Consider the following 57,671-nt stretch of genomic DNA (forward strand, 5'->3'; position numbering starts at 1 on the left):
CTATGCGGAAATATACTATCTTGGTGAACTTAGAACAACGGTGTTTTCATCTGCAACTGCTGGTGATTGCATTACTGCGCAAACTGATTGTTTTCAAAAGGCACAAAAAAAAGCTGATGCATACATCGCTGCAGCGGAGTAATATTTGCAATAATGTTTACTGTAGAGGCTTTTTCTAAGCCTCTATTAAATTTAGTTTATATGAAAAATTTTTATGTTTTAAGTTTACTTTTTATGGTCTGCTCAACCGTTTGGTCACAAAAAGATTCTATTACTTCAATTAATTTAAAATACAATTACGTTGTTCGAGGGAATGCTGCTAAAAATATCACTTATAAGGCGGCATACGATTTAGTCCTTTTTCCAGATTTTGGCTTAGCCGTTTATGATAAAGAGGTAGACAAAGCTCCTAAAATCGAGAATATCACAAGCACTTCTACCGCAATTGAATGGAAGCCAAAAGGAAAAAATCTTTCAACCTTGTATAAGAATTATGCAAGAAATGAGATGTTTTTAAAAAGTAATATTAATTTTCGTTTTTTTGTTCAAAAAGATTCCTTAACTATTTTTGATTGGGATATAAAAGAAGAAACAAAAACAATTCTAGGATATACTTGCCAGGCTGCGACTACAACTTTTAGAGGCAGGAATTACAAAGCATGGTTTACTACCGCACTACCAGTTTGCGGTCCTTGGAAGTTCGATAGTTTGCCTGGAGCTATTTTAGAGGTAAAAGCATCAGACGATTATGTAAGTTGGGAGGCCACTGGGATAATTGTAGATAAACAAAAACCAGATTATCCTCAACCTGAAAATCCTTTTGTTTTAGATAAAGCTTTAACGTGGTCTGAATTTAAGTTGTTGTATAAAGAAAAAGCCATAGCTGCAAGTAAGTATGTAACCAAAGAAGGAGAGAAATTAAATATTGTCACAGCAAGAATGGGAGTGGAGCGCTATATTGAAGAAGATGATAAGGACTATCAAGCGGATAAAGTGATGAAAAAAATAATGAATGAAAATAAGTAATTATCTATATTAATGCGATTAAGATTTTTCTTCGTTTTGTTTTTACTGAGTTTTAGTGTGTCAGGGCAAATAATTAACGGTCGTGTGTATGATGCAAATAACAATCTTATCAATACAGCTAATGTGTTGTTTAAAGATGCTGCTAAAACAACACTTATTCAGGAATTTACTCCTGTAAAAAAGGGTGTTTTTACGATTTCTCTAAAAAAAAAGTACACTGCAATCGTGGTCGAGGTACAAGTAAACGGATTTGTAATTCCAACGCAAGTAATAGAAAATCCTGAACTGCTTAAGAATTATAACCTAGAATTCAGGATACTAAATGAGCAAAAAATAAATCTGAAAGAAGTAGTTATTCTTGCTAAGAAAAAAGCATTTGAAATAGTTGAGGATACTGTAAAATATAATGTGGAAGCATATCGTGACGGGAGTGAAAGAAAGATAGACGATATCATAAAAAAGTTGCCTGGTATAACTGTAGAGCCTAATTCAGGTAAAATAAAGTATAAGGGAAAAGAAATAGAGACTGTTACACTAGAAGGTGATAATTTGTTTGGGTACAACTATACAGTTGGAACCAAAAACATCAATGTAGATATGGTCGACCAAGTGCAGGCGGTCGATCATTATGCAGAAAACGCTTTGCTTAAAGGAATAGAACAAAACGATAAGGTTTCCTTGAATTTGACCTTAAAGAAGGGTCGGCTGGATTTTTCAGGTGATATAACCTCTGGATTAGGTCTTTTCGATAAAGGAAAGATTGCGCATGATGACAGTGCCACCCTTTTAGGAATCACTAAAAATTTTAAATCATTTGGTACATTAAATTACAATACCATCGGGAAAAATACTTCACCATTTGATTATTCAGGTTTTAACTTAAACCCAGAGGAATTGCGTGAGCGGGACATAAATGCCACGAAAATAATACCTGAAACAATGTTTTCTAGTGCTCTGGGAAATGAAAGGGCGAATATTAACAACCAATTTTTCGGTAATTTCAATAGCATTTTTAAAATAGGAAAACAATTAAGTATAAAAACAAACGGTTATTACATTAGGGATAGAATAGTCAGGAATGAATTAGTTGAAAACCAATTTCAAATCAACAATCAATCTTTTGCTACCTCAGATTATACTTCCATTATTAAAAAGCCTGAACAGTACAGAGGTGACTTAGAAATTAAATATACTATGTCCAAAAATTCTTCATTGGAATATACCTCCAGAATAAAGGAAGAAAGTATAACGACACCAATCAATATTCTTAGAAACGAAATGGATGTGTTTAGTTCTAATTTAACATCTAGGGATATACTATTTAGGCAACGCTTGCTGTGGACAAATAAGTTAAGCGAAAACAAAGCAATTCAAGGCTCATTTTATCAAGCTACCAATTATCGTCCCCAAAAACTGGCTTTGTCCCCATCAGTTTTTAATTCAGGAAATGGAATTGATACGCAAGAAAGTGCTTTTAGAAAAAATTATTTAGAAGGGGCTTTTAAATTTTTTGGCGCTATCAAAAAAAATAAATACGAGTTTAATTTAGGATCTATTTTAGATGAAAATCCATTTAGTTCCAATTTAATATCAGATAATAATCAGAATAGCGCAAATAGATTTAATTATGTGCAACAATCTATTTTTCTATCCACTAATTATCATTTTAACAAAGGTAAGTGGCGTATTTCTCCTCGTGGCAGCATTCGTTACTTGTTGCAAAATAGGAATGATGATGTTACAAATCAAAATGATGTACAACGGAATTTTATTTTTGAGCCCAGTTTAAGTGCTTCCTACCGTATTTCGACCCTAGCAAGTTTGAATGCATCAATGGGGTATAAGCAGTTGAATAATTCTGAAGCCTTCTTATTTCAAAATCTAATACTTGTTAATAACCGAGTTAGTTACAGCAACACACCTTCGCTTGAATTACAAAAAAGGCAACTTTACAGCCTAGATTATACAAGAAATGATTTGTTTAATCAATTTGAATTTATTGCCGATATTAATTTCCAAAAAGTTAAGGGAAACTTCTTTTCTAACGCAATTATTACAGAAAACACAACCATAATTAATAATTTCTTTTTGCCGGAATGGACAAACGATCTATCTGCAAACCTGAGAGTTTCAAAATACATTCCGTTTTTAGAATCTACATATAAATTGACTTCCACCTTCAATTATTCTAATTTTAAAAACATTGTAAATAATTCGGAATTAAGAAGTAATGAAATTAATTTTTTTAGAAATGAATTATTCTTTAAAACTGCATTTGACTTTGCTTTGAATTTCGAAAGTACTTCTATTTTTCAAAATTCAGTTGCAAAAAGTCAAGGTCAACAGCAACAGTTCACTAATTCTAGCTTTCAAGAAACCTTTAGCGTTTTGGTGCGTCCGTTTAAACGATGGAAATGGACTGCTTCTGCGGATTATTTTCTTCCAAATAGTGAAGATAAAAGTGTAGATTTTTTATTTCTAAACAGTAGATTCGATTATCAAGCCAAGCAGAATAAGTGGCGGATAGGTGTGGAATTGAAAAATTTATTTAATGAAAAAAACTTTGAGCAAATTCAGAATAACGATTATTCTACCATTATTTTTAGAAGCACTTTACTGCCAAGATATTTTCTGGTAACTTTTTCTTGGAATTTCTAGTTTTGAAAACAACTATCAACAAAAAAAATCTCTAATCATTTAAAACCATTAGAGATTTTTTTTATGAGTATAAAGGAAGATAATTTTAATGCGCTTCGAGCCAATCTTTTCCAACTCCTAAATCTACGTCCAAAGGAACATCTAGTTTAAAAGCATTTTCCATTTCATGTTTGATCAACGGTTGAATTTTTTCAAGCTCATCATTGTGTACATCAAATACCAATTCATCATGTACTTGAAGTAGCATTTTACTTTTCCAGTTTTCAGAAGTTAGTTTTTCATGGATATTTATCATTGCAATTTTAATGATATCAGCAGCACTTCCTTGTATCGGCGCATTCACCGCATTTCGTTCTGCACCACCACGAACAATTGCGTTTTGCGAATTGATATCTTTCAAATAACGACGACGACCAAGGATAGTTTGCACATAACCGTTCTCTCTAGCGAAATCTATTTGTTCTTGAATATAGGATTTTAATCTTGGATAGGTTTGATAATAAGCTTCAATTAAATCAGCGCTCTCTTTGCGAGATAAGTTGGTTTGATTGCTCAAACCAAAAGCCGAAACCCCGTAAATAATTCCAAAATTTACCGTTTTGGCGTGACTTCGTTGTTCGCGAGTCACTTCTTCAAGCGGTACATTAAAGACTTTTGAAGCGGTAGATTTATGAATGTCTTCATGATTTTGGAATGCCTTGATCATATTTTCTTCACCACTTAACGCTGCAATGACACGCAATTCTATTTGAGAATAATCGGCAGAAACCAAAGTGTAATTTTCGTCACGGGCTACAAATGCTTTTCTGATTTGTTGCCCACGTTCTGTTCGAATAGGAATATTTTGTAAATTTGGATTGGTTGAACTTAAACGCCCTGTTGCTGCCACGGTTTGCATATAATCTGTGTGTATTCGCTTTGTCAATGCATCTACCTGTAAAGGCAAAGCCTCGACATAAGTGTTTTGAAGTTTTATCAAGGAACGCCAATCTAATATAGCCGAAACTATTTCGTTGTCCTTTGCCAAGAAACTAAGGATTTCCTCGCCAGTAGCATATTGACCCGTTTTAGTTTTCTTTTGTTTGGCTCCACCCAGTTTCAGTTTTTCAAATAATATATCTCCCAATTGTTTTGGAGAAGCCAAATTGAATTTTTCGCCTGCAATGTCAAAAATAGTTGCTTCCAGCGTTTTGATGTCGGTGTCTAATTCTTGTGATAAGGATTTCAAAAAGGGAACGTCTAACCGAATTCCTTCTTTTTCCATATCAGCCAAGACTTTTACTAACGGAATTTCGATCTCCTCAAAAAGTTTTTTAGTTCCAGTTTTGTCTAATTCCAAAGTGAATATTTCCTTAAGTTGCAAGGTTACATCAGCATCTTCAACGGCGTATTCTTTTATTTCTTCCAATGCAACATCACGCATTGATTTCTGGTTTTTCCCTTTTTTGCCAATTAAAGTTTCAATGGATTGTGGCGCATATTTTAAGTACGTTTCTGCTAAAATATCCATATTATGACGCATATCCGGATTAATCAGATAATGGGCAATCATGGTGTCGAATAATTTTCCTTTTACGGTAATATTATAATTGGAAAGGATTTTTAAATCGTATTTTAAATTTTGACCAATTTTTTCGATGCTTTCATTTTCGAAAAATGGAATGAATTTGTCGATTAAAGTTTGTGCTTCCTCTTGATTTTCGGGAAATGGAACATAAAATCCTTTTCCTTTTTCAAAAGAAAACGAAATTCCCACTAATTCGGCATGTAAAGCATCAAGTCCGGTTGTTTCGGTATCAAAACAAACTGAAGACTGTTTTTGCAAATTTTGTAACAGCAATTTCAATCCTAAATCCCCTTGAATAATTTGATACGAATGAGCCGTATTTTCTAAAGTATTATAAAATTGATGGCGCGTTTCTTCTGAGGAATCATCTGCTATAGCACTGCCAAATAGATCAAACTGATCTTCGTTTTTTGGCTGTGGTTTTTTGTATAATTTGGTTTCGTCAACAGGATTAGAATTGGTTGTTGCAGTACCTCCTTTTTTGAAAATGGCATCAAATTGCTCGGCCATTCTTCTGAACTCTAATTCATTGAATAGTGCATCTGTTTTTTCAACATCAGGAGTGGATAACTCATAATCTGTCTCGTCAAAAACGACAGGGCAATCAATGATAATTGTCGCTAGCGTTTTAGATAATAATCCTTTTTCTTTGTTGGCTTCAATATTTTCTTTCATTTTACCTTTTAGCTTATCGGTATTAGCTAAAAGATTTTCCATGGTTCCAAATTCCTTCAAGAATTTTTTAGCAGTAACTTCACCTACGCCAGGAAGTCCTGGAATATTATCGGCTGCATCACCCATCATACCTAGGAAGTCGATTACTTGATCGGGTCTTTCAATTTCGAATTTTGCCAAAACCTCAGGAACACCCCAAATTTCTATTCCATTACCCATTCGGGCAGGTTTGTACATAAATATATTTTCAGAAACCAGTTGTGCAAAATCTTTATCGGGAGTTACCATAAAGACTTTGTAATTCTGTTTTTCGGCTTGCTTGGCAATAGTTCCAATTAAATCATCGGCTTCAAAGCCCTTGACTTCAATTATGGGAATGTGCATGGCCTTCAACAACTGTTGAATGTAGGGAATGGCAATTTTTATGGCTTCTGGTGTAGCATCGCGATGTGCTTTGTACGCCGGAAAAATCTCGTTTCTTAATTGGCTTCCGCCGTTATCAAAAGCGACGGCTAAATGATCTGGTTTTTCTCTTTTTATTACGTCCATCAACGAATTCATAAATCCCATGATGGCTGAAGTGTCCATTCCTTTAGAATTGATTCGTGGGTTTTTTATGAAAGCATAATATCCTCTAAAGATTAAGGCATAAGCATCTAGAAGGAACAGGCGTTTTTGTTGTGACATGAAATGTGATTTTTGTAAAGTTTTCAAAAGTACAAAACTTGTGAGATAAAGGAGAGCTGGTTTGAAAAATTTCTGTTTTTATCTGCAACACAAACTAATTTCAAACTAATGAAAATTAAATTAGTGTGTATTTTTTTAGTTATTATTCCGTATTGTTTCGCTCGAAAGAAAATAGCTATAAATAGCAAATGGCTATTTTTAATTTATTTTAAAATATAAGAATAATAATATGTTATAATTAAAAACGTGTATTTGGTCGACATAATATGTATTTAATCGACATATTGTTTAATTTTACTAAATGGTTTTGAGAATCCATTTTATTCTCTATTATTTAATCTTTTATTTTATTTATTATGAAAAAAAATTACGCTACTACAAAGGTTTTGCAAGCCTGTTTGTTATTTTTCATGATAATAACAACAAATGTGTTTGGCCAGGTGGGCATAGGCACGATAACACCAAACGCAAGTTCTGTTTTAGATGTTTCATCGACAACTCAAGGAATGTTGACCCCTAGAATGACAACGGCACAACGAACGGCTATTGCGTCGCCAGCTGATGGATTAATGGTTTATGACATCGATTTGAAATCGTTTTACCACTACAATTCAGCAATAACCTCATGGAATGTAATCAATAGTGCCACTACAGGTAGATTAAAGTTCAAGCGCATCAAATCTTCAGATGTTTTAGCGACAGTTTTAGCGACAGAATTAGCAGCAGGAAGTGGTATAAAATATGTTTTAGATAGTGGTACATATTATGAGATTAACGGAACGATAATTGTCAATTTTCCTATAGAGTTAAATAATGCGTATGTTGCTGGTTTAGATTCGAGCGATGATAAATTGGTTAAAGCAAGTGGAGATCTCTTTACGGGGACAACAGGAGGTTCAATAAGAGTGCTGACTTTAGTAGCATCTGGGACTGGTGGTAATGTTTTTAATATTACTGGAGCTGGAAATCAAAACTTGATATTTAGGGACTGTACTGTAGCAAGCTCAGCTAATGTTGGACTTATCAAAGGTTTTTCACTAGTATTTGTGAGTATTGTACAATATGTAGGTAATACAAATGGGATCATTTATGAAAACATCAATAAATTATTGATTAATAATGCGGGTTGGTTTGGAGGCGGTTTACCTCTGGGTAATTCTGGAACTTATGAGAAAATTGTTGGTACATTTGAACAAGTTGCCAAGCAAGGAGGATTTAGTGAAGTTTCCGGGTCAAGTATTGGTTTTGACGTGTCCACTAACCCAACAATAAATGGAGATGCTGTCATTGAAGCGGTTGTTTTTACTGGAACGAATACCGCTGGATATGTTAAAGCTTATACAGCAGGTACTTATAGTGGTTATAATTTTAATAACTTTTGGGCTGTACGCTGCACGGGGATACCAAATGAGGGAGATTCCTTTGCATCAGGCAATTTATATTTGGACAGAACGGGTACTTCTCCAACTATTTCGTTCCCTACTCCTAATATTTCCTACAAGGTGCCTGGAACAACTGTTTCTACGAATTTGTATAGAATGAGTACTCCAGTTAATAATAGAATAGTTTATTCGGGGAAAAAAACAAGAACTATATCTGTTACTACTTCAATGTCTTTCGAGGCTGCTGGATCAGGTGTTACTGACTATTTGTTTTTTTTCGTTAAATTTACATCGTCGGGCGTTCCAAGTATAATAACTTCTTCGGAGACATATATAGATTCCAATTCAGGCTTTATGCAAAGTTTTCCTGTGACGGGTATTATACAAGTAAATGCGGGTGACTATATTGAATTACATGCGGCGAGATTGACAGGTACGGATAAAACACTTACTTTCCGTTCTTATAATATGTCCATCAAATAAAAATACAATCTAAAAACCGCATTACTTGAAATTTAAAGTAATGCGGTTTTTATTTTTGTTGAATAATTTTGAACCTAACAGCGCTTTTACGCTTTAATCAACCGTTAAACTTTAACTAATAAAAAACCATTTCAGTAAATTGTTTTGTTATTTTGTTAAAAATTTTTTTATAATGATCTTTCGTATCGTATTCTTGTGTTTAGTCCTTCTCATTATTGAGCTTTACACCTTTCAAGTATTAAAAACTTTGATAAAATCAAAGCCAGCATTGTTTTCAATTCAGTTTATTAGCCTCTTATTTTTAGTATATATTGTCTACTCTTTAATGCAATTTGACCGTAGTGTAGGGCAAACGCAACAAATGATGTCTACCATGGGTTTGTTGCTTATTGTTTATGTTCCAAAATTAATATTGACTTTTACATTAATGGGGGAAGATATCTACAGGCTGTGTGTAGGATCCGTTAATTTTTTTGTCGATTATGACAAGAGTGCAGATTTCCTTAATTCCCGAAGAAAGTTTGTGAGTCAAATAGGACTGGGATTAGCAGCAGTCCCTTTTCTGTCATTAATTTATGGGGTAACCGTTGGAAAATACAATTATAAAGTAATCAAACAACGCATCTTTTTCCCTGATTTACCAGATGCTTTTGATGGTTTTACGATTACTCAAATATCAGATGTTCACAGTGGAAGTTTTGATAATCCAGAAAAAATTAATTATGCCATTGATTTGGTAAATGAGCAAAATTCAGATCTCATTTTGTTTACAGGCGATATCGTGAATACGGATGCAAAGGAAATGCATCCTTGGATAGAAACATTCAATAAAATTAAAAAGCACGAATATGGTAAATATTCGGTTTTGGGGAATCACGATTATGGAGAATATGTTACGTGGCCAACGGAGGCCGCAAAAGAAGATAATTTTCAAGCTATAAAAAACCTATACGGGGAAATAGGTTTCAATTTATTGTTGAATGAACATACTTTTATCCAAAAAGGAGAAGATAAAATAGCCTTAGTAGGTGTTGAGAACTGGGGTCATAATTTTAAACAAGCCGGAGATTTAAGCAAGGCTTCAGGGCAATTAAAGAAAGAAGATTTCAAGATTTTGATGAGCCATGATCCTTCGCATTGGGAACATGTGGTGCAACATGACGATAAACATTATCATCTTACACTTTCTGGACATACCCATGGAATGCAATTTGGTATTGAAATCCCAGGATACTTTAAATGGAGTTTGGCACAGTACGTCTATAAACAATGGGCGGGTTTATATGAAAACCTAGGAAGATACGTTTACGTTAATAGAGGTTTTGGTTTTCATGCTTACCCAGGTAGAGTAGGTATTATGCCGGAAATAACAGTCATTGAACTAAAAAAAGGTGTTAATGTGGCATAATACGTTAAAAATGCTACATTTGTAAAATAAATATCTCTTTTTAGTGAATTTTAAAAAATTAAATTTTTGGTTTTATGTCAAAATTTGGAGAACTTATAAATACTCAAGTACCTGTGTTAATCGATTTTTACACAGAATGGAACGAATCTTCAGTTTCAATGCATCCTGTAATCAGGGATGTAGCCGCTGCACTTGGCGATAAAGCAAAAGTCATAAAAATTGATGTAGATAAAAATCAAGAGTTAGCGGATGCCTTACGCATCAAAGGCTTGCCTACTTTGATGATTTACAAACAAGGTCAAATGATCTGGAGACAGTCTGGAGAATTAGATGCCAATACGCTTATTGGAATCGTTCAGGAACAATTGTAACAGCATTTGTTATTTTATAAAAGAGCACATTGAAAATTATTATTTTTTAAAAAAGCCAGTGTTTTTGGTAACACGTATTCCAGGTTTTTAAATGCTTTTATGCTGTCATGAAAAACAATAATACTCCCTGGTTTTATATTTGATAGAACATTATCTAAACATTTTTCTTTGGCGATGGTCGTGTCGAAGTCCGCACTCAGTACATCCCACATAATTATTTCATATCCTAATGCTCGAATTTCCCTTGCTTGGGCTCTTTTTAATTTGCCGTAAGGGGGGCGGAATAGCTTAGATTTTAAAGTGTAATTACTATTGCTTTGAATGACATCTTCACAACGTTTTGTGTTTTCTACATAAGTTTCCGTTTCAGTTTTCCAACCATTTAGATGATTAAAGGTGTGGTTTCCTACTCCGTGGCCAGCATTAATTACTTTTTTAAATAGGGCTGAGTTTTTTTTGATATTCTCTCCTATGCAAAAGAAAGTTGCTTTTACATCGTATTTTTTTAATTCTTCCAAAACCCATCCTGTAACTTCAGGGACAGGGCCATCGTCAAATGTAAGGTAAACGATATTTTCAGTATTGGAAACATCCCATATATAATTAGAAAATATCTTTTTTATGATCCAGTTGGTCTTTATCCAGTAGAAGCTCATCAGTTGAAAATTAGGGACATAAATAAAATGCTTGTTTTTATTTAATCGAAACTAAGAAGTAATCTATTTTTTGCTAAGTACTTCTGCCTTGATTTTTAAAAAGAGACGAGGAGTTGCTTATACATTTATTGTGTCATAAATTTATAAGCAACTCCTCGTCTTACTTTCTACTTAAAATTATTCTTTTTCACGGCCAAAACGTTCAAACATTTTAATGTAGGTGTTGAACGTGATTCTATTTGTGTTGTAGAAATCCAGGTCGCCGTTCTCTTTCATCACCTTCAAGAGACTTCGGTAGCGCTCAATGTCGATAATAATAGGAGTCGCAATACTGCTCTGCTCAGAAGATTTAAGGTTGCCGTAATAGTTGAGGTTCTCTTGGTACTTACCCACTAGTTTTTTTAGCAATTGCTGTGCTTTTACTTTTTCGCCAATTTTGTAATATCCACCTGCGAAAGGTTCTACTAAGGAATAATATTCAAAATATTCCACTGGCATTTTTGTCATCGCCAAATCGATAATGTTTTTAGCCTTGTCTTTTTGTCCTTCAAGAATTAGCTGATTCATTAATCTTGAGAGATTGGTTCGGTAGGTTATACTATTTCTTCGGGTCTCTGGATCATGATAAATGGTTGGGCTTTCGCTATTTCCCCAATCCCATTTCATTACTTTGGCATATATTTTATCGGCATCAATTTGTCCCATTTCAAGTGGACCTCCATCTTTAGGGATGATGGTTCTTATTGGAACTAATTTATAAACCATACCTTCTAATTGAAGGTATTCTTTCATCCAGATATAATCTTCATTATCAAATGCACCTCCACTAAAGTAAATAGGGCGTTTCCAATTGTTATTGGCAACGATATCAAGCATCATTAGTCTATTTTTATATAAGGCATTGCCTTTAATGTCCAAGTCAATGTATGGAACTATAGAGTCATTGTATTTAGGGGAAACAACTTTGTTTTTGATGATAATGTCTTTGTTAACTGGAATTCTGATTTTATTCGTAGGATAAAAATGAATGGTTTGACCGTTTTGCATTTCAACAGTTGATTTTGGATTTTTAATAAAATCGATAAAATCTTTTATATCCCAACGGCTTTCAATTTTAGGAATGTGGGCTACATAGTCCAGTTTGTCGCCTACATATTGATCGTGTGTAAAAGAAATGGGTAATGGATCCGATTCGTACGTTTTAGTTTTCATTTGGTCAATGTACCAATCTGTCATAAACAAACTTGTATTTACGATTTTGACATCCGTTCGTACTTTTTCAATTTCTTGAGCGTACCAAAGCGGAAAAGTATCGTTATCACCAATAGTAAACAAAATTGCATTAGGGTCACAGGAGGTAAGGTATGCTTTTGCCATCGCAACAGCAGTGTATTTTCCAGAACGATCGTGGTCATCCCAATTTTGAGAAGCCATAAGTACAGGAGCGGCTAATAAACTTGCTGCGATTATAAGTGGACCGGCAATTTTTGGGGCTAAATATTTTTGCGCACTTTCATATAAGGCGTAAACCCCAAAACCTATCCAAATTGCAAATACATAAAAAGAACCCACTAAAGCATAATCTCTTTCTCGAGGCTCAAATGGTCTTTCATTTAAGTAAATTTTCAATGCTATTCCAGTAAATAGAAATAAAGCAAGGAGTACATAAAAGCTTTTAAGATCTTTATTCGCATGGTACATTAAACCAATTAGACCAAGAATAAATGGCAGGAAGAAATAGACATTTCGTCCTTTATTATTCAACACATCCGAAGGTAGGTTCTCTTGGCTTCCTAAATGCAATTCATCTATAAATGATATTCCACTAAGCCAGTTACCATCGAGATAATCGTATCTTCCTTGAATATCATTTTGACGACCAACAAAGTTCCACATTAAATACCTCCAGTACATATACCCAAACTGGTATTCAACCATAAAACCTAGATTGTCCAAGGTTGCAGGTTTCTCAACGATAAGATAATCACCATAGCTTTTCAGGAACTTAATATACCCTTCATTATCAATTTGTTTTTGTGCGTAGGCTTGTCTGAATTCATTTATGGTTTTCTGCGTTTCGTTTTTCAGTTGTGCAATAGCTTTGTTATAATCTTCCTCACTTAGCTGACTTGGATCAATGCCGTATTTAGCTAAATCATCCTCATAAGCATAATTAGGGTTTAACCTAAACTCAGGAGGATTTGTAAAATTCATATAATTTTCAATATGGTCACCACTCCACATTCTTGGTAAAATCGTTTTGTGGTTATCATCTGTATTTTGATCTGCATTTTTGAAATTATTTACAATAACGTAGGTGTTGGTCTTATAATCTCTTTCGTAGTTGGGTGCTTTGTCTAGATAGGGATTGTCTTTGTCTAAACCAGCAAATCCTTCGGTGTATTGAGGGCCGTAAAACAGTGGATTTACTCCGTATTGTTCTCTATTGTAGTAGGCAAGAACTTCACGAGCATCAGAAGGTTTGTTTTCGTTAATCACAGTATTGGCGTTGGCACGAATCGGTAACATCGTCCATGTAGAAAAACCAATTAGAATAAAAAGGATGCATAGAATTAAGGTGTTGGCAGTTGCAAGACCTTTGTTGTAGGTGTATTTTAATCCAAAATAAAACAAGGCTACCAGCAAAACAGTAACAAATAGAGTTCCTGAATCAAATGGTAATCCTAGGCTATTCACCATAAAGACTTCGGTTTTACCAAAGAATCCCATGGTCATAGGAAGAAGTAATTTGAAAATAAAAAGTAAAATAGCTATTACTACTACATTGGCAATAAGAAAACTTTTAAGAGTAACAACTTTATAATTTTTGAAAAAATAAAGAAAACCAATAGCAGGAATTGTTAATAACGCCATAAAGTGAACTCCGAAAGAAAGTCCAACAACAAGAGAAATAATTAATAACCATTTGTTCCCTCTTGGTTTATCCATGTCTTGTTCCCAGCGTAAACCCAGCCAAAATAGCAACGCAATAAATAAAGAAGCCATCGCGTAAACTTCGGCCTCCACAGCGTTAAACCAAAAACTATCAGAGAATGTATAAGCTAAAGCGCCAACAAATGAACTTCCTAATATTACAATTTCATTACTTTTATTTAGTTGCTTAAGCGGTTCCTCTTTTAAATTTGAGTCTGAAAAGCGAGAAACTAATTTTTTTAGCACCATGGATGAGGACCAAAACAAAAATAAAATGGTAAAGGCACTGGAGAATACGGACATCATATTGACCATTAAGGCAATTTTAGTGTCATCAGTAGCAAACATGGCAAAAAAAGCACCAATCATTTGATATAATGGAGCTCCCGGTGGGTGTCCAACTTCTAATTTTGCTGCAGTAGCAATGTATTCACCACAATCCCAAAAACTCATGGTAGGTTCAACAGTCAAAGTGTAGGTTAATAATGCGATTCCAAATGTAAGCCAACCAATGATGGTATTCCATTTATTGAAATTGAATGCTGCTTTATCCATGTACTAAAATTTAATTTAATTGTAAGTTACAAAGAAAATGTTTTTTTGTTTAACCGTAGTAGCATTAACATTATTTTCTGGAAAAGTATTGCAATTTAATAACGTGTTGATTGTGAGGTTTTTTCATTATATCCTAGTTCTAAATTCAAATTAAGGCAAATTTTTTTTGATAAAAAGGCTAAAAAAGTTTGTACAAACTAAATATTATTTTAAATTTGCACTCGCTTAGCAGCAATGCTGGTCTATGGTGTAATGGTAACACAACTGTTTTTGGTGCAGTCGTTCAAGGTTCGAGTCCTTGTAGACCAACAGAAAGCCCCTCAATCTTGAGGGGCTTTTTTTATGGAATACATTTAAGAAATTCCTATTGAATTTTTTTTCTTTAAATTATAAATGCTATTTACAAGATGGAAGTTAATCAGGAGTTAGATTTTGAAGGTGATGATGGGTTTTGTAACATGATTGACTAAGTCTTCGCTGATGCTTCCAGTGAAAAAATGAGCCAATCCAGTTCTGCCATGGGTGCATAGTCCTATTAAATCAGCATCGATAGTTTTTGAAAAATTGACAATTCCGTTTTCGATATTAGTATCATTAAAAATGTGTAAAGAGTAGTTTTGAATGTCGTAGTTCTTGATGAACTTGTTCATTATTTTTTCCGCGTCAAGAGTAGTCTTAAAGCTGTTTGGGGTGCAGATAAAAACTAAAAATAAATTTGCCTCAAAAATTGCGGCAAAGTCTCGCATTTTGATAAAAGGTTTTTTTGTTTCTGGTGAAAAATCAGAAGCGAATACCATGTTTTTGAATTTTAATTCGCCTACCTCTTTTTTGATGACTAAAACTGGTATTTCAGAGAGGCGCACCACTTTTTCAGTATTGGAGCCGAGCAAAAGCTCTTCAATGCCAGAGGTTCCGTGAGATCCCATTACGATGAGATCAATTTTATTTTTTTTATTAAAGGCTAAAATGCCACTAAAAGCTCTTTCGTATTGAACGGAAGCGTGTACGGAAATTCCAGCTAAGTAGGGTTGGTCTTTGGTTTTTTGTAGTTTTTCATTGGCTTTTTTAAAAAACAGTGTTTCTTCAGGAATGCCGTTGCCTCCTGTTATTGCATCGTTCATCTGATTCGGTATTTCTAATAAATGCAAGATAAATAGTTCGCATTTAGTTATTTTTGCAATCAATGCTGCTGCCTTTAAAGCTTTTTCGGCATGTTCAGAAAAATCGGTGGGAACTAAAATACGTTTCATAATAAGAAAGTGTTAAATTATGGTAAAAACGGTTGTTTTAATTGACTTTTAAAGGTAAGAAATTATTTTACACCAAGTGATTATTTTAGTTTATAAAAAAAAACACTATATTTGCACCGTTATTTATTAAAATCTAGATAATGAGGGGACTAAATGTCCCCTCTTTTTATAAAAATATGACATTTAAAGAAAAAGTAAATACGTTATTGGCAGAATGCCTTTTAGAAAAGCCATCAATTTTTTTGATAGACCTTGTTATCACTGATGCTTTCAAGGTTATTGTGACTGTAGATGGTGATAATGGAGTAGCGCTTCAGGATTGTATAAATGTAAGTCGTTTTATAGACAATGATTTGGATCGGGAAGAACAAGATTATTCCTTAGAAGTAGCTTCGGTAGGGGTTGGGTCGCCATTGAAATTAGTAAGGCAATACAAGAAAAATGTCGGGAGAACTTTGATTGTAAAGACTGGGACAGAAATAATTGAGGCAGAATTAGTAGAAGCTAATGATGATTTTGTAGTTTTGTCTTGGGAAGCAAGAGAACCTAAAAAGGTAGGGAAAGGTAAAGAAACAGTTCAAAAAGAACTTAAGTTGCCTTATGAAGATATAAAAGAAGCAATTGTTACAGTAACATTTTAATTAAAGAATTCGCATGGAAAATTTAGCATTAATCGATTCATTCTCAGAGTTTAAAGATGATAAACTTATTGATCGTGTAACGCTTATGGCAATTTTAGAAGATGTATTTAGAAATGCATTGAAAAAAAAATACGGTTCAGATGATAATTTCGATATTATTATAAATCCTGATAAGGGAGATATGGAAATATGGCAAAGAAGAGTGATTGTTTCTGATGAAGATTTGGATTTTGATCACCTTGAAATTACTTTAACTGAAGCTAGAAAAATCGAGCCTGATTTTGAAATTGGTGAAGAAGTTTCTGAAGAAGTGAAGTTAATTGATTTAGGAAGAAGAGCAATTTTAGCTTTACGCCAAAATTTAATTTCAAAAATTCATGAGCATGACAATACAAATCTTTACAAACAGTTTAAAGATTTAATTGGCGATATATACACTGCTGAAGTACACCATGTGCGTCCTAGAGTTGTAATTTTGGTTGATGATGAAGGAAACGAAATCATTTTGCCAAAAGAAAAACAAATTCCTTCTGATTTTTTCCGCAAGGGAGATAATGTTAGAGGAATAATTGAAAGCGTTGAATTAAAAGGAAATAAACCTCAAATCATCATGTCTAGAACTTCGGAGAAGTTTTTAGAGAAATTGTTTGAACAAGAAATTCCTGAAGTTTTTGACGGTTTAATTATGGTTAAGAAAGTAGTGAGAATTCCAGGTGAAAAAGCAAAAGTAGCCGTTGATTCTTACGATGATAGAATTGATCCAGTAGGAGCTTGTGTAGGTATGAAAGGGTCTCGTATTCACGGAATTGTTCGTGAATTAGGGAATGAAAATATCGATGTAATTAATTATACTAGTAACATTCAATTGTTTATTACTAGAGCATTAAGTCCAGCTAAAGTATCGTCTATTAAAATTAATGAAGAGACAAAAAGAGCAGAGGTTTTCTTGAAGCTTGAAGAAGTTTCAAAAGCAATTGGTCGTGGTGGACATAATATTAAATTAGCGGGTTTATTAACTGGCTATGAGTTAGATGTTATTCGCGAAGGCGATGTTGCTGGTGCAACTGCTGATGAGGATGATGTTGAATTAACAGAGTTTTCAGATGAAATTGAAGACTGGGTTATTGAAGAGTTTGCAAAAATTGGTTTAGATACTGCAAAAAGTATTTTAAAACAAGATGTTGAAGATTTAGTACGAAGAACAGACCTAGAAGAGGAAACGATTTTAGATGTAATGAGAATATTGAAAGAGGAATTTGACAGTTAGTCAATGTTTCTTCAACGATAAACATGCCACTTTACAATTAATTCTTACTCGGTAGGTACCGAGGCGGGAGTAGAGTGAGGAATAACAAAAAAGGTAATAATAAAAAGGTTGTATGTCTGAAGAGAGAATTATTAGAATAAACAAAGTTTTAAGGGAATTGAATATTTCTTTGGAAAGAGCTGTGGATTATCTAAAAGATAAAGGAATCGCTATTGAGGCAAATCCAAACACAAAGATTTCTGATGATGTGTACAAGGTCTTGTGCGGTCAGTTTGCAGGTGACAAAGGGAATAAAGAAGCTTCAAAAGAAGTAGGAGAAGAGAAAAGGAAAGAAAAAGAGGCTTTGCGTTTAGAACGAGAGAAAGAAATTGAAGACAAACGCAAAATTGAGGAGGATCGTCTAAAACAACAGGAGGTTATAAAAGCGCGAGCAGTTATAGCAGGACCTGTTCAAGTGGGTAAAATTGATCTGAATCCAAAGAAGCCTTCCATTATTTCGCCTACAAAAGCAGTTGAGAAAGTTGAAACTCCAGTTGCTAAGGTACAGGAAGTAAAACCAGTTGTAAAAGAAGTGACTCCAGAAAAAGTAACTGCAGAACAAACGTTGCAAGAAAAGGCTTTGGAAGAAAAAATTGTTTCAGACAAAAAAGAGATAAAACCTATTGTTGGAATAAAAGAAGTTAAACCAGAGGCTCCAAAAGAAGAAGTTGCTGCTGAACCAAAAGCGGTTGCGAAAACTGAGCCTGCGAAAGCAGATGAAGCGCCTGTTGATGAAACCATCACTACGCAATATCAAAAACTATCGGGAACTACTTTAACAGGTCAGATAATTGATTTATCTCAGTTCAACAAACCGAAAAAGAAAAAAGAAGAACCAAAAATCACTCCGAATAAACCGGGTGCTCCAGGTTCGGCTGCAGCCAATGCAAATAAAAATAAGCGTAAAAGGATTGCTCCTAAACCAGGTGCTCCAAGACCGCCAGCAATACCAGGAGTTCCAGGTGCGCCAAATCCGAATAAGATTACCCCTAATGTAGGTGGTGGCGGATTTAATGCGAACAGAAGTTCAAGACCTGGATTTGTTAAAGGTAACAGACCTGCTATTGTTGCAAAAGTGGAGCCTACTGAAGAGGAAGTTAAAAATCAAATTAGAGAGACTTTAGAGAAACTACAAGGTAAAGGTGGTAAATCTAAAGCGGCTAAATATAGAAGAGATAAAAGAGATACGCACCGTCAGAAATCTGATGATGAGCAAAGAGCTATTGACGAAGGAAGTAAAACCATTAAGGTTACGGAATTTGTTACGGTAGGTGAAATTGCCATCATGATGGATGTGCCTATCACGAAAGTGATCGGTACGTGTATGTCACTTGGAATCATGGTAACCATGAACCAGCGTCTTGACGCAGAAACCTTGACTATCGTTGCAGATGAATTTGGTTATGAAGTTGAATTTATTACTGTTGACATCGAAGAAGCGATTCAAGTTGTTGAGGACAGAGAAGAAGATTTAGTTTTCCGAGCGCCAATTGTAACGGTAATGGGTCACGTCGATCACGGTAAAACATCGTTACTGGATTACATTCGTAAAGAAAACGTAATTGCAGGGGAGTCTGGAGGAATAACACAACATATTGGTGCCTACGGAGTAACTTTAGATAACGGACAAAAAATTGCATTCTTAGATACACCGGGTCACGAAGCGTTTACTGCGATGCGTGCGCGTGGTGCTCAAGTTACCGATATTGCTATTATTGTGATTGCTGCTGATGATGACATCATGCCGCAAACCAAAGAAGCAATTAGCCATGCTCAAGCAGCTGGAGTTCCTATTATATTTGCTATCAATAAAATTGATAAGCCAAATGCTAATCCTGAAAAAGTAAAAGAAAGATTAGCAGGTATGAATTTATTGGTTGAAGATTGGGGTGGAAAAATTCAATCACATGATATTTCTGCGAAAGTGGGAACAGGTGTGAAAGAATTATTAGAAAAAGTATTATTAGAAGCAGAACTTTTAGATTTGAAAGCAAATCCAAATAAAGCGGCTTCTGGAACTGTTGTTGAAGCTTTCCTTGACAAAGGAAAAGGATATGTTTCTACGATATTAGTTCAAAACGGAACGTTGAAAATTGGAGATTATATGTTAGCTGGTAAGCATCATGGTAAAATTAAAGCCATGCATGATGAAAGAGGGAACATAGTAACTGTGGCGGGTCCTTCGACTCCGGTTTCAGTTCTTGGTCTTGATGGAGCAGCGACTGCGGGTGATAAGTTCAATATATTTGAAGACGAAAAAGAAGCGAAACAAATTGCATCTAAACGTTCTCAATTGATGCGTGAACAATCGGTACGTACACAACGTCACATTACTTTGGATGAAATTGGACGTAGAATTGCATTGGGTCAATTTAAAGAATTAAACATTATCCTTAAAGGAGATGTGGATGGTTCTGTTGAAGCATTGTCTGATTCGTTCTCTAAATTATCTACTGAAGAAATTCAAATTAATATTATTCATAAAGGGGTTGGAGCAATTACTGAAACTGACGTAATGTTGGCTTCTGCATCAGATGCGATTATCATCGGATTTAATGTTCGTCCTGCTGGAAATGCAAGACAATTAGCAGATAAAGAAGAAATTGATATCCGTTACTACTCTATTATTTATGCGGCTATTGATGACTTGAAAGATGCAATGGAAGGAATGTTAGCTCCTGAAATGAAGGAAGAGATTTTAGGTACAGCAGAGATTAGAGAGATCTTCAAAATTTCTAAAGTTGGTTCAATTGCTGGATGTATGGTAATGGACGGTAAAATTGTTAGAAGCGCTAAGATGAGAATCATTAGAGAAGGTGTGGTTGTCTTTACAGGAGAATTGTTAGCATTGAAACGTTTCAAAGATGATGTAAAAGAAGTAGCTAAAGGATATGATTGTGGTATTCAAGTAAAAGGTTACAACGACATCGAAGAAAGAGATGTTATTGAATCGTACCATGAAGTAGCTGTTAAGAAGAAATTGAAATAGAATTTTAATATATTTATAAAAAATCCCGAGCAATCGGGATTTTTTTTGTTTTAGCTTTGTTGTTATAAGTATAAGTACAATGGCAAGGAGTACCAAGATGAGCTAGGGCTGAATGTTACAGCGATGGACTGGCGACAATACGACCCTGCTATTGGTAGGTTTAATGTAATTGACCTATTAAGCGAGTTAGCTCCCATGCATAATCCTTACAGGTTTGGTTTTAACAGTCCTGTTTACTGGTCTGACCCATCTGGTCTGTTTGAAAACGATAATCAAGGTCTAGCACTTTGTCCAACGTGTCCAAATACACCTGCTTTTAAACCACTAATTGATGACCCCAATAATACATATGTTTATGACCCTGAAACAACAACTGCTAGTAAAGTTATAGAACTTGAGGAAGTTGTTGTACAATGAAAATCTAAAAAAAGTAGCACACTAGATAACGCAAACTTATTTAATGATAGAATTGGCGATGGAGCTAGTGTGTTAGGCGCAACTAGCAGTCAAGGAGGTTCTTTTAGATTAACTAACAATGGTAGTTATAACCCACGAAACATTAGTTTTAAATATTATGCATCTAATTGGACTGGAGGAAGTGCAGCAAATATCAAGACGTTTGATGTAAGTAAATTAATAAAAAATGGTTCCATTGCTACCACCGTTATTCTTGGGACTATAGAAGTTGGGCAAGGAGTAACTGGCGATTACCAAAACTACCAAAACACAGGGTATACTAACGGTGAGAATACGGCGTTAGCAGGAGCAAAAGTTGTGGCTGGTGCTGGAGTTAGTTGGCTTGTGTCAGTTGGGACAGGAGCAGCAGTTGAAACTCTTGTTCCAATACCATTTATTGGAACAATTGCAGGAGCCATTGCTGGAGGATTTGCAGGATATTATGCGAGTGAAACAGCAGGAAATTTAGTTGAGAAAGCTTATGAATAACATACAAATGAAAACAATAATAATAGAGAAAAATAAAAATTATTTCAAAAGAATTGCAATAATACTATTGATGATTTTTGTCTTATGTGGACTGGTAAATTTTTTACGCTATCCTTCCGAACACACCTTTTTTTTACTTCCAACAAAAAATACGGTAATTATATTTTCTATAGTTGGTATAATAACTTGTGCTTTGGTAATATTTTTACTCATAAAAAGTATTTTCCGAAAAGATGTTTTCTTAAGAATTGACGAGCAAGGTATATTTAATGGTTTTTTCTTATATAACAAGAAACTTATCAAATGGGAAGAAATCAGTAAAATAGAAACAATTAAATACAACTATAACAATTACATAGCAATATTTTTAAAAGAAACTCCAAATAATGAAAAAGGAATTAGCTCACTTTTTTTTAAAATGAATGAAAAATCTATGGGTACACCTTATATAATTACTTTTGGGGATTTAGATTGCTCTTTCGATGAATTAGAGCGATTAATCTTAGAAAGCCATAATCAAAGTAAACAGATTTTGCATTAATTAAAGGCGTAATATTTTAGAGAATAAATAAACAAAAAAAACGAGCAATTGCTCGTTTTTTTTATGTTAAGAAAGTTGCTGTTGTAAGTTTGCTTTTAGAATGAAAGCATCTAAAAACTCTTTAACGAGTGATTTTTTTTGGTCGTTTAGCCCCGACGTCCTTGATATGCAGTACGTGTAGCTGTTAGCGCAGTTTTGCAAACTGTGCCCACACAGTGAAGTAAAACCCAGATTGCTTAGATCTTTCGGCGACTCTACCACATATTTACAATCTATACCCACAAACAGCGGCATTATATAACGAATTAAAACAGGAAACCGTTTCAATTTTAATTGGTTTTATTTTATCGAGTAGGTTGCTTTTCAGGGTATTGCCCCGTTTTGTAAATGTATTAAGATTAAACGTTTACTGGGTTATTCAATCTCATATTGGCTCATGGTGTGATTAACTGCAAAAGGCTGTCTTAAACGTCCCAATTGTGATCGATAACACTAGGAAGACAAAGTATATTAAAACAAGAAACCACTCAAATTGAGTGGTTTCTTGTTTTAATTTAAAGAAGGCTACTTTTACTTATTAGGTTTTATCAAATGCACATTCGGATAGCTTTTTCTAATTTCTATAAGATTTCGTTCTGCGTCAATTCTTGTTTTAAAATTTCCTACCCAGACTTTATAGTTAGGTGTAAAGAAAAAGATAGTACCGTCGATTTCTCTAAATTCTTGTCTAAAAGCATTCAATGTGCTTTTTGCTTTTTCACTTTCTCCACTGAATATTTGAATTTTATAACGATCATTTATAGTATTCGAAATATTAGTTTTTCTCTTTTCATTTAAAAATTGTTCAAATTTGGAGTCTTGTTTTACAGATATATTTCCATCTTGTGCATTGGTGTTCAGATAGGAAATGCAGAATGTGAGTGAGATGAAAAAGGCTTTTCGTAGGGCTAAAATTCTCATAATGTGATTGTTTTTGTGCAAAAGTAATATTTAAGAAACGATACTCAAGAGCAAATGTTATTTAGAATAGATATAAATTGAAATTAAGACTATTTTAAGGTTTTGAGAATAGTTCTTAAGTCGTATTTTTGTGCAAGTTTTAAAATAAAGGATCAGTTTTTATAAATCACTTAGAAAAAACTGTGCCAATTTTTAGTAGATAATCATTATACTATATGAAAAAGGTGGGTAACCATAATTCGATCTCAAGGAAATTATTTTTTAGCATAGCTTTGATGCTATCTATTTCCTTTACTTCATTTGCTCAAGAAGCTACTCCTGCGGTTGACCCCGCAGCTCCAGATGCTGCAGCTCCTTCACAAGGTGCTGACCCTGTTAAGGGTAAAGAGCTTTTTAATGCAAACTGTGCTGCTTGTCACAAACTAGATGCTAAAGCAACTGGTCCGATGCTTAGAGGTATTGCTGCTAAATATGACGCTTCATGGCTTCATAAATGGGTTCGTAATAGTTCAGAGCTTATTAAATCTGGGGATGCGCAAGCTGTAAAAGTGTATGAGGAAAACAATAAGGCAGTAATGTCTGCTTTCCCTCAACTTACGGATGGGGACATAGACAATATTATTGCTTATACTTCAGAACCAAAGGCTGAAGCTCCTAAGACTGCAAATGCAACGGAAGCTGTTCCTGGAACTGCTACCTCTGATAGTGGTGTTTCAAACAACATTATATTAGGTGCTTTGTCACTCGTGATGCTTATTTTGGTAGTAATGTTGTTTTTAGTAAACAAAGTTTTGTCCAAAGTTGCTAAAGCGAATGGTATTGAGGTAGCTCCGAAAACTCCAACAACGCCTATATGGAAAGCTTTTGCTAGAAATCAATTTTTGGTGTTAGTTAGCGCGGTATTTTTATTGCTGGCTAGTGCTTATTTTGTTTATGGTTTTTTAATGCAAATAGGAGTTGATCAGGATTATGCTCCAATACAGCCGATACATTATTCGCACAGAATACATGCCGGAAGTAATGGAATCAGCTGTAAATACTGTCACTCTTCTGCTAGAGTGAGCAAGCATTCTGGAATTCCTTCCTTGAATGTTTGTATGAATTGCCATAAAAGTATTGGCGAAGTTTCAGATACAACTGCAACGCCAGAATATTCTAAAGCTTTTTATGATGCGGAAATTCAAAAGTTGTACAAGGCTGTTGGCTGGGATGCAACTAATCAAAAATATACTGGAAAAACAGAACCTGTAAAATGGATACGTATTCATAACTTGCCATCGTTTGTTTACTTTAATCACTCACAACACGTTAATGTAGCTGGTATTGAGTGTCAAACTTGTCATGGTCCAGTACAAGAGTATGAAATTCAAAAACAATTTGCTCCTTTGACAATGGGTTGGTGTATCAACTGCCATAGAAAAACGGAAGTTAAAATGGAAGGGAATGAATACTACACTAAAATTCATGAACAGCTTTCTAAGAAATACGGCGTAGACAAATTGACGGCAGCCCAAATGGGAGGTTTAGAATGTGGTAAATGCCATTATTAATCAAATTATTAAGATTTTAATATTTATATATGTCATCAAACAAAAAATACTGGAAAAGTGTTGAAGAACTAGACAAAAATAGTTCTATTGTTGAGGCGCTTAAAAATAACGAATTTGTTGAAGAAATTCCTACTGACGAATTTTTAGGAAATAGTGACGCTTTGTCATCTTCATCAACATCACGTCGTGATTTTTTAAAGTACGTTGGTTTTAGTACTGCAGCGGCTACGCTTGCAGCTTGCGAAGGTCCTGTAAACAAATCAATACCTTACGTGCTTCAGCCAGAGCAAATCATTCCTGGGGTTGCGGATTATTATGCAACTTCTGTTTTTGATGGATTTGATTTTGCTAATCTTTTAGTAAAAACTCGTGAAGGGCGTCCTATTAAAATAGATAATAACACCATGGCCGGTGCTAAGTTTAGTGCTAATGCAAGAATTCATGCGTCGATATTGTCTTTGTATGATAGTATGCGTTTGAAAGAGCCAAAAGTTGAAGGTAAAAGCGCTGCATGGTCTGTTGTTGATTCTAAAATTAAATCTAGTATAGCTGATGCTGCTGCAAAAGGTGGGCAGGTTGTGCTATTAACAAATACGCTGGCTAGTCCATCAACTGAAAAACTGATTGCTGAGTTTGTGGGCAAAAACCCAAATGCTAAACATGTAATTTATGATGCGGTATCCTCATCTGAAGCATTGGATGCATTTGAAACGGTTTATGGAGAAAGAGCTTTGGTAGATTACGATTTCTCAAAAGCGTCTCTTATTGTCTCTGTTGGAGCTGATTTTCTTGGGGATTGGCAAGGCGGTGGGTATGACTCGAGTTATACGCAAGGACGAGTTCCTAAGGCAGGTAAAATGTCACGTCATTTTCAGTTAGAAGCAAACATGACTTTGTCTGGTGCTGCTGCTGATAAAAGACTGCCAATGTCTACTGCTAATCAAAAACTAGCATTAGTTCATATTTACAACATTGTAACGGGTTCTGCCGTTACTGTAAGTTTAGAAGATAAATTTAAATCAGAAGTTACAAAAGCAGCACAACAATTAAAAGCTGCTGGCTCAAAAGGCGTTTTAGTATCTGGTATTAATGATAAAAATGCTCAATTAGTAGTTTTGGCTATCAACCAAGCATTAGCTAGTGAAGCTTTTAGTACTTTAGGAGTAAGACAAATTAGAAAAGGATCGAATGCAAAAGTTGCTCAATTAGTAGCTGATATGAAAGCAGGAAGCGTTCATACTTTGATTATGAGTGGTGTCAATCCTGTTTATACTCTCGCGGATAGTGCTTCTTTCGTTGAAGGTCTAAAAAAGGTGAAGACATCGGTTGCATTTTCTTTGAAAGAAGACGAAACTGCTTTGTTAAGTACTGTAGCTGCTGCGGTTCCGCATTATTTGGAATCATGGAATGATGTAAGTTTTACAAAAGGTACTTACGGAATCACTCAGCCTACTATACGACCACTTTTTAATACAAAACAATTTCAAGATGTTCTATTGTCCTTGAATGGTCTTTCAGGAACATTCTATGATTATATTAAGGGTAATGCAGCAACAACAATTGCAGGTTCTTCCTGGAATAAAGTATTGCATGATGGAGTTTTTGTTGGAGTTATACCAGCTGTTTCTGCAAGATCTGCTGATTATAGTGCTGCCGCAAGCGCGCTTGCTCAGTCAAAACCAGTACAAGGACTAGAGTTGGTTTTATATACTAAAACTGGTTTGGGTGACGGACAACAGGCGAATAACCCTTGGTTACAAGAATTTCCAGATCCAATTACAAGAGTTTCTTGGGATAACTATGTTACTGTTTCTAATGCGGACGCTAAGAAATATGAGCTTTCCAATGAAATTGTAGCAAATGGAGGTTTAAATGGAAGTTATGCTACTATTACCACTGCAGATGGGTTGAAACTGGAAAATGTTCCAGTTATTGTTCAACCAGGCCAAGCTGTTGGAACTATTGGTTTAGCTCTAGGTTACGGTCGTAAAGCGGCTTTGAAGGAAGAAATGATGGTAGGTTTAAATGCCTACGCTCTATATAAAGGTTTCAATACTGTTCAATCTGTAACATTAGCCAAAGCTGGAGGAGAACATGAGTTTGCTTGTGTTCAAGGTCAGAAAACATTAATGGGACGAGGAGATATCATCAAAGAAACTTCGTTAGAAATTTTCAATACAAAAGATGCCCACGTTTGGAATGAACAACCAATGGTATCCTTAGATCATAAAGAAGTAGAAGCTACGAAGGTAGATTTATGGGATTCATTTGATCGTTCGACGGGTCACCATTTTAATCTTTCTATTGACTTAAATGCTTGTACCGGTTGTGGTGCTTGTGTGATTGCTTGTCATGCGGAGAACAACGTTCCTGTTGTTGGAAAATCGGAGGTAAGAAGAAGTCGTGATATGCATTGGTTGCGTATTGATAGATATTATTCTTCTGAAAGTACTTTTGAAGGAGATAATGAAAGAAAAGAAAATATTGCAGGTTTGTCTAGTTCCTTATCTACATTTAATGAAATGGAGAAAGCGGGCGATAATCCACAAGTTTCTTTTCAACCGGTAATGTGTCAACATTGTAATCACGCACCTTGTGAAACAGTTTGTCCAGTTGCTGCAACTTCACACTCTCGCCAAGGTCAGAATCACATGGCTTATAACAGATGCGTTGGTACTCGTTACTGTGCTAACAACTGTCCATATAAAGTACGTCGTTTTAACTGGTTCTTGTATAACAAAAACAGTGAATTCGATTATCATATGAATGACGATTTAGGACGTATGGTATTAAATCCAGATGTCAATGTTCGTTCTCGTGGAGTTATGGAGAAATGTTCAATGTGTATTCAAATGACACAAGCAACTATTTTGAAGGCTAAAAACGAAGGAAGACCGGTCGTTGATGGGGAGTTTCAAACCGCTTGTTCAAATGCTTGTTCTAATGGAGCAATGAAATTTGGAGATGTAAATGATACAGAAGCAGTTATAGCAAAATTAGCTGCTGATGAAAGAATGTATCACTTATTGGAGCATGTTGGAACAAAACCAAATGTGATTTATCACGTTAAAGTTAGAAATACCTAGTACAAAAAAAGAATTAATTAAGAATCAATATAAAGGATTATGTCGTCTCACTACGAAGCAACCATTAGAAAACCCTTAGTTATAGGTGATAAATCATATCACGATGTAACTGTAGATGTAGCTGCACCTGTTGAAGGGAAAGCAAATAAACATTGGTGGATTGTATTTTCAATTGCATTAATAGCCTTCCTCTGGGGATTAGGCTGTATCATCTACACCGTATCTACAGGGATTGGAACATGGGGATTAAATAAAACTGTTGGATGGGCTTGGGATATCACGAACTTCGTTTGGTGGGTTGGTATCGGTCACGCAGGAACTTTGATTTCTGCAGTACTATTACTTTTCCGTCAACGTTGGAGAATGGCGATTAACCGTTCTGCAGAAGCAATGACAATTTTCTCTGTTATTCAAGCAGGTCTGTTTCCAATCATACACATGGGTCGTCCTTGGTTAGCGTATTGGGTTTTACCTATCCCGAATCAGTTTGGATCATTGTGGGTTAACTTTAACTCTCCGTTACTTTGGGATGTATTTGCAATTTCTACGTACCTTTCAGTATCATTAGTTTTCTGGTGGACTGGTTTGTTACCTGATTTTGCTATGTTGCGCGATAGAGCGGTAACTCCTTTCAATAAAAGGGTATATTCAATACTAAGTTTTGGATGGAGCGGTAGAGCAAAAGATTGGCAACGTTTTGAAGAAGTTTCTCTTGTATTGGCTGGTTTAGCTACTCCTCTTGTACTTTCTGTACATACGATCGTATCGATGGATTTTGCTACTTCTGTAATACCGGGATGGCATACAACAATTTTTCCTCCTTATTTTGTTGCTGGAGCGGTTTTCTCTGGTTTTGCAATGGTAAACACCTTGTTGATTATCATGAGAAAAGTTTCTAATCTTGAGGCTTACATCACTGTTCAACACATAGAATTGATGAACATTGTAATCATGATTACCGGTTCTATAGTAGGTGTTGCTTACATTACGGAATTGTTTGTTGCTTGGTATTCTGGAGTAGAATATGAGCAATATGCTTTTCTTAATAGAGCTACTGGACCTTACTGGTGGGCTTATTGGTCAATGATGACATGTAATGTTTTCTCACCGCAATTCATGTGGTTTAAAAAGTTAAGAACAAGTATCATGTTTTCGTTTATAATTTCGATTGTTGTAAATATTGGAATGTGGTTTGAGAGATTTGTAATTATCGTAACTTCTTTACATAGAGATTATTTACCATCTTCTTGGACTATGTTTTCACCAACATTTGTTGATATTGGTATTTTTATAGGAACAATCGGTTTCTTCTTTGTGCTGTTCTTATTGTATTCAAGAACATTCCCAGTTATCGCACAAGCGGAGGTAAAAACAATTTTGAAAGGAACTGGAGATAATTACAAAAGAGAAAGAGAAGCAAATAAAGATTCACACCATGAGTAATAAAGTAATATACGCCATTTATAATGACGATGATATTTTGATGGATGCGGTAAAAAAAACCAGAGCAGCTCATCATCATATTGAGGAAGTTTTTACTCCATTTCCGGTTCACGGTTTGGATAAAGCTATGGGAATTGCACCAACAAGATTAGCCATTTGTGCTTTTCTTTATGGTTGTGTTGGAATTTCGGTGGCAACGGCAATGATGAATTATATCATGATCCAAGATTGGCCACAAGATATTGGTGGAAAGCCAAGTTTTAGTTATATAGAAAACATGCCAGCTTTTGTTCCAATTATGTTTGAGTTGACCGTGTTTTTTGCAGCGCATTTGATGGTAATAACTTTCTACATGAGAAGTAAATTATGGCCATTCAAACAAGCTGAAAATCCTGATGTAAGAACTACTGATGACCATTTCTTAATGGAAGTTGCGGTAAATGATAATGAAGAAGAATTAATTTCTTTTTTCCAAGGTACCGGAGCTGTAGAAGTTAAAGTAATAGATAAGCATTAATTAGAGATATGAAAAGTATTTATAAAATAACACTTCTTTTTGGGATAACTATTTTAGTTTCGTCGTGCCATAATACAACGGCACCTAACTATCAATATTTCCCAAATATGTATGAGCATATAGGATACGACACTTATGCTGAATCGACTGCTTTTAAAAATGGTAAAGAGGGTCAATTACCTGTTGATGGAACTATTAAAAGAGGCTTCGTTCCTTATGGTTTTGATAATTCTACCGAAGGTTATGATTTAGCCAAGCTAAATTCGACATCTCCTCTAGATTCAATATCAGAAAAAGATCACGCGAAATCTAAAGAGCTTTACGAAATATATTGTGCAATTTGTCATGGTAATGAGGGAAATGGTAAAGGTAAATTAGTCACGCAAGGGAAATTATTGGGTATTCCTAATTATAAAGATAGGGATATTAATGAAGGTAGCATTTATCATGTTATGACTTATGGGTTAAATTCCATGGGGGCTTACTCCAATCAATTAGACCAGCATGAGCGTTGGTTGGTAGCTTCTTATGTTGTTGAATTAAGAGCAAAATTATAATTGTTGAACAAACTGATCGTTATAGATATGTATACATTTTCAAGTAAATTAAAAACTCTTTCTTTCATTCTAATGGCCGTAGGTATATTAGGGATTGGATATGGTTTTTTAACTGCACCAAAGGATATTCAAGATGTTGAAAAACTTCTTGCTGCCGAAAGTCATGGTGGTCATGGTGAAGCAAAACATGAAGCCTCAAGTTCGTCTGAGGCTAAACATGATGCACCCAGTGCTAATCATGAGGTAAATACTGAAACAAAAGTGGAGGATACAGCTGCTACAATGCCAGCTACTGATGACACCACTGTGGTAGCTAAAGAGGCTCATTCTGAGGTGGCTCATGCCGAGACAAACGTCAAAAAAGAAGGTCATGTTGTTAGTGAAGAGGCGGAACATTTAGAACACCTTAATCATGTATTACATCAACTACAAAATAAGCCTTGGGCTGCTTTTTACGTTGCTTGTATCTTTTTTATGTTAGTTTCACTTGGTGTCTTGGCATTTTATGCTATCCAACAAGTTGCGCAGGCAGGTTGGTCTCCGGTTTTATTTAGAATTATGCAAGGTATCACGGCTTATTTGCCTGTAGGATCTGTTATCTTCTTCATTTTCTTACTACTATGCGGTTTTCATCTAAATCACCTTTTTATATGGTTGGATCCTGAAGTAGTGGCTACAGATAAGTTGATTGCTAATAAATCAGGGTATTTGAATTTTCCTTTCTGGATTATAAGAGCTGCAATCTTTTTGATTGGGTGGAATTTATACCGTTATTATTCTAGAAAGAATTGTTTGGCACAAGATGATGCAAATGATGACCTTAATTACAAAAAGAATTTTAAGCTTTCAGCTATGTTTCTTGTATTTTTTATCGTAACCGAATCTATAATGTCTTGGGATTGGATTATGTCTATTGATCCACACTGGTTCAGTACTTTGTTTGGTTGGTATGTATTTTCAAGTTTCTTTGTAAGTGCAATTACAACGATAGCCTTAGTTACTTTATATTTGAAATCAAAAGGCGTTTTGGAGCATGTGAATACAAGTCATATTCATGATTTAGCAAAATTTATGTTTGGTTTCAGTGTTTTCTGGACTTATTTATGGTTTTCGCAATACATGTTGATCTGGTATGCGAACATTCCTGAAGAAGTTACTTATTTTATAACTAGAATAGAATTGTATAACCTTCCGTTTTTTGGTGCTGTGGTCATGAACTTTGTTTTTCCTTTATTAATATTAATTAATACTGATTTCAAAAGAATTACGTGGGTTATAGTTATGGCTGGTGTTGTAATATTGGCAGGTCATTATATTGATTTCTTTAATATGATTATGCCTGGAACCGTGGGTGACCGTTGGTTTATTGGAATTTCAGAAATTGCTTCTGTACTTTTCTTTCTTGGATTGTTTATTTATGTTGTTTTTACAGCGTTAACTAAAGTACCTTTGTTGCCAAAAAGAAATCCTTTCATTGAAGAAAGTAAACATTTTCATTATTAATATTTAAAGTAAAAAACAGATGACAAGTTTGTTGGTAATTATAGTTTTAGTTTTATTAGCTGTTGCTTTATGGCAATTGACTAAAATATTCGACCTGACGCAAGTTGGTTCTAATTCAGATAGTTCGGAAGTAGCTACAGATGCTGATAATAACGTTCAAGGTTATTTAATGTTTGGTTTTTTAGCTTTTATTTATATTTTTTCAATTTACGGATTGTTTAAATGGGGTCCGCTTGTTCTTCATACGCCTGCTTCAGCCCATGGTGGTGAAGTAGACAATCTGATGAACATTACCTGGGTTCTTATTTTTATTGTTCAAGCAATTACTCAGGTCTTGCTGCATTACTTTGCCTTTAAATACAGAGGAAAGAAAGATCAGAAAGCATTATACTTTGCAGATAATAATAAGTTAGAAGCAATCTGGAGTGTTATCCCAGCTGTTGTTTTGGCAGGTTTGATATTATACGGTTTATATGCTTGGACAAATATTATGTTTGTTGATGAAGATGAAGATACTGTTGTTATTGAATTGTATGCACAACAATTTAACTGGAAAGCAAGATATTCAGGGGATGATAATGTTTTGGGTAAAGCAAATGTTAGGTATATTGAAGGTGCCAACGCTGTTGGTGTGGATTTAGCAGATCCTTACGCTCAAGATGATATTGTTGTAACGGAACTTCATATTCCAAAGGGTAAAAAAATTCTCTTTAAAATGCGTTCTCAGGATGTTTTACATTCCGCTTATATGCCGCATTTTAGAGCGCAAATGAATTGTGTTCCAGGAATGGTGACTCAATTTGCTTTTGAACCAATATATACTACTGCTGAGTACAGAGAATTGCCGTACATGGTTGAAAAAGTAGCTAATATCAATGCTATTAGAACTAAAAAGAGTGCTGCTCTTGTTGCCAAGGGTGAAACTGCTTTGGATCCTTATACTTTTGATTACTTGCTTCTTTGTAACAAAATTTGTGGTGCCTCTCATTACAACATGCAAATGAAGATTATTGTAGACACTCCCGAAGATTATAAGGCTTGGTTGAAAGATAAAGCTACTGTGGTGAATGAAGTCAAAGCCGCTTTAGCGAGTGAAACAGCTACAACAGACGGTGCAGCTGGAGTTGATTCTACAAAGGCAAGTGATTCTGCAAAAGTTGTTGCAGTAATGCCCGTTAAATAATTAATAAGAAAATTTAAAGTAAACATATATGTCAGCAGAAGGTCACGATCACGCAATAGATCACGAACACGAACACCACCATAAAGACACTTTTATTACTAAATATATTTTTAGTATTGATCATAAGATGATTGCCAAGCAATACCTGATTACAGGTATATTCATGGGAATTATTGGAGTTGGAATGTCTATGCTTTTTAGAATGCAATTAGCATGGCCTGAAGAATCATTTAGAATTTTCAACATTTTACTTGGGGATAAGTTTGCTCCTAATGGAGTAATGGCTAACGATATTTATTTAGCGTTGGTCACGATACACGGGACGATAATGGTTTTCTTTGTATTAACCGCGGCGCTGAGTGGTACCTTTAGTAATTTATTGATACCGCTTCAAATTGGGGCTCGGGATATGGCATCTGGGTTTATGAATATGATTTCCTACTGGCTGTTTTTTATATCTAGTGTAATCATGATTGGATCTCTTTTTGTAGAAGCTGGTCCAGCATCTTCTGGTTGGACTATTTATCCTCCGCTTAGTGCTTTACCACAAGCGATTCCTGGATCAGGTATGGGGATGACCTTATGGTTGGTTTCCATGGCTATATTTATTGCTTCTTCCTTGATGGGATCTTTAAATTATGTGGTTACCGTTATTAATTTAAGAACTAAAGGAATGTCAATGACAAGATTGCCTCTTACAATTTGGGCTTTCTTTGTTACTGCTATTATCGGTATTGTTTCTTTTCCAGTTCTTTTATCTGCAGCTTTACTTTTGATTTTTGATAGAAGTTTTGGTACTTCTTTCTTCTTATCCGATATTTATATTGCTGGAGAAGTTTTACATTATCAAGGTGGATCACCTGTTTTGTTTGAGCACTTGTTTTGGTTCTTAGGACATCCTGAAGTCTATATTGTTTTACTGCCTGCATTGGGAATTACTTCTGAGGTTATAGCAACAAATTCTCGTAAACCAATTTTTGGTTACCGAGCGATGATTATGTCAATTTTGGCTATTGCGTTTTTATCAACTATTGTTTGGGGTCACCACATGTTTGTATCTGGAATGAATCCATTTTTGGGTTCCGTGTTTACCTTTACAACATTGTTAATTGCTATCCCATCGGCTGTGAAAGCATTTAACTACATTACAACACTTTGGAAAGGTAACTTGCAGTTAAATCCAGCTATGTTGTTTTCAATTGGTTTAGTTTCTACATTTATAACAGGTGGTTTAACAGGAATCATTCTTGGAGATAGTACACTTGATATTAATGTCCACGATACTTATTTTGTAGTAGCTCACTTTCACTTGGTAATGGGTATTTCTGCTCTTTATGGAATGTTTGCTGGTATTTATCACTGGTTCCCTAGAATGTTCGGAAGAATGTTAAACAAGAACTTAGGATATGTACACTTTTGGGTAACTGCGATCTGTGCTTATGGTGTTTTCTTTCCAATGCACTTTATTGGATTAGCGGGTTTGCCTAGACGTTATTATACAAATACTAACTTTCCATTATTTGATGATTTACAAAATGTTAATGTATTGATTACAACTTTTGCATTAATTGGAGGTGCTTTTCAATTGGTCTTTTTATATAATTTCTTTGTTAGTATTTTCTACGGGAAAAAATCAGTAATGAACCCATGGAAATCAAATACTTTAGAATGGACTGCTCCTGTAGAACATATTCATGGTAACTGGCCAGGGGCACTCCCTGAGGTATATCGTTGGCCTTACGATTACAGTAATCCAGCACACGATGTGGATTTTGTACCGCAAAATGTACCAATGAAAGAAGGTGAAGAAGTTTTACATCACTAAAATAACAGGAAAAGCCTTTACGAAAGTAAAGGCTTTTTTTGTGTCTTTTAGTGTATGACTTGGAATTTTTTCCTCTTGTTAATATTTTATTGCTTTTTCAAAGCAATTTTCGAAAAGGTTCAATTTGAATTCTAGTTAACTCATTTCTTTCTTTATCTTTGTTTAATGAATGAAAATTTAGACCCAACGTCAAACGGTTATAATGTAGAAGAACTTGATCTTGAAAAAAAATTAAGACCGCTTTCTTTTGATGATTTTGCCGGTCAAGATCAAATATTGGAAAATTTAAAAGTTTTTGTTCAAGCTGCAAATCAACGAAATGAAGCTCTTGACCATACGCTGTTTCATGGACCTCCGGGACTTGGAAAAACAACTTTAGCTAATATTTTGGCTAATGAGTTACAAGTTGGAATTAAAATCACCTCTGGTCCTGTTTTGGATAAGCCAGGTGATTTGGCTGGTTTGTTAACTAATCTTGAAGAAAGAGATGTTTTATTTATTGATGAAATTCATCGGTTGAGCCCCATAGTGGAGGAGTATTTGTATTCAGCAATGGAAGATTTTAAGATTGATATCATGATTGAATCTGGGCCAAATGCTCGTACTGTACAAATTAATCTAAATCCTTTTACTTTAATTGGAGCAACGACTCGTTCTGGTCTTTTGACTGCTCCCATGAGAGCTCGTTTTGGAATATCATCTCGCCTGCAGTATTATACAACGGAATTACTAACTACAATTGTTGAAAGAAGCGCCGCGATTTTTAAAATGCCTATTTCGATGGAAGCAGCTATAGAAATTGCAGGTAGAAGCCGAGGAACTCCAAGAATTGCTAATGCTTTGTTGCGTCGCGTGCGTGATTTTGCCCAAATAAAAGGCAATGGTACCATTGATATAGAAATTGCTCGTTACGCTTTAAAAGCCCTCAATGTTGATGCTCATGGACTGGATGAGATGGATAATAAAATATTAAATACTATTATTGATAAATTTAAGGGAGGTCCGGTTGGTTTGTCAACTTTGGCTACGGCCGTTTCTGAAAGTAGCGAAACTATCGAAGAAGTGTACGAGCCCTTTTTAATTCAAGAAGGATTTATTATGAGAACACCAAGAGGTAGGGAAGTAACTGAGAAAGCGTATTCCCATTTAGGAAAAGTAAAAATTAATGTGCAAGGTGGATTGTTTTAATAAATTAGGAAGAGAATTCCCTTCGTTATCTTTAGCATTATAAATTTAAAAACTACACATACCCAATTCATTAAATCCGAGGCCAAACGTCTTGGTTTTTTGTCCTGCGGGATAGCCAAAGCTGGCTTTCTTGAAGAAGAGGCTCCAAGGTTGGAGGACTGGCTAAAAAGGAATAGAAATGGGCAAATGTCGTATATGGAAAATCATTTTGACAAACGATTAAATCCAACGTTGCTCGTGGATGATGCTAAAAGTGTTGTTTCACTTTTGTTAAATTATTACCCAGAACAATTTCAAAATCCTGATTCGTATAAAATTTCTAAGTACGTTTATGGTGAAGATTATCATTTCGTAATCAAAGAGAAGCTAAAAGAATTTTTATTTTCAATTCAATCTGCAATAGGCGAAGTTTCTGGACGTGCTTTTGTAGATTCTGCACCTGTATTAGACAAAGCTTGGGCAGCCAAAAGTGGGTTAGGCTGGATTGGAAAAAACAGTAATTTATTGACACAAAAAGTGGGTTCTTTTTACTTTATCGCGGAACTTATTATCGATTTAGATTTAGACTACGATAATCCTACAACAGATCATTGCGGAACTTGTACTGCTTGTATCGATTCTTGTCCAACAGAAGCCATAGTTTCTCCTTACGTTGTAGATGGGAGTAAATGTATTTCTTATTTCACGATTGAGTTGAAAGAGAATATACCGCAAGAGATGAAAGGTAAATTTGACGATTGGGCTTTTGGTTGTGATGTTTGCCAAGATGTTTGTCCTTGGAATAAGTTTTCGAAACCCCATAACGAACCATTATTTACTGTAAATCCTGAAATAATGTCTATGTCCAAGAAGGATTGGATAGAAATAACTGAGGAGACATTTAAGACTATATTCAAAAATTCACCTCTCAAAAGAGCGAAGTTTGAAGGTGTAAAAAGAAATATTAATTTTCTTAAATAACGAGTTAGATTCTAATTTTTTGGTCGAATTGAAGATTCTCTGATGATGATTTCTGTGTCTAATTCAATCGTTTTGTGGTCGAAAGGAACTCCTTCTTTGTGACAATTCATTTCTTCTAGCAGTAGGTTGAAAGATGCAATTCCCATTTCGTGGCTCGGCTGGTTAACGGTACTTAATTTTGGAGTTAACACTTGCGACATAAACCAATTGCTAAAGCCAATTATAGCTACTTGTTCTGGAACATTAATTTTATTTTCATTGAAATAAGCCAAAACACCTACTGCAACTAAATCTGTTATCGCAAAGATCCCGTCAACATCTGCATGCTCTTCAATGATTTGTTTGGCAAATGCTCTCCCTTCTTCAAACGTAACATTTTCGCAAGTATAAACTAATTTTGCGTCAAAAGGAATGTTGTTTTTCTCCAACGCTTTTTTATAGCCGATGTATCGGTCTATTGAATTTTGAGGATTTAAAGGTCCGCGAATATGAACTATTTTTTTGCAACCATTGTCAATTAAATGTTGAACGGCATTGAAAGCTGCTTTTTGGTCGTCAATGATTACTTTGGAACATTTTGAAAGCTTGGCTATTTTGTCAAACATTACAAAAGGAATCTTCCGATTCATAATCTCCTTTATGTGATCATCATTATTAGATTCATTAGATAAGGACATGATGATGCCGTCTACTCTCTTATTTATTAATAATTCGACTTGCTTTTTTTCTAGAGCCAGTGTCTCATTTGATTGTAATATGATCACCAGATATCCGTTTTTTTCGGCCTGATCAATAATAGCATTTACAACATTTGAGAAAAAATGATGGACTACTTCAGGAATTATTAATCCTATAGTTTTGGATTCTTTGGTTCTTAAATTTACGGCAAAACTATTTGGGGTATAATGTAAATGTTGTGCAAGCTCAATTACTGACTTTTTAGTTTTCTCACTAACATCAGGATAATTCTTGAGTGCTTTCGAAACAGTAGTTATTGAAATCCCCAATTTTGTTGCAATTTCCTTAAGAGTGATATCTTTCATGAAGCGAATTTCTACAGATTTAATTTTAGGAAAATATTTTAGAAATAATGATCTTTTACGTTTTTCGTTATGTAATTTACGTACGTAAAAAACAACTTTACCTTTAAATATTCTAAGCCAAGGTATTAATTTTTATCGTATATCTTCATTTTTCATTAGAATAAACAAATAAATATTGATTCGTTAAAACTAGTAAAGAAGTATGGGTCTTTTGTTGAAAGATTCAAATTTTTTATGTTGATTCTCTTTCAATTATGCTTGTTTCCAATTCAATAGATTGGAAAACGATTGGTAAGTTATTCTTTTTTAGATTGATTTCATCAAATAGAATAGCGGCTGACCTTCTTCCAATTTCAAAACCGGGTTGGTCAATCGTAGAAAGTTTTGGGGATATTACGCTTGACATAAACCAATTGCTGAAACCTAAAACTGCTATTTGTTGCGGAATGGAAATCCCTATTTCATTAAAGTATTTAATGATTCCAATGGCCACTAAATCGGTAACTGCAAATATCGCATCAATTTCTGGATGTTCATCCATCACTTTTTTAGCATTTTCATAACCGTCTTGGAAATCTGCATTGTTTTCACATACAAAAACTAGCGAAGAATCATAAATAATACCGTTATCTTCAAGTGCTTTTTTGTATCCTAAAAATCGATCAATTGCATTTTGAGGTAAATAAGAACCTCTAAAATGAGCAATTTTTTTGTATCCCTTTTTTATAAGATAGCAAACGGCATCATACGCCGCTTGTTTGTCATTAATAGTTACTTTGGAACAATGGACAAGTTTAGCAATTTTATCAAAAAGGACTAACGGAGTATTATGAGAAATAATGGATTTTAAATGATCAAAATCACCGGTTTCATTAGACAATGACATTAGAATTCCATCTACTCTTTTATTTAAAAGGAGATCAATTTGTTTTTTTTCAAACTCTAATTTCTCATTGGATTGTAAAATAATGACCAAATAATCTCTTTTTTCTGCTTCTTCAAGAATTCCTTTAATTACGTATGAAAAAAAATCATGAACTAGAGTGGGAATTATCAAGCCTATGGTTTTTGATTCTTTCGTTCTTAGATTTACAGCAAAGCTATTAGGAGTGTAATTAAGTTTTTGAGCAAGTTCAATTACTGCATTTTTTGTTTTTTCACTGACATCAGAGTACCCTTTCAAAGCTTTTGAAGCGGTGGTAATCGAAATTCCTAATTGTGAGGCTATCTCTTTGAGAGTGGTGTTGTTCATGGTTTAATTCTCTGGTAGTGAAAGCAAAAAACCGCTTCTTGAAAACGAATTTACAATTTATTTACTGTAAATCAATTTTCAAGAAACAGTTTAATTTACTTTTGCGATATTTAAAACAGAAAGCTAAGTTATGACCAATTCATTACCAAATAATATGATTTTAGTTCTTTTAGCTCTTCAAATTTCTTTTAAGGATTCATAAAATCATTGATTTCTTTACTGGAAATTTTGGGATTTGCACCTTCATTCTTAGCAACAATCGCTCCTAAAGCACAAGCAAAATCAATCGCTTTTTGCGGATTTTCTTCGTACAACAGTTTAGAAAGTAAACCAGCCAAAAAGGAATCCCCAGAACCTACAGTGTCTACAACATCAATTTTATAACCGCTATTGTAGTACATTTTTTCATTGTAAAATAATACTGCACCATGGCTTCCTTTGGTGACACAGATGTGTTTTGTGTTTGTCTTCTCTGCAATAAAAAGTATGTTTTGTTCTAATGAATGATAAGGAGAATTCAGGAAAGCACTTATTTCATATAATTCATCATCATTGAATTTTATAAAATCAGACTGCATCATCAGATTAATCAGTATTTCCTTAGTGTAAAAAGGAGCACGTAAGTTCACATCAAAAACAGCGTATTTTGCATAGTTTATGATTTCTAAAAGTGAATTTTGTGAAATAGGATCTCTACATACAAGGCTGCCAAAAACAAGTGAGTCGGCTTTTTTAACCATAATTTCGTCTTCCGGAATACATATAATTTTGTCCCAAGCAACAGGGTAATTGATGGTGTAGGAAGCAGAACCTTTCTCGTTTAATTGGACAATGACTTGACCAGTGGATAAGTTTTCGTCTATTTGAATTGTATCGGTAGCAACTCCGTTTTTTTTAATGAAATCTAGAAGCTCTTTTCCAATTTCATCATTTCCTACACGACTTATTATTTGTGCATCGATACCAAGTGAGGCCAAGCGTAATGCTACGTTCAATGGTGCTCCTCCAATTTTTTTATGCGTTGGGAACTCGTCAAACAAAACTTCTCCGAAACAAATTATTTTTTTTGTCATGATTATTCGTTTTTTGATAGACTTTCAGATAGTTCTTCTAATGTTCTTCCTTTGGTTTCCGGCATTTTTGTAAATACCCAAAGCAATTGGAAAACCATCATGATACAAAAGATGGCAAAAACAGTAGTTGTTCCAATTTCTTTAAATAAAAACGGGATAAATGACGGAATTAAAGCTGCTAAAATCCAGTGGACAGATGTTCCAAAAGAAGTCCCAGCGGCTCTTAGTTTGTTGGGGAATAATTCTGAGATAAATACCCAAATCACGGCTCCTTGTCCTATCGCGTGTGAGGCTATAAACAAGAAGAAAAATAATGGAACAGCCATTCCTTTCCACTCAAAATAAAAAGCCGTAGTCACTAATCCCAAAGAAATGATGTATCCTACAGAACCCAAATACATCAATGTTTTTCTCCCGTACTTATCAATTAGCGAGATTCCAATCATCGTAAAGATCAAATTAATAATTCCAATTCCGATGCTACTCAAGAAAGAAGCTGATTTTTCTAATCCTGCCAGTTCAAAAATTCGAGGTGCGTAATATAAAAAAGCATTGATACCGGAGAGTTGATTGAAAAAGGCAATAAAAAACGCCAACAGTAATGGTTTTCTGTATTTTACCATGAAGATAGATTCGTTTTTTCCTTCGTGAGTAGTTTCTTTTTCGATAGCGGCAATTTCTGCTTCTACTGCGGCGTCACTATTAATTTGTTTCAAAATTGCAACTGCTTTTTCTCTGTCTTTTTTGTATTCTAAAATCCATCGCGGACTTTCCGGGATTCCAAATACTAGAAGTGTGTATAAAAAGGATGGAAAAGCCTGTATTCCTAACATCCAACGCCAGGCATTTTCTCCAATATCTTGTAAATAATAGTTAGAGGTAAAGGCAATTAAAATTCCAAAAACGATATTGAATTGGTATAAAGCGACCAGTTTTCCGCGGTCTTTTGCTGGAGCAATTTCAGAGACATAGGTTGGAGCCGCAATAGTGGAGGCTCCAATTCCAATTCCACCAAGAAATCTGAAAATGGAAAAGAATATCGGGTCATTTGCGAAAGCAGTTCCAATGGAAGAAACAAAAAATAGCAATCCTATAATTATTAAAGTCTTTTTTCGACCTAAAATATTCGTTGGAAAAGCGCCAAAAATAGCGCCAATAACCGTTCCCCATAATGCGGATGACATCACTACTAATCCATGAAACAAATCAGAAGAACCCCATAATTGTTGCAATTGTTTATCCGCTCCGGAAATTACTACAGTGTCAAATCCAAATAAAAATCCTGCAAATGCTACGACTATGGACCAATAAAGTATTTTTTTGTTGTTCATTATTCTGTTTTTTGGTTAATTATTTTGGTTGTTATAATAGAATTATTCTACCAGATTCCCTTGATTTTAGAAATGGTAAGGTTTTTAATTTCCTGATTCCTATCCGATTGAATGCTGAGTTTGGTGTATGGTTTGTTAGGGAAAATTTGTTCCGTAAAACTGTACACGCCACCGTTTAGAAAAATTTCAATTGAGGACCAATCTACTATGATTTGATAATCAATTGTTTCGGTGGTTATATTTGGAGTTTTGGTTTTGTGAATTTTTTCTCCAAAACTTTTTTCGAAATTTACTATTCCGGAATGGCTTCGGTCTACGGAAAAAGTCTTTAGTTTCGCATCATAATTAATAACCAAAGAATCCTTTACTTCATTGGAAAAAACTAATTTTAAATTTTCATTTTTAGCATTCAATTGTACTGCTGACTGGTTCAAATAGGGATATTCAATTGTCGTTTTTTGATTCGGTTTTAGGATGATTTCATCTTTTGTAAATGCTACAATTTCTTGTTTTTTGAATTGTTCTACAGGAGTGTTTTTCAGGACATAATCGCCATTTATTTTTGCAAGCAAAAGTTCTCGAGGAAGTGTCATCGCACTTCTCCAATTTTTTGTAGGCGTGTCTCTTGCGTAGGACCAGTTACTCATCCAGCCTATAAATATTCGTTTATTATCAGGAGTATTATTGTACGTCACACCTGCGTAATTATCAGCGCCATTGTCAATCCATTTGATATCTTTTTGGTTAGTTTTAAAACTTTTCCCATCATAGTCCCCTACGAAATATTGTGTTCCTGAACCGCCAAGTGGTGCGCCAGGATTGATGCTTATTAATAAAACCCATTTTTCCTCATTGGAGCCAGCAACTTTTAATTTGAAAATATCAGGACATTCCCAAACACCGCCGTGCGCTCCTATATTTTTACCAAATTCACTTTCAAGAGTCCAGCTGATTAGGTTTTTAGAAGTATAAAATTTGGCATGATCTCCGGCAACCAAAACCATATTCCAAAGATTGGTATCGGGATTCCAGAAAACTTTAGGGTCTCTAAAATCTTTTAAACCTGAATTTTTAACAATTGGATTTCCATTATATTTCATCCAAGTTTCGCCTTCATCTAAGCTATACGCGAGTCCTTGTGTTTGATAATTTGTTCTTCCCGCTTTTTCACCTTCCATATCATGATAGGTGAAAATAGCAATCATAGGTGGATTTTCTTTGGTTCCAAGTCCAGAAGTATTTTTTAAATCTACAACTGCACTTCCTGAAAATATCATTCCTAATTTGTCAGGAAACAAAGCGATTTTTTTATTGGTCCAATGAATTAAATCCGTACTTGTTGCGTGTCCCCAATGCATCGGTCCCCAAACAATATCGTCTGGATAATATTGGTAAAACAAATGATAAATACCTTTGTAGAAAACCATTCCGTTTGGGTCATTCATCCATTTTTTTTCTGGAGAAAAATGAAATTGTGGTCTAAAGGGTTCTTTGTACTGCACCGTGGAATCAGGTTTTATTTTTTCGGATGAGGCAATGGAAATAACTTCATTTTGCACTTCTTTTTTACAGGAAAACAAGAGTAAAGAGGCTCCGAATACGAAATAAAAGGGGAGGATTTTATTTGTGAACTTCATTAAAAAAAGGTTTAATTATTATAGTATCTGTATAAAAATAGAATTCTATTTTTTAATTATTCAAAATAGTAGGAGTAAAAACGTTTTCGAATTGCCGAAAACGTTTTCGATTTGTATTCAAGGTAGATTATGTAACTATTCATTATTTTAAGAAATAAATTATATAAGTTTGAAACTATTATAAAAAAATACAACTATGATTTCAACATTTAAGAGTCTGGTCTTTTTGCTTTTAGCGGGTCCAATTGTTTTTGGTCAAACTAAATCAGATGAATGGCATTTACAGGCAAATTCCAGAGAAAATTATTTTGGTGTAGCGATGGCAAATGGTCAAATAGGAATTGTTACCGATGATACGCCTTTAAAAACAAAAGAAATTATTCTGAATGGCGTTTACGACGGAAGTCCCGAAAATGGAATAAGCAGAATTGTGCGCGGAATAGAATTTCTGAATTTGCATTTGAACATCAATAATCAGGAAATCAAGTCTGATAATATTGATAATTGGAGTCAAGTCGTTTCGATGAAAGAGGGAACAAGTACTACTTCATTTTCATTTAAAGATTTAGCAAATATCAATTACACGATTTTGGCCAACAGAGCGATTCCCTTTTCAGCAATGGCAATTGTCGAAATTATTCCTAGCAAGGATATTGAAATTACCGCTAACAATTATATGGTTGTTCCGGATGAATTGAAAGAAGCGAAAAGTCAGTTTCGGGTTTTGAAAGACAATCAATATTTGATGCCCGTTTTTGGAACAGTGGCAAAAACATTAACTGGGAAATATACCGTAGCGGCTTCAACAACCTTTCTTTTTGACGGCCAAGTAGAAACGTTGAAACAAACTGGAAATGAAGTAGGTTTTACTAAAAAAATACTAAAGGGTAAAAAATACCGTTTTGCTATTGCAGGAGGAATTTGCACGTCAAAGGATGTTACAGATCCATTAAATGAATCCGAAAGGCAGCCTATTTATGCATTACAAGAAGGAATTGATAAATTATTGAACCGTCACAAGCAAGCTTGGGCTGAACTATGGAAAACAGGTGATATTCAAATTGAAGGGGATTTAGATGCACAACAACGCGTTCGTTTTGCGTTGTATAATTTATATTCATACATCAGACCTGATACCAGACAAAGTATTGCACCGATGGGATTGTCGTCGCAAGGATATAACGGACACATTTTCTGGGATACCGAACTTTGGATGTATCCAACGCTTTTGGCACTGCAGCCTGATATGGCGAAATCATGTTTGGATTATCGTTCCGATCGTTTGCAAAAGGCTAAGCAAAAAGCGTTTATTTATGGATATAAAGGAGCAATGTACCCTTGGGAATCAGATGATACGGGAGAAGAAGCAACACCAACGTGGGCTCTGACTGGGATTTTTGAGCAGCACATTACGGCCGATGTTTCGATTGCATTTTGGAATTATTATGCCTATACGCAAGATAAATCGTGGTTGAAAAAAGAATGGGCAGTTCTAAAAGAAACAGCTGATTTCTGGGTAAGTCGCGTCGTGCAAAATCAGGATGGAAGTTTTTCTATTTTAAATATTGTCGGTGCTGATGAATATGCGCAACATGTAGATGATAATGCTTTTACAAATGCCTCCGCTATTGAGTCTTTGAAAAATACGATAAAAGCAGCAACAATTTTGGGCGAACCAATAAATCCAAAATGGGCAGCAGTATCGGAGAAATTAGCCATACATACCGAAAAAGGAATAACACAAAATTACAAAGGATATCAAGGGCAAATGATCAAACAAGCGGATGTAAACTTACTAGCATATCCTTTACACGTAATCACAGATAAAGAACAGATAAAAAGAGATTTAGAATATTACGCTGAAAAAATTGATAAAAAGGACGGTCCAGCAATGGCTTCCGGCGTATTGTCTGTTTTGTATGCGCGCTTGGGCGATAAAGAAAAAGCATATAATTATTTTGTGAAATCGTATTTGCCAAACAGCCGTCCTCCTTTTGGAGTATTCTCGGAATCAGCCAATAGTAATAATCCGTATTTTGCTACGGGAGCGGGAGCCATGCTTCAGGCGGTTATTTATGGTTTTGGTGGAGTGGAACAAACTGATATGGGACTAAAATACAATAAAGGATTGTTGCCAAAACAATGGAAATCGCTTAAGATTATTGGTCTTGGAGTGGATAATAAAACGATAGAAATTAAGTAATTTTCCAATATTTTATCTGCCACGAATACTAAATTGATCCATTTTGAAAGGATTTAAATTGGTGTTCGTGGCTTTTTTTGTTTGCTATTTTTTAATCGATTGGTCTTTTCTTCTCTTTTGGCACCTACTTTTTAAAATTTTGTTAGTAAAGGAGTAGGTCTTCCTTAATTTATAAAAACAAAACTAGGTTGCTTTCATTCCTTATTGAGATGATAGAAAGCGTCAAGCTAAAAGAAGAATATAGTTGGTTTAAAAAACAGTTAAAGTCAGAAAGGAGCATTATCGATTCGATTTCCCTTATGTCGAGTTTTTTATTTTTAAATCTCAAAAGGGATTACTTTTATTTTTATAGGTTTATACTTGCCAATATAAAAATTTTAAAGCGATTTTTTTTTACTAAAACACGTTTTGTTATTATGCTATTTTAAGCCTTTAAATTGGGGGGTAAAAAAAGGAATCGCTAATTTTAACTACTATTTTTTTAATAATTAAAAGTCTTGGGTACAGATTGTCAATTTGTTGTATTTAACTTAATAATGATGAATAATTCGCAATGATATTTTGTTAAAAGGCTTTTTATTGATTAATCTGTAATTGATTTGTAATATAATTGCTAATAAAGTGAAGTAATGTGTTTTTTGAGCTCTTATTTTTGTGTTTAATATATTTTTAGTATTAAATTTTTAAGGTATTAATTTTAAAATCGAAAACGTTTTCGGCACAACGAAAACGTTATAGTTTGGTAAAATCTTAATTTTATCATAAAATTATAATTATGTTTGATGTCAATATTTAAACAAACCATTTAAACAAATTATTAACCAACTTATTTATTACGTATGAAAAATAGTCTAATTAAAGGCTTGATGGTGTTTCTAACGATGCTGTGTACAAGTTTGACTTATTCGCAAGATGTGTCAGGTACAGTATCGGATGCCAGTGGTCCACTTCCAGGGGCTTCTGTATTAGTTAAAGGAACAACAAACGGAGCACAAACAGATTTAGATGGAAAATTTACAATCAGGAACGTTGGGGCAAACGCGGTTTTGGTTTTTAGTTACATTGGTCTTAAAATTCAAGAAGTAAATGTGGCAGGTAAAAGTACCGTTCAAATCACATTATTAGAGGATTCAGCTGAATTGAATGAAGTTGTAGTTATAGGCTACGGTTCAGTGAGAAAGAAAGATGCGACTGGTGCGATAGATCAAATTGGAGCAAAAGATTTTGATAATGTTTCTTCTCCGTCTCCAGCACAATTATTAAGAGGGAAGGTAGCGGGTGTTCAAGTTACACAATCTAGTGGCGAGCCAGGCGCTGGTGTAGCAATTAGAGTTCGTGGTAACTCTTCTATTCGTTCAGGAAATGGGCCGCTAATCGTTATAGATGGTGTTCCTTTGGATGGTGGAAATGTTTCAGGTGGAGGAGATGATTTATTAGGAAGTTCTTCTTCTAAAAATCCATTAAATTTCGTGAATCAAAATGATATAGAAAGTATAAGTGTATTGAAAGATGCATCTTCAACTGCTATATACGGTTCTCGTGGATCTAATGGGGTAATTGTTATAACAACTAAAAAAGGAAAGTCAAGTGTGCCACAAATAAATTACAGCTCTTCTGTACAGTTCAGTAAAATGTCAGGTAAGTTTGATGTGATGAGTGGTGATGAATTTGTTGCTGCAGGTGGTTTAGATAAGGGATCTAGAAGTTATGATTGGAAAGACGCCATTTTAAGAAATGGTTTTTCTACTAATCATGATTTATCTTTCGCTAAAACTACAGAAAATTCGAATACTAGAATTTCCTTAGGTGCTTCTAGTACGGATGGTATTGTTAAAAATACAGGATTGGACAAATACAATGCTACTATTTACAATTCAAATGATTTCTTCGGAGGTGCGTTGAAAATAGAAGAAAGAATTATCTATGCCTCTTTAAAGGATGAAGCGACGTTATTATCTAATAATGCAGGTTTTATTGGTAATTTAATTGGTTCTTCTTTATATTGGAATCCAACATTGCCCACATATAACGCGGATGGATCTTATAATGTAATAGGTACTGATTATTTAAATCCAGTGCAATTATTAAACGCTTATAAAGATAATACGTTAACTAATAAGTTATTAGCTAGTGTTAATACAACGTGGAAAATTACTAGTAAATTGAAATATCAATTCTTATTTGGTATCGAAACTTCAAATTCTAGCAGAAAAAGTCAGTTGTTGCCATCGATTCAAATCGCAGGTGTAGCTCAAGCAACAGATCCTAATACTTTAGTAACTAAATATGGCCAGGCTAGCATTTCGAACTTGAATAAATTCAATAGAACTTTCGAGCATACGTTGAATTATAACAATGATTTCAGTGATAATTTTAATTTGGATGCCCTACTAGGATATTCTTACTACGATTATACTGCAGATGGAAGTACGGCTACGGGTAAAGGTTACAGGGCTGAACAAACAAATTTAATTGACAATATCGAAGGTGGTTTGAGAAATGAGTTTAGAGTTAATTCATTCAGAAACAGAGTGGGATTAGAGTCTTATTTTGGTAGAATCAATGCTACTTTGTACAAGAAGTTAATTGTAACGGCTACTTTACGTGCCGATGGGTCAACTAAACTAGGAATAAATAACAAATATGATTATTTCCCTTCTGTAGGTATCGCATACAAAGTGATTGAAGATCAAGAAGGGTTGTTTAATAGTTTCAAAGTTAGAGGGAATTATGGTATCACAGGAAACCAAGAGTTTGCACCTAACTCTGCTATAGCAAGAACTTCTTATGCAATAGACGGAGGTATTGGTGAGCAACTCAACCCAAATGAAAATTTAAGATGGGAAACTACTACATCGTATGGTGTAGGTGCTGATTTTGCATTGTTCAACAATAGGCTGACAGGATCTGTAGATTATTTCCAAAGAGATACTAAAGATTTAATCTTTCCAGTTCCAGCCGCTTCTTCTCAACCAGGCCCACCGGCACCGCGTTTTGTTAACTTAGCTGGTAACTTAATCAATAAAGGGGTGGAAGTTTCTTTGAATTATAGCGTAATTAATACGGAAGATTTTACATGGGACATCTCGGGTAATGCTTCCTTTTTATCAAACGAGGTAAAAAACTTCGCTGGATTTATTGCAACAGGAGGGTTAAACGGTCAGGGATTGTCAGGATCTTATACTCAGATAGTTACGGATAGTTACCCGGCATATAGCTATTACATGTATGAGTGGAGAGGGTATGATGCTGATGGGATGTCTATTTATTCAGATTCAGCCGGTAACGATACTGGTTTAGGTACAGCTGCAAAGAAATTATTAGACAAACAACCTTTACCTAAAATCAATGTGGGTTTCAATACTTCTTTAGCATACAAAGGCTTCGATGCTAGTGCTTCTTTTTATGGTGCTTTTGGTCACTATATTTACAACAACACAACTAATGCTTATTTCTTTAAAGGGGCATTTAGTGGTGATCCAGGTAAAAACGTAACATTGGAAGCAGCGACTTCTCCTCAATCGGTTGCTGATCCTAATTCACCATCTACTAAGTATTTAGAAAAAGGAGATTTCTTTAGAATGGGTAATTTAACTGTAGGATATACTTTCAAAGGAGATGTAATAGAGAGATTTAAAATGAAATCAGCTCGTTTCTTTGTAAATGCGTCTAATTTATTTATTATCACTAGCTATTCTGGATCTGATCCAGAGGTGGATACGGATAAATCTTTGAATGGAGTGCCTTCGGCAGGTATGGAATACTTATCGTATCCAAGAGAAAAAAGTGTAGCTGTTGGTATTAACGTAACATTTTAATTAATAGAACAATGAAAAGAATAAATATTATAAAAAGCATCTTTTTTGTAGGGACAATAGCGTTAGGCGTAAGTTGTACCAATTTAGATGAAGAAGTATTAGATGGTTATATTAATAGTGCTGAAGAGGGTGGCGCTATTAATACTGCGGCTTTATTGCAATCATCTTATGAAGGATTGCGGAGCTTTGAAACTCAAGGGCAGATGTTTGCTTTGGATGAAATGTCAACAGATGCCTTAGTGGGGCCAACACGAGGTGGTGACTGGGATGATAATGCTACTTGGAGACAAATTCACGTGCATACTTGGGCACCAGACCATAATGAGGTTAGAAATGCGTGGAATGCGTTGTTGTCTAATGTATACAACTGTAGTTTAGTAGTTGAAAACGGTACAGGTTCTGAAGTGCCTCAGGCTCGTTTTTTAAGAGCTTTCTACTATTATAATGTAATTGATTTGTTTGGTCAAGTTCCTTATAGAGAAGCAGGTTCCAAGTTAACTGATGATCCAAAAGTATGGACTAGAACTGAGGCAACTGATTTCGTAATTAGCGAATTAGAAGCTGTGGTTGCTCAACTACCTGCAAGAACAGTTAATGACGCCAGTTTCGCAAACAAAGATGCAGCGCATTTTCTATTAGCTAAATTGTATTTGAACAAAGGAGTATTTACCGCTGCTGCTGCTGCGGGTCCTTATACATTTGCTCCTGCTGATATGAATAAAGTGGTAGAACATAGTAACGCAATTAGTAGTAGCTTAGCTTCAGATTATTGGGATAATTTTAAACCTGCGAACAACACTTCACCAGAGATCTTATTCTCGGCTAAGAACGTAAGAGGTGGAGCAGGTGGAGGAATTCAATACCACTGGAGAATGTCAATGCACTACAACCAGACTCCGGATGGATGGAATGGTTTCTCTACTGTAGCAGAGTACTATAATAAGTTTAATCCAAATGATAAACGTATCAAAAATGCAGATCCTGCAATTATAGCTGCTTTTGGTAATCCAGTAGGTTTCCAAGTGGGACAAATGTTTAAACCAGGAGGAACTGTTGCATTGAAAGACAGAAAAGGCAATCCATTATTTTTTACTCCAGCAGTAACTCTAATTACAAGCGGAGCTACTTTGGAGACGGCTGGTATCAGAATGCAAAAATACATTCCAGATGTAGCTAACATTAATACTCCTGATAATGACTATGTATTCATGCGCTATTCTGATGCTTTATTAATGAAAGCGGAGGCAATTTTAAGAGGGGGTTCCGGAAGTGTTGGATCTATTATGACTGACATTGCTGCTAGAACAGGTCAGGCGGCATCTGCTGCTACTTTGGATGGAGTGTACTTAGAGAGAGGAAAAGAATTGTGGTTGGAAGGGTGGAGAAGAAATGATATGGTTCGTTTTGGAAAATTCTTAGCAGTTAGAGAGTTAAAACCTTACGTTTCTGCGGATAAATATATTTTATTTCCAATTCCTGCAGATGCATTGTTTAATGCGAATTTGAAACAAAATCCAGGGTACTAAAGATTTGTTTACTATTTATTGTTTTTTGAGTTAGTCATAAAGAGGGTATTTATTACCCTCTTTATGACTAACTATTTTATTCTTTTTTATACCAATATTATATAAATTAGGCAATTCTAATTCATACAATTCCCTAACTAAAATGCCACAATATAATATGTCAAATCGTTTTGTCTTATTACCCTTAATTATTCTACTTTTTTCCAATTGTTCCAAAGAAAATTCAGAAAATAAAGACGCTTTGTTTTCCAAATTAGACGCTTCTAAAACAGGAATTAATTTTGTTAATGAAGTAAAGAATGGTGCGGATATGAATATATTCAAATACCGAAACTTTTATAATGGCGGTGGTGTTGCTATTGGTGACATCAACAATGATGGTCTTTCTGATGTGTATTTTACTTCAAATCTTGGAACCAACAAATTATATTTAAATAAAGGAAATTTTAAGTTTGAAGATATTTCTAAAAAAGCAGGTGTCGAAGGAACCAAAACCTGGTCTACAGGCGTAGTTATGGTTGATTTAAATGCGGATGGATTCCTTGATATTTATGTGTGTAACGCAGGGAATAGTTTAGGAAATCAACAAAAAAACGAGCTTTTTATCAATAACGGCAATACTACTTTTACTGAAAAAGCAGCTGAATATAATTTGGCTGATACAGGAATTACAACTCATGCAGCCTTTTTTGATTATGATAAAGATGGGGATTTAGATGTTTATATTTTAAACAATAGTTTTATTCCCGTAAGCAGTCTTAATTATTCCAATAAAAGAGATTTAAGAGATAAAGATTGGGATGTTGCCGAAATATTAAAAGGTGGAGGCGATAAACTATTGCGTAATGATAAAGGAAAGTTTGTGGATGTAAGTGAAAAATCAGGTATTTACGGTAGTTTGATAGGCTTTGGACTTGGAGTTACAGTAGGAGATGTAAACGGAGATTTGTATCCGGATATTTATATCTCGAATGATTTTTATGAGCGGGATTATTTATACATCAATAATAAAAACGGAACCTTTACCGAACAAATTCAGGGATGGACATCGCACATCAGTCAATCCTCCATGGGAGCTGATATGGCCGATGTCAACAATGACGGGAAAGCCGATATTTTTGTAACGGATATGTTACCGGAACCGGATGAACGCTTAAAAACAACAACCAATTTTGAAAATTATGATTTATTTACTAGAAAAATAAATCTTGATTTTTATTATCAATATATGCAGAACACGCTGCAAATTAACGACGGTACGAATCAATTTGTTGAATTAGCAAATTATGCTGGTGTCGCTAAAACTGACTGGAGTTGGGGCGCTTTGTTGTTTGATATGGATAATGATGGTTACAAAGACATCTATGTTTGCAATGGAATTTATAATGATTTAACTAATCAAGATTTTGTGGACTTTTTTGCTAATGAATTTATGCAAAATATGGTAGTTACTGGTAAGAAAGAGGAAATTCAAACCATTATCAGTAAAATGCCAACAACGCCAATACCCAACTACGCATTTAGAAATAATAAGAACTTGACTTTTACAAATGAAGCTGTGAAATGGGGATTTGATACGCCAAGTTTTTCTAATGGTGCAGCTTATGGCGATTTAGACAATGACGGCGATTTAGATTTGATTGTCAATAATGTCAATATGGAATCATTTGTTTATCGCAATAATTCAGAGAAAAATAAAAAGAACCAGTACATAAAAGTAAAATTAAAAGGAGAAGGTCAAAATAAATTCGCTGTGGGGAGTATTGTTGAACTATTTTCAGGAAAAGAAATTCTCAGACAAGAGTTGATTCCTTCGCGAGGTTTTCAATCGTCTGTTGATTATATAATGACTTTTGGAATTGGCACAAAAAAAATAGATTCCATACAAGTAATTTGGCCAAATGGAAAATTCCAAACGGTAAAAAAAATAACAAAGAATACTACATTAAATCTAAATATCCTAGATGCTAAATTTGATTATACTATAAAAAACAAGGTATCAAAACCAGTATTTGTAGAAAAGAAAACACCGTTTGTAGCGCATAAAGAAAATGATTATATTGATTTTGATTATGAAGGATTAATATCGAAAATGCTTTCACAAGAAGGTCCTTCTCTTGCCGTTGCTGATATTAATGGAGATGGAAATGAAGATGTTTATGTAGGTGGAGCCAAAGGGCAGACAGGCAAAATATATTTGAATAATGGGAATGGTAATTTTGCTATAACTTCACAGCAAGACTTGGATGTCGATTTTAATTTTGAAGATACGGCAGCCAGTTTTTTCGATGCAGATAATGATGGTGATCTTGATTTGTTAGTAGGTTCAGGTGGAAACGAAAAAGCGGATCAGGCCAACTATATAAACCGTTTGTATTTAAATAACGGTAAAGGAGTTTTTGTAAAAAGCAAAACTAATATGCCAACGACCAATAACAATGTAGCTGTAATTGCTCCTTATGATTTTGATAATGATGGTGACATTGATGTATTTATAGGAAGTCGAAGCGTTCCCGGTGTGTATGGAATTGATCCGAAGCATTTGTTATTGGAAAATGACGGCAAAGGGAATTTCACTAATGTAATTGACAAAAAGGCATTCAAAATTAATACGGTTGGAATGATTACTGATGCCATTTGGGAAGATATTGACAATGATTCCAAAAAGGATTTAATCTTGGTTGGCGATTGGACCGCTCCTATGATTTTTAAAAATACCGGTCGAAGATTGACTGAATATAAATCGAATCTTATTGATTATAAAGGTTTCTGGAACGCAGTGCGTTGTGTGGACTTAAATAATGATGGTAAGAAAGATTTAATTTTGGGTAATAAAGGGACAAATACTCCGTACAAACCAGCTGCTACAAACCCATTGAAATTGTTTGTCAATGATTTTGATAATAATGGAACTATTGAACAAATAGCAACTCAATCAATTGAAGGTAAAGATTTACCAATAAACTTAAAGCAAGAATTAGCGCGACAGATTCCATCGGTTAAAAAGAAAAATTTGAGTTACAAGGATTATGCTACAAAGACCTTTCAAGAATTATTTGTCCCGGAAATAGTTAGTAATTCGATACAAAAGACAGTCAATATACAAGAAAGTATCATTGCAATAAATAAAGGAAGTGGTAAATTTGAAATTAAAACACTCCCAAAAGAAGTTCAATTCTCGTCTGTAAATTCAATTTGTGTAATGGATGTAAATAGTGACGGAATTTTGGATTTGGTATTGGGAGGAAATCAATACGAATTTAAACCACAGTTTTCGAGATTGGACGCCAATTACGGTAGCGTTCTTCTAGGCAGTAAAAACGGAACTTTTCTCTGGTTGCCTTATAATCAATCTGGTTTCTTTATTAGAGGAGAGGTGAAAAACCTGAAGCTAATTAAAGACAAAAATAAAACGGTATCGATCATAGCGGTTGTTAATGATAATACCCCAAAAATATTTAGACGCAATGAATAATTATTTTAGAATAGGATTGGCTTTATTGCTGTTTAGTAGCTGTTCCAAAAAGGAAGGGAAGTTATTTGAGATGTTGCCCTCGGAGGAAAGCAGTATTTTATTTAACAACCAACTTTTGGATTCTAAAAACATTTCCATTTTAGATTACTTGTACTATTACAATGGTGGTGGTGTGGCTCTTGGCGACATTAATAACGATGGTTTAGTTGATATTTATTTTACATCTAATCAAGGAAAAAACAAACTGTATTTAAATAAAGGGAACAATAAGTTTGAAGAAATTTCGGCAAAAGCTGGAGTAGAAGGTCAAAGTGATTGGAACGCCGGTACCGTTATGGCTGACGTAAATGGAGACGGTTATCTCGATATTTATGTTTGTGCGGTAGTAGGAATCAATGGTTTCGAAGGTCAAAATGAATTATTCATCAATAATAAGGACAACACTTTTACAGAAAGTGCAGCTGAATACGGATTAGATTTAGATAATTACAGCTCTTCGGTAGCATTTTTTGATTATGATTTAGATGGAGATTTAGACATGTATTTATTGAATCACGCCGTACACTCTGAATCCTCTTTTGGTACTGCTTCCGTTCGAAACAAAAGAAGCTATGAGTGTGGAGATAAATTATTTCGCAATGATAACGGAAAATTTGTCGATGTAAGTGAACAGGCAGGGATTTTTGGCGGTGCCAATGGATATGGTTTGGGATTGGCAGTTTCTGATTTTAATTTAGATGGTTATCCAGATATCTATGTGGGAAATGATTTTCACGAAGATGATTATTACTATTTAAACAATGGAGACGGAACTTTTACCGAAAGTCTCAAACAGTATTTTGGTCACACCAGTCGTTTTTCTATGGGGGTCGATGTTGCCGATGTTAATCATGATGGTTTTCCTGATATTCTGAGTTTAGATATGTTGCCCGAGGATGAAAAAGTTTTGAAATCGTCGTTGGGGGATGATAATGTACAAATGCTAAAAATGAGAACCGAGAAATTGGGCTATCATTACCAGTACACGAGAAACATGTTACAATTGAATCAAGCTGGAAACCACTTTACCGAAACTGCTTTGCTAAGTGGTATTGCAGCAACAGATTGGAGTTGGAGTACTTTATTTGGAGATTATGATCAAGATGGGGAGCAGGATATCTTTGTGAGTAACGGAATTCCAAAGCGTCCAAATGATTTGGACTATGTGAAATATTATTCAAATGATCAAATAAAAAGTAAAATTAACACCACAAAGTTATTGGATAAAGAGGCTTTGAAGCGAATGCCAAAGGGGAATGTAACGAATTATGTTTTTCAAGGGGCAACTGATTTACAATTTAAAAACCGCTCGAAGGATTGGATAGAAAATGATTCTATAATCTCAAATGGTAGTGGTTATGCTGATCTCGATAATGATGGGGATTTGGATGTAATCACTAATAATACGAATGCTATTGCTTCAGTTTACATCAATAAAACGGATGCGAAAGCAAACTATTTAAAATTGAAACTTCGGTTTACAGGAAAAAATACTTTTGGAATTGGAGCCAAAGTGATTTCGTATTCGAAAGGTAAAAAACAATTCAAGGAACTGCAGACTACCCGAGGATTTCAATCTTCATCAGAACCAATAATCCATTTTGGCTATGGTAGAACAAAACAAATTGATTCATTAGTGGTGGTTTGGCCTGATAAGACCTACCAAACCTTGAAAAATGTTAAAACGGCTCAAACGCTAACTATAAAAGCAAATAAAGACAGGAAAGCTTTTGATTACAAAAAGTTACATCCTACTGTTTTACCCATTTTCAAAAGGATAGAAACAGGATTAGGAATCGATTTTACGCATCAGGAAAATGATTATGTCGACTTTTTAGTTCAAAAATTAATTCCGTATCAACGGTCAGATCGAGGTCCTGCAACGGCAATAGGGGATTTAAACGGTGATGGAAAAGAGGATATATTCTTTGGTGGTTCCAAAGGTAAAAAAGCAATGATCTATTTTCAAAATGCTACTGGATTTGTAAAAAATAAAGTTACTGAAATCGAAAAGGATTCTGTTTTTGAAGATGCCTCCGCGGTGATTGGAGATTTCAATAATGATAGATTAAATGATTTGTATGTTGCTTCCGGTGGAGGTGAAAATGCAGCGGACTTACAGGATCGTTTGTATTTGAATAAAAGCAATCAATTCCTTAAAGCAGCATTGCCTAAAATAGCACAAAATGGCTCCGTTGTTAAGGCTTTTGATTATGATAATGATGGAGACTTAGACTTTTTTGTGGGTAATAATTCCATAAATAATAGATTTGGTAGCCTTCCAGATGGCTACTTGTTAAACAATACAAAAGGAGTTTTTACGGTGGTCCAAAACAAAACCTTTGAGAAAATTGGAATGGTTACGGATGCTGTTTTTACTGATTTCAACAAGGATGGAAAAATGGACTTAATTGTAATTGGAGAATGGATGAAACCTACATTTTTCGCAAATAAAAACGGTAAATTTACGGATGTAACAGCAACTGTTTTTCCGGAAAAAAGCAATGGATTATGGCAGTCCATAATTCCTTTTGATATCGATCAGGATGGCGATCAAGATTATTTAGTTGGGAATTGGGGTCTGAATTCAAAATTTAAAGCGTCCGCTGATTTTCCAATGAAGATGTATTACGATGATTTTGATACTAATGGAAATTTTGAAACTATTGTGGCAATAGAAAAAAACGCAAAATACTACACAACTTTAGGGCTGGATGAGTTAGCGGAACAATTCAGCGGAATGCTAAAAAAGAAATTCAATAGTTATAAATCCTTTGCAGGAAAAACACTGGAAGAAGTTTTTGATCCAAAAATACTTGAAAAAGCAAAATTATTTGAAGTACATAATTTGAAATCGGGTTATTTAAGAAACGATAAGGGGAAATTTACTTTTGTTCCCTTTTCTAATAAAATGCAAGTCGCACCAATTACGAGTTTTGTAAAATCTAATTTTGATTCAGATGCCAGAGAAGAAGTTTTTGCTGCTGGAAATTATTTTGGAGTTTCTCCATACCACAGCAGATTTGATGGTTTTTCAGGAGCTTTAATCAAAAATGAAAAAACTATATTTTTAGGCAATCAAATAGGAATTGATTTAACTCAAAAAGCAGTTAGACACCTTGATATTATTACTTTAAATGGCAAAAAATACATGCTGGTTACCATCAACAATAAAAAAGCAGAACTTTACGAAATGCCTTCTGCTAAAAATGGAAATAAAAAGCAACCTACAAATTAATAAAAAATGAAAGCAAAAATTTTTAGTATTGCCATAATTAGTCTTCTTTTTATTTCTTGTAAAAAGGATAAATCGATTGTCGTTACTACCGATGAATATCATGCTGCAATAGATAATGTTACTCAAATCATGATTCATGATATTTTTTCGCCACCTGTTGCCAGTAGGATTTTTGTGTATCCAAACATTG

At 34.6% G+C, this 57,671-nt stretch carries 37 protein-coding genes, 1 tRNA gene and 1 pseudogene (2 of these 39 cut by a window edge); 29 read left to right on the forward strand and 10 right to left on the reverse strand.

Going from position 1 to position 57,671, the window contains the following annotated elements; translation table 11 throughout:
* The 3 genes in view from IWX83_RS00580 to IWX83_RS00590 are tightly spaced (at most 59 nt apart) and all read left to right on the forward strand, a layout consistent with a single transcriptional unit that may run on beyond the window.
* Positions 1-142: the end of a hypothetical protein gene (locus IWX83_RS00580; protein ID WP_073355611.1), read on the forward strand. Its footprint begins 176 nt before the window's first position; the window shows 142 of its 318 coding nt (coding positions 177-318); its start codon lies off the left edge, out of view; it ends in the stop codon at positions 140-142.
* A gap of 59 nt (positions 143-201) precedes the next feature.
* A complete protein-coding gene (locus IWX83_RS00585) occupies positions 202-1,026 on the forward strand; it encodes a GLPGLI family protein (protein WP_196826936.1) in 825 nt (274 codons plus the stop codon).
* 57 nt (positions 1,027-1,083) lie between these two features.
* Complete coding sequence (locus IWX83_RS00590; RefSeq protein WP_370568382.1) at positions 1,084-3,684, forward strand: hypothetical protein; 2,601 nt, start codon at positions 1,084-1,086, stop codon at positions 3,682-3,684.
* A gap of 85 nt (positions 3,685-3,769) precedes the next feature.
* On the opposite strand, the gene polA is transcribed toward IWX83_RS00590, so the two are convergent.
* Positions 3,770-6,613, reverse strand: coding sequence for a DNA polymerase I (gene polA / locus IWX83_RS00595; protein WP_196826940.1), 2,844 nt, complete (start codon positions 6,611-6,613; stop codon positions 3,770-3,772).
* A 356-nt stretch (positions 6,614-6,969) separates the two neighbouring features.
* Between polA and IWX83_RS00600 the strand changes: the two genes are divergently transcribed.
* The 3 genes from IWX83_RS00600 to IWX83_RS00610 all read left to right on the forward strand — a co-directional run bounded on the left by IWX83_RS00600 (position 6,970) and on the right by IWX83_RS00610 (position 10,257).
* Entirely contained in the window at positions 6,970-8,478 is a 1,509-nt protein-coding gene (locus IWX83_RS00600) for a hypothetical protein (protein WP_196826942.1), read from the forward strand.
* A 172-nt stretch (positions 8,479-8,650) separates the two neighbouring features.
* Entirely contained in the window at positions 8,651-9,886 is a 1,236-nt protein-coding gene (locus tag IWX83_RS00605; RefSeq protein WP_196826944.1) for a metallophosphoesterase, read from the forward strand.
* A 74-nt stretch (positions 9,887-9,960) separates the two neighbouring features.
* Positions 9,961-10,257, forward strand: coding sequence for a co-chaperone YbbN (locus IWX83_RS00610; RefSeq protein WP_073352222.1), 297 nt, complete (start codon positions 9,961-9,963; stop codon positions 10,255-10,257).
* 14 nt (positions 10,258-10,271) lie between these two features.
* Here the strand turns inward: IWX83_RS00610 and IWX83_RS00615 are convergent, their stop codons facing one another.
* Together IWX83_RS00615 and IWX83_RS00620 are read right to left on the reverse strand one after the other, a co-directional pair.
* Positions 10,272-10,913 carry a polysaccharide deacetylase family protein gene (locus tag IWX83_RS00615; protein WP_196826946.1) on the reverse strand — a complete coding sequence of 214 codons (642 nt, stop codon included), beginning with the start codon at positions 10,911-10,913 and terminating at the stop codon, positions 10,272-10,274.
* Between the two features lie 177 nt (positions 10,914-11,090).
* Positions 11,091-14,402, reverse strand: a complete 3,312-nt coding sequence (locus IWX83_RS00620) for a DUF2723 domain-containing protein (RefSeq protein WP_196826948.1) — start codon at positions 14,400-14,402, stop codon at positions 11,091-11,093.
* 238 nt (positions 14,403-14,640) lie between these two features.
* On the opposite strand from IWX83_RS00620, the gene IWX83_RS00625 reads away from it, so the two are divergent.
* A tRNA-Gln gene (locus IWX83_RS00625) sits at positions 14,641-14,711 on the forward strand.
* 116 nt (positions 14,712-14,827) lie between these two features.
* On the opposite strand, the gene IWX83_RS00630 is transcribed toward IWX83_RS00625, so the two are convergent.
* Positions 14,828-15,652 carry a universal stress protein gene (locus tag IWX83_RS00630; RefSeq protein ID WP_196826950.1) on the reverse strand — a complete coding sequence of 275 codons (825 nt, stop codon included), beginning with the start codon at positions 15,650-15,652 and terminating at the stop codon, positions 14,828-14,830.
* A 176-nt stretch (positions 15,653-15,828) separates the two neighbouring features.
* Here IWX83_RS00630 and rimP point away from each other — a divergent pair, with 176 nt between their 5' ends.
* The 6 genes and pseudogenes from rimP to IWX83_RS00660 all read left to right on the forward strand — a co-directional run bounded on the left by rimP (position 15,829) and on the right by IWX83_RS00660 (position 22,074).
* Positions 15,829-16,293 carry a ribosome assembly cofactor RimP gene (gene rimP / locus IWX83_RS00635; protein ID WP_196826952.1) on the forward strand — a complete coding sequence of 155 codons (465 nt, stop codon included), beginning with the start codon at positions 15,829-15,831 and terminating at the stop codon, positions 16,291-16,293.
* A 13-nt stretch (positions 16,294-16,306) separates the two neighbouring features.
* The gene (gene nusA / locus IWX83_RS00640; protein ID WP_066080468.1) at positions 16,307-17,560 is read left to right on the forward strand and encodes a transcription termination factor NusA; all 1,254 of its coding nucleotides are present in this window, start codon (positions 16,307-16,309) and stop codon (positions 17,558-17,560) included.
* A gap of 112 nt (positions 17,561-17,672) precedes the next feature.
* Positions 17,673-20,588, forward strand: coding sequence for a translation initiation factor IF-2 (infB, locus tag IWX83_RS00645; protein WP_196826954.1), 2,916 nt, complete (start codon positions 17,673-17,675; stop codon positions 20,586-20,588).
* A 78-nt stretch (positions 20,589-20,666) separates the two neighbouring features.
* Positions 20,667-21,005 (forward strand): annotated as a pseudogene (locus IWX83_RS00650) (RHS repeat-associated core domain-containing protein); the annotation flags it as partial.
* A gap of 69 nt (positions 21,006-21,074) precedes the next feature.
* Positions 21,075-21,533: a hypothetical protein gene (locus tag IWX83_RS00655; RefSeq protein ID WP_196826955.1), complete on the forward strand. Its 459-nt coding sequence runs from the start codon at positions 21,075-21,077 to the stop codon at positions 21,531-21,533.
* Positions 21,534-21,540: 7 nt separating this feature from the next.
* Positions 21,541-22,074 carry an STM3941 family protein gene (locus IWX83_RS00660; RefSeq protein ID WP_196826957.1) on the forward strand — a complete coding sequence of 178 codons (534 nt, stop codon included), beginning with the start codon at positions 21,541-21,543 and terminating at the stop codon, positions 22,072-22,074.
* A 570-nt stretch (positions 22,075-22,644) separates the two neighbouring features.
* On the opposite strand, the gene IWX83_RS00665 is transcribed toward IWX83_RS00660, so the two are convergent.
* Positions 22,645-23,034, reverse strand: a complete 390-nt coding sequence (locus IWX83_RS00665; RefSeq protein WP_073352206.1) for a sporulation protein — start codon at positions 23,032-23,034, stop codon at positions 22,645-22,647.
* 215 nt (positions 23,035-23,249) lie between these two features.
* Between IWX83_RS00665 and IWX83_RS00670 the strand changes: the two genes are divergently transcribed.
* The 10 genes from IWX83_RS00670 to queG all read left to right on the forward strand — a co-directional run bounded on the left by IWX83_RS00670 (position 23,250) and on the right by queG (position 36,846).
* Positions 23,250-24,584 (forward strand): c-type cytochrome, encoded by a 1,335-nt coding sequence (locus IWX83_RS00670; protein WP_196826959.1) that lies wholly within the window; start codon positions 23,250-23,252, stop codon positions 24,582-24,584.
* Between the two features lie 29 nt (positions 24,585-24,613).
* Complete coding sequence (locus IWX83_RS00675; RefSeq protein WP_196826961.1) at positions 24,614-27,670, forward strand: TAT-variant-translocated molybdopterin oxidoreductase; 3,057 nt, start codon at positions 24,614-24,616, stop codon at positions 27,668-27,670.
* 39 nt (positions 27,671-27,709) lie between these two features.
* The gene (gene nrfD / locus IWX83_RS00680; protein WP_066080449.1) at positions 27,710-29,113 is read left to right on the forward strand and encodes an NrfD/PsrC family molybdoenzyme membrane anchor subunit; all 1,404 of its coding nucleotides are present in this window, start codon (positions 27,710-27,712) and stop codon (positions 29,111-29,113) included.
* On the forward strand, positions 29,106-29,630 hold the full coding sequence (locus IWX83_RS00685; RefSeq protein ID WP_066080446.1) for a DUF3341 domain-containing protein: 525 nt from the start codon (positions 29,106-29,108) through the stop codon (positions 29,628-29,630). The genes nrfD and IWX83_RS00685 overlap by 8 nt, the downstream gene beginning before the upstream one ends.
* 8 nt (positions 29,631-29,638) lie before the next feature.
* Positions 29,639-30,187: a cytochrome c gene (locus IWX83_RS00690; protein ID WP_066080443.1), complete on the forward strand. Its 549-nt coding sequence runs from the start codon at positions 29,639-29,641 to the stop codon at positions 30,185-30,187.
* A gap of 27 nt (positions 30,188-30,214) precedes the next feature.
* Positions 30,215-31,690, forward strand: coding sequence for a quinol:cytochrome C oxidoreductase (locus IWX83_RS00695; protein WP_196826963.1), 1,476 nt, complete (start codon positions 30,215-30,217; stop codon positions 31,688-31,690).
* Positions 31,691-31,709: 19 nt separating this feature from the next.
* The gene (locus tag IWX83_RS00700; RefSeq protein WP_196826965.1) at positions 31,710-32,873 is read left to right on the forward strand and encodes a cytochrome c oxidase subunit II; all 1,164 of its coding nucleotides are present in this window, start codon (positions 31,710-31,712) and stop codon (positions 32,871-32,873) included.
* Positions 32,874-32,901: 28 nt separating this feature from the next.
* Complete coding sequence (locus tag IWX83_RS00705) at positions 32,902-34,698, forward strand: cbb3-type cytochrome c oxidase subunit I (RefSeq protein WP_073352189.1); 1,797 nt, start codon at positions 32,902-32,904, stop codon at positions 34,696-34,698.
* A 165-nt stretch (positions 34,699-34,863) separates the two neighbouring features.
* Entirely contained in the window at positions 34,864-35,886 is a 1,023-nt protein-coding gene (ruvB, locus tag IWX83_RS00710) for a Holliday junction branch migration DNA helicase RuvB (RefSeq protein WP_196826967.1), read from the forward strand.
* 39 nt (positions 35,887-35,925) lie between these two features.
* Positions 35,926-36,846, forward strand: a complete 921-nt coding sequence (gene queG, locus IWX83_RS00715) for a tRNA epoxyqueuosine(34) reductase QueG (RefSeq protein ID WP_370568384.1) — start codon at positions 35,926-35,928, stop codon at positions 36,844-36,846.
* Between the two features lie 11 nt (positions 36,847-36,857).
* On the opposite strand, the gene IWX83_RS00720 is transcribed toward queG, so the two are convergent.
* The 5 genes from IWX83_RS00720 to IWX83_RS00740 all read right to left on the reverse strand — a co-directional run bounded on the left by IWX83_RS00720 (position 36,858) and on the right by IWX83_RS00740 (position 43,182).
* Positions 36,858-37,889 (reverse strand): LacI family DNA-binding transcriptional regulator, encoded by a 1,032-nt coding sequence (locus IWX83_RS00720; protein ID WP_196826969.1) that lies wholly within the window; start codon positions 37,887-37,889, stop codon positions 36,858-36,860.
* A gap of 232 nt (positions 37,890-38,121) precedes the next feature.
* Positions 38,122-39,141 (reverse strand): LacI family DNA-binding transcriptional regulator, encoded by a 1,020-nt coding sequence (locus IWX83_RS00725; protein WP_073352182.1) that lies wholly within the window; start codon positions 39,139-39,141, stop codon positions 38,122-38,124.
* Between the two features lie 188 nt (positions 39,142-39,329).
* Complete coding sequence (locus IWX83_RS00730; RefSeq protein ID WP_196826971.1) at positions 39,330-40,214, reverse strand: carbohydrate kinase; 885 nt, start codon at positions 40,212-40,214, stop codon at positions 39,330-39,332.
* A 2-nt stretch (positions 40,215-40,216) separates the two neighbouring features.
* The gene (locus IWX83_RS00735) at positions 40,217-41,545 is read right to left on the reverse strand and encodes a sugar porter family MFS transporter (RefSeq protein WP_196826973.1); all 1,329 of its coding nucleotides are present in this window, start codon (positions 41,543-41,545) and stop codon (positions 40,217-40,219) included.
* 47 nt (positions 41,546-41,592) lie between these two features.
* Positions 41,593-43,182, reverse strand: a complete 1,590-nt coding sequence (locus IWX83_RS00740; RefSeq protein ID WP_073352174.1) for a glycoside hydrolase family 32 protein — start codon at positions 43,180-43,182, stop codon at positions 41,593-41,595.
* Positions 43,183-43,378: 196 nt separating this feature from the next.
* Between IWX83_RS00740 and IWX83_RS00745 the strand changes: the two genes are divergently transcribed.
* The 6 genes from IWX83_RS00745 to IWX83_RS00770 form a co-directional block, all read left to right on the forward strand.
* On the forward strand, positions 43,379-45,385 hold the full coding sequence (locus IWX83_RS00745) for a glycoside hydrolase family 65 protein (RefSeq protein ID WP_196826975.1): 2,007 nt from the start codon (positions 43,379-43,381) through the stop codon (positions 45,383-45,385).
* An 839-nt stretch (positions 45,386-46,224) separates the two neighbouring features.
* Positions 46,225-49,203, forward strand: a complete 2,979-nt coding sequence (locus IWX83_RS00750; RefSeq protein ID WP_231379728.1) for a SusC/RagA family TonB-linked outer membrane protein — start codon at positions 46,225-46,227, stop codon at positions 49,201-49,203.
* 11 nt (positions 49,204-49,214) lie between these two features.
* Positions 49,215-50,729 carry a RagB/SusD family nutrient uptake outer membrane protein gene (locus tag IWX83_RS00755; protein WP_196826977.1) on the forward strand — a complete coding sequence of 505 codons (1,515 nt, stop codon included), beginning with the start codon at positions 49,215-49,217 and terminating at the stop codon, positions 50,727-50,729.
* A gap of 142 nt (positions 50,730-50,871) precedes the next feature.
* Entirely contained in the window at positions 50,872-54,204 is a 3,333-nt protein-coding gene (locus IWX83_RS00760) for a VCBS repeat-containing protein (protein WP_231379730.1), read from the forward strand.
* Complete coding sequence (locus IWX83_RS00765) at positions 54,197-57,481, forward strand: VCBS repeat-containing protein (RefSeq protein WP_196826980.1); 3,285 nt, start codon at positions 54,197-54,199, stop codon at positions 57,479-57,481. The genes IWX83_RS00760 and IWX83_RS00765 overlap by 8 nt, the downstream gene beginning before the upstream one ends.
* Before the next feature lie 6 nt (positions 57,482-57,487).
* A protein-coding gene (locus IWX83_RS00770) for a vanadium-dependent haloperoxidase (protein ID WP_196826982.1) crosses the window boundary here: on the forward strand, positions 57,488-57,671 show its start. It continues 1,145 nt past the right edge of the window; only the first 184 of its 1,329 coding nucleotides appear in the window; the start codon lies at positions 57,488-57,490; the stop codon falls past the right edge of the window.

It is taken from the genome of Flavobacterium sp. CG_9.1 (assembly GCF_015751645.1).
In the GTDB taxonomy this organism is placed as follows: Bacteria; Bacteroidota; Bacteroidia; order Flavobacteriales; family Flavobacteriaceae; genus Flavobacterium; species Flavobacterium xanthum.

Excerpts from the sequence above, each read along its gene's own strand:
- IWX83_RS00585 (WP_196826936.1), top strand. The coding sequence starts at position 202 with ATGAAAAATTTTTATGTTTTAAGTTTACTTTTTATGGTCTGCTCAACC.
- polA (WP_196826940.1), bottom strand. The coding sequence starts at position 6,613 with ATGTCACAACAAAAACGCCTGTTCCTTCTAGATGCTTATGCCTTAATC.
- IWX83_RS00600 (WP_196826942.1), top strand. The coding sequence starts at position 6,970 with ATGAAAAAAAATTACGCTACTACAAAGGTTTTGCAAGCCTGTTTGTTA.
- IWX83_RS00605 (WP_196826944.1), top strand. The coding sequence starts at position 8,651 with ATGATCTTTCGTATCGTATTCTTGTGTTTAGTCCTTCTCATTATTGAG.
- IWX83_RS00610 (WP_073352222.1), top strand. The coding sequence starts at position 9,961 with ATGTCAAAATTTGGAGAACTTATAAATACTCAAGTACCTGTGTTAATC.
- IWX83_RS00615 (WP_196826946.1), bottom strand. The coding sequence starts at position 10,913 with ATGAGCTTCTACTGGATAAAGACCAACTGGATCATAAAAAAGATATTT.
- IWX83_RS00620 (WP_196826948.1), bottom strand. The coding sequence starts at position 14,402 with ATGGATAAAGCAGCATTCAATTTCAATAAATGGAATACCATCATTGGT.
- IWX83_RS00630 (WP_196826950.1), bottom strand. The coding sequence starts at position 15,652 with ATGAAACGTATTTTAGTTCCCACCGATTTTTCTGAACATGCCGAAAAA.
- rimP (WP_196826952.1), top strand. The coding sequence starts at position 15,829 with ATGACATTTAAAGAAAAAGTAAATACGTTATTGGCAGAATGCCTTTTA.
- nusA (WP_066080468.1), top strand. The coding sequence starts at position 16,307 with ATGGAAAATTTAGCATTAATCGATTCATTCTCAGAGTTTAAAGATGAT.
- infB (WP_196826954.1), top strand. The coding sequence starts at position 17,673 with ATGTCTGAAGAGAGAATTATTAGAATAAACAAAGTTTTAAGGGAATTG.
- IWX83_RS00660 (WP_196826957.1), top strand. The coding sequence starts at position 21,541 with ATGAAAACAATAATAATAGAGAAAAATAAAAATTATTTCAAAAGAATT.
- IWX83_RS00665 (WP_073352206.1), bottom strand. The coding sequence starts at position 23,034 with ATGAGAATTTTAGCCCTACGAAAAGCCTTTTTCATCTCACTCACATTC.
- IWX83_RS00670 (WP_196826959.1), top strand. The coding sequence starts at position 23,250 with ATGAAAAAGGTGGGTAACCATAATTCGATCTCAAGGAAATTATTTTTT.
- IWX83_RS00675 (WP_196826961.1), top strand. The coding sequence starts at position 24,614 with ATGTCATCAAACAAAAAATACTGGAAAAGTGTTGAAGAACTAGACAAA.
- nrfD (WP_066080449.1), top strand. The coding sequence starts at position 27,710 with ATGTCGTCTCACTACGAAGCAACCATTAGAAAACCCTTAGTTATAGGT.
- IWX83_RS00685 (WP_066080446.1), top strand. The coding sequence starts at position 29,106 with ATGAGTAATAAAGTAATATACGCCATTTATAATGACGATGATATTTTG.
- IWX83_RS00690 (WP_066080443.1), top strand. The coding sequence starts at position 29,639 with ATGAAAAGTATTTATAAAATAACACTTCTTTTTGGGATAACTATTTTA.
- IWX83_RS00695 (WP_196826963.1), top strand. The coding sequence starts at position 30,215 with ATGTATACATTTTCAAGTAAATTAAAAACTCTTTCTTTCATTCTAATG.
- IWX83_RS00700 (WP_196826965.1), top strand. The coding sequence starts at position 31,710 with ATGACAAGTTTGTTGGTAATTATAGTTTTAGTTTTATTAGCTGTTGCT.
- IWX83_RS00705 (WP_073352189.1), top strand. The coding sequence starts at position 32,902 with ATGTCAGCAGAAGGTCACGATCACGCAATAGATCACGAACACGAACAC.
- ruvB (WP_196826967.1), top strand. The coding sequence starts at position 34,864 with ATGAATGAAAATTTAGACCCAACGTCAAACGGTTATAATGTAGAAGAA.
- IWX83_RS00720 (WP_196826969.1), bottom strand. The coding sequence starts at position 37,889 with ATGAAAGATATCACTCTTAAGGAAATTGCAACAAAATTGGGGATTTCA.
- IWX83_RS00725 (WP_073352182.1), bottom strand. The coding sequence starts at position 39,141 with ATGAACAACACCACTCTCAAAGAGATAGCCTCACAATTAGGAATTTCG.
- IWX83_RS00730 (WP_196826971.1), bottom strand. The coding sequence starts at position 40,214 with ATGACAAAAAAAATAATTTGTTTCGGAGAAGTTTTGTTTGACGAGTTC.
- IWX83_RS00735 (WP_196826973.1), bottom strand. The coding sequence starts at position 41,545 with ATGAACAACAAAAAAATACTTTATTGGTCCATAGTCGTAGCATTTGCA.
- IWX83_RS00740 (WP_073352174.1), bottom strand. The coding sequence starts at position 43,182 with ATGAAGTTCACAAATAAAATCCTCCCCTTTTATTTCGTATTCGGAGCC.
- IWX83_RS00745 (WP_196826975.1), top strand. The coding sequence starts at position 43,379 with ATGATTTCAACATTTAAGAGTCTGGTCTTTTTGCTTTTAGCGGGTCCA.
- IWX83_RS00750 (WP_231379728.1), top strand. The coding sequence starts at position 46,225 with ATGAAAAATAGTCTAATTAAAGGCTTGATGGTGTTTCTAACGATGCTG.
- IWX83_RS00755 (WP_196826977.1), top strand. The coding sequence starts at position 49,215 with ATGAAAAGAATAAATATTATAAAAAGCATCTTTTTTGTAGGGACAATA.
- IWX83_RS00760 (WP_231379730.1), top strand. The coding sequence starts at position 50,872 with ATGCCACAATATAATATGTCAAATCGTTTTGTCTTATTACCCTTAATT.
- IWX83_RS00765 (WP_196826980.1), top strand. The coding sequence starts at position 54,197 with ATGAATAATTATTTTAGAATAGGATTGGCTTTATTGCTGTTTAGTAGC.